A 56,937-nucleotide genomic window follows, 5' to 3' on the forward strand; every position below is an offset into this window, starting at 1 on the left:
CCCTTGAGCGGCAGATCGACGGTCTTGCCAAAGGTGCCGCCGCCGAGCGCGTCCAGGGTATGGACGCTGTCGTAACCTTCCTGCGTCGGGCGGACGAAGCCGACCTGAACGCGGTCCGCCTGCAGCGGCTGGCCCTGGTCGTCCGTCAGCGAGATCCGCACATCGACCCGCTTGGGCTGCGGGTGTTCGACCGACAGGTCGACCGACCAGCCAAGCGCGTCCTCGCGCTGCTCGGCCTCGATCGCCTGCTGGTAGACGAGCCCCTTGTCGTAGGCATCATCGGTAACGAGCCCGCGCCAAGAGCCCATGCCCACCCCGATCATCGTGCCATTGGCCACGAAGATGACGAGGAACATCCCGAAGAAACAACTGGGAATCCAGACGTTGGGCTGCTTGTACCAGCGGATCGCCCGTTGGATCAGGCCATGCTGCGCGCTCACCTCTCAGGCCCCCGGAACAGCGTTTCCTGTACCACAACGTTGCCCTGCCGGTCGGTCAGGCGGAACTGGAAATCGCGCGTCGTCTGCTCGACCGCCGAGCTCGGGCGTTCGACATAGATTTTATAGGATGTCACGGAATCCGGGTCGGCCGTCAACTGCACCTGGCGGGCCCTGGGGGTGTTCATGCCCACCACCGACAAGGTGCCTTGCGGCAGGTTGCCGAGCTCCAGGGTATAGCTGCTCTGAGCGCGCTCCTTGTTCAGGATCTTGATCGTGTAGCCGTTACGGATCGCCCCGTCGGATAGGGTCACGAACAGCGGATTGCGGTCGTGCAGGACGTTGAGGTCGTGGGTGCTGCGGGTCATCAGGGTAAACAGCATGATGCCGGCAACGACCGCCAGCAGCGAGCCGTACAGGATGGTGCGGGCACGGATCAGCCGGATCCGCGGCTTCTCGCCCCGGGCGCGGCGCTCCTGATTGGCGAGTGTATCGTAGGTGATCAGGTTCTTGGGCCGGCCCAGCTTCTCCATCACGCTGTTGCAGGCGTCGATGCACAGCGCGCACCCGATGCACTCCATCTGCACGCCGTCGCGAATGTCGATGCCGGTCGGACAGACCGCAACGCACTTGTCGCAGGCGATGCAGTCGCCCTTGCCGTCGACCTTGTCCCGGCCGTAGAGCGCATTGGCCTGTTCCCAGTCGATCGCGGCCAAGCCCGGCGTGCTGCTATCATCCGGGCCCTTGGGCGGCAGATTGGCCGGGGAGACGTGCGTCTTGCCCTTTTTCGGCTTGCCGCGCGGCTCACCGCGCCAGGGCTCGTAGGTGACGATCATCGTGTCTTCGTCGAACATCGCCGCCTGGAAGCGCGGCCACGGGCACATGTAGGTGCACACCTGCTCGCGTGCCCAGCCGGCCAACAGGTAGGTCGTGGCCGTAAACATGCCGACGAAGAAGTAGACGCTGAAAGACGCCTGGCCGGTAAAGAAGTTGCCGACGACAGTAGGCGCGTCGACGAAGTACATGATCCACGCCCCACCGGTGGCGAGCGCGATCAACAGCCAGACGCTGTGCTTGGCCAAGCGCTTGGCGAGCTTCTGGCCGGTCAGCGGCTGTCTGTCGAGCTTGATCCGGGCGTTGCGGTCGCCTTCGATCCACCGCTCGACCAGCATGTAGAGGTCGGTCCAGACGGTCTGCGGGCAGGCGTAGCCGCACCACACACGGCCCAGAAGGCTGGTCACCAGAAACAGCCCGATTGCGCCCATGATCAGCAGGCCAGCCAGGTAGTAGACCTCCTGCGGCCAGATCTCGATGCCGAAGAAGTAGGCCCGGCGCGCCGGCATATCGATCAGCAAGGCCTGATCCGGGGTGTTCGGCCCGCGATCCCAGCGCAGCCAGGGTGCAATGTAATAGATGCCGAGCAGAACGATCACCGCCGCCCACTTGAGCTTGCGGTAAAAACCGCCGATCGCCATCGGATGGACCTTCACCCGGCCAGCGTAGAGGTTCTGCTCCCGCTGCTTGCGCCGGGACAGGGCACCTTCAGTGCCCTCATGAATCGTCGACTCAGCCATATCGTCTCTACTCGGTTGCGCCGCCCATATTCGCAAGACGATCCCGCTCAGCCACGCCTGGCGCGCGTAATCGTTACGAATGCCAAGAACTTACGCGCCTCGGCTGCGAGCGCCATTGCGGTATATCAAGGATGCTTCAGCAATCGCTCATATGCGCTGCGCCAAGGTGTCGCGCCCGTTCAAAGCTTTGGCTGGTATATCCTGAATGGTTTTCGCTCGCGCCGCCCCCAACTGCGGCGCCACGCGACTTACGGCATAAGGAGATGGCCCTCGGGCCCGGGGTCGACCAGCGGCATGGCGCGAATTTCATCGCGCCGAAACCCGGCTCCGGCGGGCACGAACAGAAAGGGCCGCGGAAGCGTGCACTCCCGCGGCCCTGACGTGCGATCTGCAATGCCGACTGGCCTTACTGACCGCCGCCCAGCGTGTAGACATAGACCGCCAGCATCTTGATCGTCTCGTCGTCCAGGCGGGTGGACCAGGCCGGCATGTTGCCGTGCTGCGGATTGGTGACCTGCGAGACGATGTCGCTGATCTCCCCGCCGTACAGCCAGATCTGATCGGACAGGTTGGGCGCGCCGAGGGCTGGATTGCCCTTGGCGTTGGCGCCGTGGCAGGCGACGCAGTTTTGCGCGAACACCTGCTTGCCAGCCTCGACCCGGTCGGGCGCGTCCACATCGGCCGACAGCGACTTCACGTAGTGCGCCACGTTGCGAATCTGCTCCTGGTCGAAGATGTTGCCGTAAGGCGGCATCATCGACGCGCGGGAGTTCTCGTGCTCGTTCCGGACACCGTAGCTGATCGTCTGATGGATCTGGTCGAGCGAACCGCCCCACAGCCAGGCATCATCCGCCAGGGTCGGAAAGCCGGGCCGGCCCGAACCGCCCTGGCCGTGGCAGGGCGCGCAGTTGTTGGCGAAGGCCGCACCGCCACCGGCCATGGAGAAGTTCAGCAACTCCTGATCGTTCGCGATCGTCTGCAGGTCGGCCTGCTCGATCTGGTCGACCCATTTCGCTTGGGCGGCCTGCGCTTGCTGGATGTCCTCCTGCAGCTCGACCCGGCGGTCCCAGCCGAGCAGGCCCTCGGTGTGGCCGGACAGCCACGGGATCGACGGGTAAAGCACCACGTACACGACCGAGAACACGATGGTGGCGTAGAAGACGTACAGCCACCACTTCGGCAACGGCGTATTGAGTTCCTTGATGCCGTCCCACTCGTGGCCGGTCGTCTCCTGACCGGTCAGGTGGTCTTTCTCGGGCTTGGTCGGCATCGCTTCACTTCTCCTCGTTGTTGTCTTCGAGCGGGATGCGTGCCGCCTGCTCGAAGCGCTTCCTGTTCTTGGGCCAGAACGCCCAGGCGCAAACACCCAGGAACAGGAGCAGCAACCAAACGACCCACAGCTGGCGCAGCCAGATGGCCAGGTCGGTTAAGAATTCCATCGGCCTTTTCGCCTCATACCTACTGCAGCAGCTGTTCGGTGCTGGTGTCCGAGAAGTCCACCATCCGACCCAGGATTTGGAGGTAGGCGACAAGCGCGTCCATCTCCGTCACCCGGTCGGGGTTACCGTCGAAGTTCGCCACCTCGACCCGCGGGTAACGTTCCCGCAGGCCCTCCACGTCACCGTCCGGGTTCTGCTGCGCGCGAAGATCGGCCTGCGCGACCTCGATCTGTTGATCGCTATAGGGCACGCCGACGTCGACGTTGGTCTCCAGGTGTGCCGCCGCGTCCATGTCGAGGGTTTTGTCCGACAGGAAGGCGTAAGGCGGCATGATCGATTCCGGCACGACCGACCGCGGGTCCTGCAGGTGCGCGACGTGCCAGTCGTTGGTGTACTTGCCGCCCACACGCGCCAGATCGGGCCCGGTGCGCTTAGAGCCCCACTGGAAGGGGTGGTCGTACATGCTCTCCGCCGCCAGCGAGTAGTGGCCGTAGCGCTCCACCTCGTCGCGGAAGGTGCGTATCTGCTGGCTATGGCAGACGTAGCAGCCCTCCCGGATGTAGATGTTGCGCCCCGCCAGCTCGAGCGGGGAGTAGGGACGCACCCCATCCACCGGCTCGACCGTGGATTTGATGGTGAAAGTGGGGACGATCTCCACGATGCCGCCAATCGAGACGGTGATCAGGGTGAGGATCGCCAGCAGGATGACGTTCTTTTCGATCCGCTTGTGCCAGTGCATCTCCGCTGCCCTCCTTACTCGGCCGGAGTTGCGGCGGCGGCCGGCTGGGCGACCATCGGCTTCTCTTGCCGGATATCGCCACGCGCGGTGCGCACCAGGTTATAGACCATGATCAGGGCACCCACGAGGAACAGAACCCCGCCCAGGCCACGGATCACGTAGAAGGGATGCATCGCCTCCACGGTCTCCACGAAGGAGTACTGCAGGAAGCCGAGCTGGTCGTACGACCGCCACATCAGGCCCTGCATGATGCCGGAGATCCACATCGCGGTGATGTAGAGCACGATGCCCAGCGTCGCGATCCAGAAGTGGTAGCTGACCAGGCGCATCGAGTAGAGCTGGCGGCGATGCCAGAGGTGCGGCACCAGGAAGTACATCGCGCCGAACGACACGAACGCCACCCAGCCGAGCGCACCGGAGTGCACGTGGCCGATCGTCCAGTCGGTGTAGTGGCTGAGCGCGTTGACCGGCTTGATCGACATCACCGGACCCTCGAACGTGCTCATACCGTAGAATGCAACCGAGACGACGAGGAAGCGCAGCACCGGGTCGGTCCGCAGCTTATCCCACGCCCCCGACAGGGTCATGATGCCGTTGATCATGCCGCCCCAGGAGGGCATCCACAGCATCACCGAGAACACCATGCCCAAGGTCTGCGTCCAGTCAGGCAGCGCGGTGTAGTGCAGATGGTGCGGGCCCGCCCAGATGTAGAGGAAGATCAGGGCCCAGAAGTGGATGATCGACAGGCGGTAGCTGTAGACCGGCCGCTCGGCGCGCTTGGGGATGTAGTAGTACATCATCCCCAGGAAGCCCGCGGTGAGGAAGAAGCCCACGGCGTTGTGGCCGTACCACCACTGCGTGATCGCATCCGGCACGCCAGCGAACAGCGAGTAGCTCTTGGTCCCGAAGAAGCTGACCGGCACCGCCAGGTTGTTGACGATGTGCAGCATCGCGATCGTGATGATGAACGCCAGGAAGAACCAGTTCGCCACATAGATGTGCGGCTCCCGGCGCTTCATGATCGTGCCAACGTAGACCACCAGATAGACGACCCAGACCAGGGTCAGCCACAGATCGACGAACCATTCCGGCTCGGCATATTCGCGCGACTGCGTGATACCGAAGATGTAGCCGAGCCCGGCCATCACCAGGAATGCCTGGTAGCCCAGGAACAGGAACATCGCCGTTTCGTCGCCGCCGAACAGGCGCGCCCGGCAGGTTCGCTGAACCACGTGCAGCGAGGTGGCCAGCAGCGCATTACCGCCGAACCCGAAGATCGCCGCGGAGGTGTGCAGCGGCCGCAACCGGCCGAAAGTGGTCTCGGCAAATCCCAGATTGAGTTCGGGATAGGCGAGCTGGAAGGCGATAAACACGCCGGCGGAAAACGCCGCAATGCCCCAGAACATCGTCGCGATGACGAACAGGCGGACGACGCTCTCGTTGTAGTACTCGCGCGCGGGCGCGCGATTGTCAGCTGTGACTGTGGCGCTTTGGGCCATACTCGGCAGTTCCCTCAAAGCCGCGGGACAGAAAGCCGCGATGCGGCAGATGTTCGAGTGGGCGTTCAGGTCCGTGGAAACCACCGGCGATTCGGACAGACTCCGAGGGCCCCGAGCGCTACTTCGAATTGGTCTAGTTCAATGCCGGAGCCGCGCGGCCCCAACATTGATGTGGATCAAGGGGTCTTGATAACGCGTTACCGGCTCGATCGTACGCGCCGGACAAATGTCCCCCGACACCACTGGCGCGCACGCTCCCCCGATTCGTCAACGCGGACCACCCCCAAACCCCTGGACAGGGTGCGTCAGCCTGCCGCACCATATCACGGGATGAAAGGGTGGTGTCGAGCAAACGACGGTCCGTCCACGGGCCGTGGGGACACCGGTTCGACGCAACAGGCGGCCGGAGCCCTCAATAAAGAAAGGTTGGGGAGTGATGACCACGATGACACACACAGTGCCCGTGCTCGCCGGGCCGGCGCCGCGCATCAACAAGATCGAGATCGACCAGCCGTGGACCTGGCTAAGCCGCGGCTGGGCCGACCTGCGCAAGGCCCCCCGCGTTTCCGTCACCTACGGCCTGTTCTTCGCCATCGTCGGCTTCGTGCTGCTGGGCGCTCTTTGGTTCCTGAACTGGTTCTATCTGGTGCTGCCGTTTTCCGCGGGCTTCATGCTGATGGGGCCGCTCGTCGCCGTCGGCCTGTATGAGATCAGCCGCCGCCTGGACGCGAGCGAGACGCCGACGCTGAATCACGCCGCAACCGCAATCTTCCGTAACACCAGCCAGATCGCGCTGATGGGCGTGGCGCTAATGATCTTTCTGCTCGCCTGGATCCGGCTGGCGACGCTGATTTTCGCGCTGTTCTTCTCGTTCCGTCCGCCGATGCTGGACAACTTCGTCGCCGAGGTGTTTTTCCAGCCGGAATCCGTGCCCTTCCTGATCGTCGGTGTCGGCACGGGCGCGGTGCTGGCGGCGCTCGTCTTCGCGATCTCCGCCGTGTCGATCCCGATGCTACTGGACAAGCCGTCGGTCAACGTCGCCACCGCGGTCGCGGCCAGCGTCCAATCGGTCCGCGTCAACCTGGCACCGATGGCGATCTGGGCCGCCCTGATCGTGCTGTTCGCCGCCGGCGGCCTGATGGCCGGCTATATCGGCCTCGCCGTCACCATGCCGATCATCGGCCACGCCACCTGGCACGCCTATAAGGACCTGATCACCTTCGATACCTAGGCATTTGGCGGCAGGCGCAGCGGTTCCAAGACGCGCCCGCATTCAGCGGGCACGTCGGCGTTACCCCGCCGCCAGAAGCTCCAGCACCCGCGCCCCGACTGCCTCTGGCGTGCCGGCCGCATCGACGCGCGGCCAGGCAATCTCGCCCTTGGGCGCGCGGGTCAACTGGCCTTCCACCACCCGCGAGGTGGCATCCGAGGCGTCGCCGGTCCGCGCGTCCACCCGGGCCTTCAGCGTGTCTTCCGGAGCGCTCAGCCAGACTCCCTGGAACGCAAGGCCAAGAGCTTCCGCTGTTTTGCGCGCGGCCGCGCGGCTCGAGCGGTCTAGGAAGGTCGCCTCGACGACCGCACTTTGCCCGGCTTTCAGGGCCGCGGCCGCGCGATCGAACATCGCCTGATAGACCTGGGCATTTACCTTGCCCTGGTAGGCGCGCTCGGGCAGGTGCTCGGTTTCGGCGACGCCGAACAACCGCTTACGCTCAACATCGGAACGCACGACCAAAGCCCCCGGTGCCCGGCCGATTTCAGGCGCGATCCGCCGGGCGACCGTGGTCTTGCCGCTGCCGGACACCCCGCCGACCGCGATCAGGCGCGCTGGCGCGGGGGCGAGGTAATTTTGCGCCGCGTCGAACAGCGTCCGGGCCTCCCGCTCCTTGGCGGCGCGTGCGTCCGCGTCCGGCTGCGTTGCCCGGGCGGACGCGGCGACGTGCGCGCGAATGCCCGCGCGCAGGCTGAGGCACAGCGGCAGGGCGGCCAGCGCGTCCAGGTCGTCACGCCCGCGGTAGTAGCGGTTGAGCAGCCGGTTAGCGGCCCAGCCCAGCCCACGGCGGTCCAGGTCCATCACCAGGAAGGCGAGATCGAACAGCGTGTCGATCTCGGCGATCTGACGGTTGAATTCGATCGCATCGAACAGGGTCGGCCGGCCATCGATCAGCACGACGTTGCCAAGGTGCAAGTCACCGTGGCAGCGCCGCACACAGCCGTCCCGCCCGCGACGATCCATCAGATCCCGCACCGTCGAGAGCGCCGCGCGCGTCCGCCCGGTCAGCTGCTCGACCGCCTCAGACGGAAACAGATCGGGCGCCTGGGCGAACTGCTCGGCATTCTCGTCGATCACCAGGGCAAGGGCGTCGGCACCGCCCTGCTCAAGAGCCGGTTCCGCACAGGCGTGCAAATCGGCCACCGCATCGGCCAGCCGATCGACGGTTTCGGCGTCGAGCGCCCCCGCGTCCGCCACCCGGTCCAGCAGCCCGGCCTCGTCGAACCGGGCAAGCTCCACCAGCCAGTCCACCAGTACGCCCGCCACCGCATCCGGGTCCGGGCCGTCTGGCTGCAGCGCCCCGAGCATGAACGTGCCGCCCGTCCCCCGGATCACTGGCCGGGCGCCCATATATAGCTCCGGTGCGGTGCGCCGGTTCAGGCGCAGTTCCGTGGCGACCGCCTCCTGGCGCTTCGCCAAGGTGGCGAAGTCGAGATAGGGGTAGGTCACCGCCCGCTTCAGCTTGAACGCCCGGTCGCCTGCCAGAAACACCATCGAGGCGTGGGTATCGATCCGGCTGACCGACTGCCCACCGTGGGTGGCAGGGTCCATCATCAGTTGGGCGATCTCGGCTTGAACGTCGCGGTCGTCTGGGTCGCGGTCGTGCGTCCCGTGAGAGGACAGCCCGGTCATCTTTCCTCGCTTCATAGCGGCGCGTCGGCAGCGTTCGGGCCCCGGCGCCGCGTCCTATAGCCCTACGCCACCCGGGCAAAAATTAACTTATGAAGAAAAAAGAAGCGAGCCTCATAATCCAAATGAATAAATGAAAAGACCCGCTATTAACCTGTGTGATTCAGAAAAGACCACCAGTAGCACCATAGGTTAAGGAAACACTGGCCGGTTCCATGTTGACTAGGACCCTGACGCCACCCCCGAGGCCCGATAGAGGGCCGCGGACAGGCGCGAGGGAGGTCGCTGGTGCCCAACGAACACCTGACGCCACAAGACGCCTTGGCGATCGAGGAGCACATCCCTGCCCTTCGTCGCTACGCCCGCGCTTTGGTTCGCGACGGCGACTGGGCCGACGATCTGGTCCAGGACTGCCTGGAACGTGGAATCTCCCGCTTTGCGCAGTTCCAACCCGGAACCAACCTGCGCACCTGGCTATTTACCATTCTGCACAACCTGCATTGCGATACGCTGCGCCGGCAGAACCGGCGGGGCGTCCACGTGCCGATCGACGACTGGCTGGACAATGTGCAGACCGGGGCAGAGCAGCCCCGCGCGATGCACCTGCGCGACTTCCGCCGGGCTTTCCGCGGCCTGCCCGAAAGCGATCAGCAAATCCTGCTGCTCATCGGGGTGGAGGGGTTCAGCTACGAGGAGGTCGCCCAGGTGCTCAACGTCGCGGTGGGCACCGTCAAATCGCGCCTGTTCCGCGCACGCAACCGGTTGAAGACGCGCGAGAGCGAGATGAACACCCCGAACGCCACCCCCAACCGCGAAGGCGCGCTGGCGACCTGACCCATCGCTTCGGCGTGCCGGCGCTTCTGACCTGTTCGTGATCTTCCGGTTAGTGCCCCCGAGATAAAGGGGGTGTGCCCTGGCACGCCTGCGATTGCGTTGCTAATTGTGGGGCTTCGCGCATGGGCCCGCCGGCCCTGCCCCCTGGCCCGTTCAAGATGGTAGCTCGTCCCTGCCACCGCTCCGGCGCGGGCAGGACGGAGCCGAAAATGGCTTGAAGATCACGCATCCCTCTCCGGCGACCCGCCGTCCGCGCTTTTTCCGTCAGGGCGTCCTGTCCGCGCTGGCTTTTCTCCTGCTGCTTCTGCCAAGCAGTCCCGCCAGCTATGCGCAGGGGGGCGATGGACAGGCCCCCTGGCCACCGTCCGAGAACGGCGCGCCCGACGAGTCGAGCCCGGAAGCCGAGACCAGCGTCAACTACGAGGTCACGATCGACGGCTTCGCGCCGGGGGAAGCGGATCTGGAGACGCTGCTGCGCGATTCCAGCCGACTGATCGGGTTGCAGGACGAGCCGCCGACAACGGAAGCGGGTGTGCGCCGACGCGCGCGCGATGACGTCGAGCGCTTCCAACAAGCGCTGCGTTCCGAAGGCTTCTATGACGCCAAGGTCAGCTTCGAGATCGTGGCTCCGGAAGCGAACGCAGCGAACACCAGCCAAGCCCCCCCCGACGACGCGACAGGCGACACGGCCGCGCCGGGAACCAGGGCTGGTGGGCCCTTACAGGTCCGCTTCACGGTGGATCCCGGGACGGTCTACCTACTCGCACGCGTCAACATCAGCTACGCGCCCGCCATCCCCGAAAGCCGTGCCGGCATCCCACGCACGGCCGAGCAAATCGGCCTCGATCTTGGCATGCGCGCCCGGGCACCGGAGATTCAGGCGGCCGAACGGCGGCTGCTGACCCAACTGGAGAACCACGGCTATCCGGACGCCAACGTGCGTGACCGCCAAGCCGTAATCGATCGCTCCGCGACCACGATGCGGGTGGACTGGCAGGTCGACCCCGGCCCCTATACCGAATTCGGCGAGGTCCAGCTAAGCGGGCTGAAGACGGTCGAGCCAAAATACGTGCGCAGTTACCGCACCTGGCAAACGGGCGAAACCTTCGACCAGCGCAAGATCGAGGAGATGCGCGGGGAGTTGCTCGAGACCGGCCTGTTCGATTCCATTCAGATCGATCGCGGCGATGCGGCCCCGGACGGCCAAACACCCATTCAAATGACCCTCGAGGAACGCGCGCACCGCTCGATCGGCTTCGGCGCCCGTTACTCCACCTCGATCGGCCCGTCGGGCACGGCGTTCTGGGAACACCGCAACTATCTGGGCCAAGACGAGGACCTGCGCCTGGAACTAGATGCGGGCTTGGTCGAGCAGAGCTTCACCACCACGGGGCGCAAGCCGCGCTGGAACCGCGACGACCAGGATCTGCTCGCCAACTTCGAACTCCGTCACAAGGACAGCGACAGCTTCGAGGAATACGCGGCGGAAACCGGCCTGGCGGTCGAGCGGGAGTTCAACGACCTCTGGACCGGCCAATTGGGCGGCTCGATCGAGGCACTGCAAACCACCGACAACGAAGGCACGCGCGAGTTCATTCTGTACGGCGTGCCCTCGTCCTTGATCCGCGACAGCCGCGACAATCCGCTGAACCCAACCGAAGGCAGCCGCCTGTCGCTCGATTTCACGCCCTACCTGTCGACGGTCGAGGCATTTCAGCCGTTCGCCAAGACCAGCCTGGGCGGCTCCACCTACTATTCCTTCGACGAGGAAGACAGGTTCGTTCTGGCCGGTCGGGCGCGCGTGGGCACGCTGGTTGGCGCGGAGACCGAGCAGGTGCCGGCGTCCAAGCGCTTCTACGCCGGTGGCGGCGGATCGGTCCGCGGCTTCCCGTACGAGGAGGTCGGCCCGCTAGACGAAGACGACGACCCGCTGGGTGGGCGCTCGCTGGTTGAACTGGGGCTGGAACTGCGGATCAAGATCACGGACTCGATCGGGATCGTACCGTTCCTCGATGCCGGTCAAGTTTATGACACGGTTTACCCTGACTTTAGTGTCGATGAACCGCTGCGCTATGGCGCTGGACTGGGTCTGCGCTACTACACCGCGATCGGGCCGGTGCGCTTTGATGTCGCCGTACCGCTCAACAAGCGCGACAACGACAACGACTTCGAGATCTACATTTCGCTGGGTCAGGCATTCTAGACGATGCGACTGCGCCGTCCGCTGAAAATCGCCGGCTGGACGCTGGTCAGCCTGCTCGCCGTGCTGCTCGTGGCCGTGCTCGCCCTGTGGGGCGCAGCCAACACCGAGCGCGGCCAGGCCTGGATCACAGCCACGCTGGAAAGCGCGCTGTCCGCGCCGGGCGCGCCCGCAACCGTGTCCGGCTTGCAAGGCCCCCTGCCCCAGAACGCGCGGCTGGGCCGGTTGGTGCTGCGCGACGAGAACGGGGCCTGGCTGACTCTGGAGGACGCGCGACTCAGTTGGTCACCTTTGGCGCTCTTGTCTGGCCGGCTGGAGCTGCAGGCGGTGACGGCGAAACGGATCGCCCTCGACCACCTGCCAGCCGGCGGCCCACCGGAGGAACCGCAACCGGAAGCCTCCCAATCCGATCCCTTCGAGGTGCCGAGCCTACCGGTCGCCGTGCGGCTGGACCGTCTGAGCGTCGACCGGCTGGAGATCGGCGAGGCGGTCGCCGGCACCGCGGCGGCGTTCAGGGTCGACGGACAGGCCGCCGCACCGCAAGGCGGCCGCTTGACCACGAACTTGTCGGTCGACCGCCTGGGCGGGCCATCCGAAACGCTGCGCCTGGATGCCGGCTACGCCCGTGACACCCGCGCACTCGCGCTCGAACTGCGGCTCGACGCCCCACCGGGTGGCCTGATCGCGCAACTGGCCGACCTGCCCGACGGTGCGGGGGCAACACTTGCCCTCACCGGTGACGGCCCGATCAATGCCTGGCGTGGTCAGCTCGACGCCCGGGTGGGCGACGCCGCCCGGCTCCAGACCGAGATCCAGTTCGACACCTTCAATCGCTTGGCGCTGCAAGGCGAGGCCGAGGCGCCCGGCTATCTGACCGGCGACCTGGCGCGGCTTGCCGGGGGACCGGTGCGTTTCGACCTCGCGCTGGCCCGCAAGGGAGACTCCGGCCTCACGATCGAACGGGGGCAGGTTCAGAGTTCGACGCTCACGGCCGATCTGGCCGGTGGCCTGGCTGCGGACGGGACATCGCTCGACGCCGCGATCGACCTGCAGGTGACCGACGCGGCCCCGCTCAACGCCCTCGCCGCACCGGCCGAGGTCAGCGGCCTCACCGCACGCGTTACCGCCCAAGGCCCCGTCGCCACGCCCAAGCTGCACGTGAGCGCGCAGGCCGAGAGCGCTGGCGTGCCCGACGCGGGCGCCCGCGACGTCACGGTCGACCTGCGCTACACCCCCGCAGAGTCGCTCATGCAGGGCCAGGCGGAGGTCGAGGTCACCGGTGCGCAGGGCCGCTTCGCCCTCGACGCGCTGTCGCACTACGACGGCCACCCGGTACATGCGCGGATGCGCGGCCTACTGGACCTGGACGGGATGACGCTGCACCAGGCCAGTGTGACCGCAGCGCTGCGCGACTTGCAACTGAGCGCGGACGGCAGCGCCGACCTGGCCACGACCAGCGGCGACGCCGCGTTCAACCTGCAGCTCGCCACGCTCGATCAGCTGGGTCCGATCGTGCCAATCGGCCTTCAGGGTGCGGGTACCCTGAGCGGCCATGCCGTTTTCGGGGGCGACGGACCGCTGGTCGACGGAACGGTGACCGGCGACCTGCAGCAGTTCGCCGCCGGCATTCCGATCCTGAACGCCCTGCTACAGGATCGCGTGCAACTGGCAACCGACCTGCGCCTGGCTGAGGATGGCGCGCTGACCCTGTCGAACCTGTCGGTCGACAGCCCGAACGCACGCATCCAGGGACAACTCGCCCTGCCCGGCGATTTTGCCAGCCTGCAAGGCGACTTCACCGCCGAAGTCCCGGACGCCGGCGTACTGCAGCCCGCCCTCAACGTGCCTCTGGCCGGCGCGGCGACGCTGAGCGCACACCTGGACGGTGCGCTGTCCGATCCGGGCGTGCGCGCCGATCTGCGGCTGAGCGAGGCTGTCGTGGCCAGCCAACGGCTGGGCACCGCGACAGTCAAGGCGGATGTGCAAACCCTGGCGAGCGGCCCCCAGGGCAGAGTGCAGCTGGACACGACGGACGGTCCCGCCGGCGCGGTCGATGCGGAGACGGCATTCGCGCTCGCCGGTGACTCGCTCAACCTCTCGGCGATCCGGGCTCAGGTGCCCGGTCTCAACGTCCAGGGACAGCAGTTGCAGGTGCCGCTCGCCGGCGGCGCGCTGGATGGTCAGTTCGCCGTTCGAAGCGACCAGCTGCGCCCGCTACTGTCTAGGGTTGCAGGTCTGGAAGCGGCTGCGGCCGCCGACCTGACCGTCACACTGGGCCCGGACGGCAGCGGCGGACAGCAGGTCGCGCTCGGCGGCGATCTGCGCGACGTGGCCCTGCCCGATGACGGCCCGTCGGTGGAACGCGTGCAACTGGACGGGACGGTCGCAAACGCCTTCGCAAGTCCGAACGCCAACATCACGGTCGACCTGCTGCGCGCCGCGGCCGGCCCGGTCGAGATGGACCGGCTGACCGTCACCGCGCGCGGCACACAGCGCGACCTGGACGTCACAGCCGAAGGCGAAGGGCGTGGTCAGAACACGCTGGACAAACCGATCGCGATCTCGCTCGCCGGCAATCTGGCCGAAGACGGCCCGGCGCGGGTGATCTCGCTCGGCCAGCTGCGCCTCGAAGTCGGCGAGCGCACCCTCGCGCTGGCCCGCACCGCCCGACTGCGCCTGCAGGGCCAGGAGATCGCGCTGCAGGATCTGGCACTCAACATCGGCGATGGACGGATCATGCTCGACGCCCGGCGCGGCACCGACCAAGTCGAACTCACGCTGGACGCCGACCAGGTGCCGCTCTCCTACACCGCGCTCGTGCTGGCCGAGCCGCAGTTGAGCGGCCGGCTGAACGCCCAGGCACAACTCTCCGGGCCTCCCAGCGGGCCAACCGGGGCGGTCAACCTGACGCTGGAGGATGTCGGCAGCGAGGGCACCGACCTGCCGCCGCTCAACGCGCGGGTCGACCTGCGGCTGGACGAAGCCCGCCAGTTGATCGCCAACGGCCGGGTCACGGGTCTGGGCGACAGCCCCTTGCAGCTGACCGCCAACCTGCCGGTCGACCTTAACCTTGCCTCAGGCTTCGCAGCCGGGCTGCGGCAAAACGACGAGATCAGCGGCCGGATCGCCTGGGCCGGCGAGATCGCCCCATTGATGCCATTGGTCCCGGCCACCGGCCATCGCCTGACCGGGCATGCCGACCTGGATTTCCGGGTCGCTGGCACACTGGACAAGCCGGACCTGTCCGGCGAAGCGAAGCTGGAGGACGGTCGATACGAAAACCTGGACACGGGCACGCTGCTGACCGAGATGCAGGCGCTCATCCAGGCAGACGACCAGCGGGTCGAGATCGCCCGTTTCACCGCCAAGGACGGCGGCACCGGCACGCTGGACATAACCGGCGGCGTGGATATGCCGCAGCCCGGGACCCCATCGCAGGTCGACATCAAGATCGATGCCAAGAGCGCCAAACTGGCGCGCCTGGATTTCCTGGTCGCGGATGCCGACGTCGACATGGAGGTGAGCGGCAGCCTACAGGACATGCTGGTCGCCGGCACGGTGACGGTGAACCAGGCCGAGGCGCGCATCCCCAACAACCTGCCGCCGGAAGTCGCCGACCTTAAGGTCGTAAGCGAACAGGAGCTGCGCGAGCGCCGCGCGGCCGAACAGAAAGCCGCCGAGTCCGGACAACCGGCATCCGACCCGCAAAAGGCGAGCCGCACCGAACTGGACATCGCCATCGACATCCCAGGACAGACCTTCGTCCGTGGCAACGGTCTGGACAGCGAGTGGCGTGGCAATCTGGTGGTCAAAGGCACGGCGACCGCGCCGATCGTGCGCGGGCAGTTGGAGGCCGTACGCGGACGGGTCTCCCTGCTCAACAAGACCTTCAATCTGGAAAACGGTCAGGTCGCCTTCAGCGGTGGGCGGGAGATCAACCCCCGGCTGGATATCCGCGCCGTCAACGAAAGCGAGGAGCTGACTGCGATCGTCCGGGTGTCCGGTAACGCTTCGAACCCCACTTTCGAGCTGAGCTCGGTGCCCGAACTGCCGCAGGAGCAGGTACTCTCGCGCCTGCTGTTCGGTAAGTCGCCGGGCGAACTGGGGCCGGCGGAAAGCGCGCAGCTGGCCGCGGCGGTGGCGGAGCTCTCGCTTGGCGGCGGCGGGCCTGGAGTGATCGACCGGCTGCGCAACTTCGTCGGCGTGGACGTCCTGCAGCTCGGTGGCGACGCCGACACCGGTCCGACGGTGGAAGCCGGCAAATACGTTACGGAAGATGTCTTCGTCGGCGTCGAACAGGGCGCCAACGCAACCTCCTCCCAGGTGAAGGTCGAAGTCGACGTGACCGAGCATATCAAGATGGAGAGCGCGGCGGGCGTTACCGGCAGCAGCAGCGTCGGCGTGCAGTTCCACTGGGATTACTGAGGACGTTCGTTCGCGCGGCTTGGCTAGTCTGGTGTGACGAGCACCGTTTCGCCGTAGCTGACCCCGTCCGGTGATAGGAACGGTTTCTGCGTTACGCCACGCTGTACATGGAACACCTGGGCCGCCAGGACGTGGGTCACCGCTCCCTCCGCCGCCACAATCGGGAGCATCAGGCGATGCGTTTCCCGCTCCGGGGAAGAGCTGGTATCGGCGGTGACATAGCTGCTGCGCGAATAGAGCGGCCGGACGATATCCACCAGCGCGTCGTAAAGCCCGAGGATATAATCGAGGTAACCAAACTCACGCGGTAAAGCCTCGTCGAGGAATTGTCGCGTCGGATCCGCCCCGGCCTGTTCGGCGATCCGCGACCCCACGATGCGGTAGCGATAACGCCGCGTGCCATCCGCCAGCACGACTTCGGTCAGCATCAGATCCGGCAGGACTTCGCGCGGCATGTCGATCGGATCGACCTCAGGGCGCGTCGGCCCCGCGCGCGCCTCGCGCAAAGCATCCCAGTAACGGTAAAGGCGAGTCAGCACCGGATCGGGTAGGCGCGACGCCGGCATCTCTTCGAACGCGACCGAACTCAAACCACCCCCAATCCAGCTAATTGCAAGCCGGCACGGCGCACGTCTTCTCTATAGCTGACTCTCAGACATAAGCGAAAGACGCTACCTTCTGAACAGAGTTTTTTTCTTAAAACATTTAAACATTTGCAAAAAACGAACGCTTATGCCGAGACAGCCAGGGGGCTGCTGGTTTTCAAGAGATGGTTGGTTTCGAGGCTCGCTTGTCTTGCACCACAGCCTCGCATACCGTGGCGCAATACCCTCGACACAGATCGAGCCCGCAACGACAGGGGGCCGGACATTCCGGTCGGGAATAATAACAGCGTGATGCCGCCGGGCGGACGAAGCCCCGGTTCGGTGCCGACTGACAATGGACTGCATACAGGGACTAGCAGGGCACAGCCTTGCTCAATGTCGGGAGACCACAGGTGAACAAATTTCGAACAGGGGTCGCGGCGGCACTGGTCGTCACGGCGAGCCTCGCACTAGCTGGGCCGATCCAGGCCAAGACTTTCCGCTACGCTTTCCAGGGCGACGCGCAATCGCTGGATCCGCATGCGCTCAACGAGACCTTCACGATCGGCTTCCATGCGAACATCTACGAAGGGCTGATCCGTCGCGATACCGAGCTCAACATCGAGCCGGCGCTGGCGACCGAGTGGGAAATGCTCAGCCCCACGCACTGGCGATTTCATCTGCGCGAAGGCGTGACCTTCCACAACGGCAACACCTTCAACGCCGACGATGTGGTGTTCACCTTCAAGCGCATCCAGATGGACGGCTCGGACATGGGCAGCAAGATCGCGCCCAACACCGAGGTCATCAAGGTCGACGACTACACGGTCGACTTCAAGACGGCCCAGCCGAACCCGATCCTGCATTACGAATGGCAGGACGTGTTCATCATGGACAAGGAGTGGGCCGAGGTGCACGACGCCACGCATCCCACCGACATCACCACGGATGCCGACAACTACGCGGCCTTCCACGCCAATGGCACCGGTCCGTTCAAGGTTGAGAGCCGGGAAACCGACGTCGAGACCGTCCTGGTGCGCAACGAGGATTGGTGGGACACCCCACAGCACAATCTGGACCGGGTGGTGTTCACGCCGATTTCCCAGGATTCCACGCGCGTGGCCGCCTTGCTGTCGGGCGAGGTCGACATGGCCTACCCGATCCCGGTACAGGACCTGCGCCGGGTCGACGCCAACCCGCAGACCGAAGCGCTGACCGGGCCTGAGTTGCGCACGATCTTCCTTGGCATGGATCAGATGCGCGACGAGTTGCTGTACTCCAACGTCGAAGGCAAGAACCCGTTCAAGGACGTGCGGGTGCGCGAGGCGGTCTACCGCGCGATCGACATCCGCGCGATCAAGCAGAAGATCATGCGCGGCCAGTCGGACCCATCGGCGCTGATGATCTCGCCGTTCCTGTTCGCCCTATCGGATCAATTCGAGCGGCCCAGCTACGACCCGGAGAAGAGCCAGCAACTGCTGGCCGACGCCGGCTATCCCGACGGATTCCAGGTCGCCATGGATTGCCCGAACAACCGCTACGTCAACGACGAAGCGATCTGTCAGGCGGTGGTCGCGATGCTGGCCAAGGTGGGCGTGGACGTCGACCTGAACGCCCAGCCGAAGGCGCAGTACTTCGCCAAGGTGCTGGCTTACGACACCAGCTTCTACCTGCTGGGGTGGACCCCCTCCAGCCTGGACAGCTACAACGTCTACGCCAATCTCATCATGTGCCTGGATCGTGACAAGACCCCAACCCAGGCCAAGTTCAACTACGGGGGCTACTGCAACCCGAAGATCGACGCGCTGGCGGAGCAGATCCTCGTGGAAACCGACGAGGCCAAGCGCAACGAACTGATCGCCGAGGGGTTCCGCATCCTCGAGAAGGACTGGGGTTACATCCCCCTGCACCAGCAGTACCTGGCCTGGGGCGCGGCGAGCGACGTCGACGTGAAACAATCGCCCGACAACAAGATGCTGCTCTACTACGTCAATATGCAGTAGGCTGCCATCACCGGGATTCGGGCACCCCTGTTGACGCTTGGCGCCCAGGGGTGCCCACCGTTTATCTCACCGGCCCGCTGTCGACACCCCATCCGAGAGACCCCATTTGTTGATGCTTCCAGCCCGCCGTAGGCAACAACTGTGATCGCCTTCATCATCCGGCGACTGCTGCAGTCCATCGTGGTGATGCTGGTGGTCGCCCTGCTTGCCTTCTCGATGTTCCGCTACATCGGCGACCCGATCAATCAGATGGTCGGCGTCGAGACCAGTTCCGAGGAGCGCGAAGCGCTGCGCGAGCGTCTGGGGCTGAACGATCCCATGCTGGTGCAATTCGGCCGTTTCGTCGCGGACGCCGCGCGCTTCGACTTCGGCGTCAGCTACCAGCAGAAGAAGCCAGTCTCGGCGTTGTTCGCCGACCGCCTGCCGGCAACGCTGGAACTCGCCTTCCTGTCAGCGGTGTTCGCGCTCGCCTGCGGCATCCCGATGGGGGTCTATACCGCGCTCAGACGGGATGCCTGGCTGTCCAAGGTGTTCCTCACGGTCTCGCTGATCGGCATTTCGCTGCCGACCTTCCTGATCGGCATCCTGATGATCTTCGTCTTCTCGGTCTGGCTCGGCTGGCTGCCCTCGTTCGGCCGCGGCGAAACGGTCGACCTCGGAATCTGGACCACGGGTCTGCTCACCGCCAACGGCTGGAAGGCCGCGATCATGCCGGCGATCACGCTGGGCCTGTTCCAGATGACGCTGATCATGCGTCTGGTCCGCTCGGAAATGCTGGAGGTGCTGCGCACGGACTACATCAAGTTCGCGCGCGCCCGCGGCTTGAGCGACCGGGCGGTGCATTTCGGCCACGCGCTGAAGAACACGCTCGTCCCCGTAATCACGATCACCGGCCTGCAGCTCGGCTCGATCATCGCCTTCGCCATCATCACCGAAACGGTGTTCCAGTGGCCGGGCATGGGCCTGTTGTTCTTGCAGGCGATCCAGAACGTCGACATCCCGATCATGGCCGCCTACCTGATCCTGATCGCCTTCTTCTTCGTGCTGATCAACCTGATCGTCGACCTGCTGTATTACGCCGTCGATCCGCGCCTGCGCGTCGACCGGTCGACCAGCGCGGGGCACTAGACGATGGCCGCAAGCAACAAATCTGATCTCATCCACCGCCCGGGCCTCACCGGTGCGCTCGCCCGGGCATTGGACAGCGACGTCGCCTACTCCTTCCGGCAGTCGAAGATCACCATGCTGGCGGCGGCGATCACGGCCATCTTCTTCCTGGCCGCGCTGTTCGCCCCCTGGATCGCACCGCACGACCCGTACGACCTGACGAACATCTCGCTGATGGATTCCTTCCTGCCTCCGATGTGGATGGAGGGCGGCGACGCGCGCTTCCCGCTTGGCACCGACGACCAGGGCCGCGGCATCCTCTCCACCATCATCTATGGCGCGCGCGCTTCCCTGCTGGTCGGCTTCGCGGCAGTCCTGCTGGCCGCGGCGATCGGCGTCACGCTGGGGCTGATCGCGGGCTATCTGGGCGGCACGGCGGATGCGCTGATCATGCGCGTGGCGGAGGTGCAGCTGTCGTTCCCGGCGATCCTGATCGCACTCCTAATCGACGGCGTGACCCGAGGCGTCCTGGGTGGCCAGGGGGAAGGCAACCTGGCCTTCGCGGTGATCATCGTCTCGATCGGCCTGTCCTTCTGGGTGCAGTACGCGCGTACGGTGCGCGGCTCCTGCCTGGTCGAAAAGAACAAGGAGTACGTTCAGGCCGCCCGCGTGATCGGCGTGCACCCGGCACTGATCGTGATGCGCCACGTGCTGCCGAACGTTCTGGGCCCGGTGCTGGTGATCGCGACGATCTCGCTCGCGCTCGCCATCATCACCGAAGCGACCCTGTCCTTCCTCGGCGTGGGCGTGCCGCCGACGCAGCCCTCGCTCGGCACCATGATCCGGGTGGGCAACGACTTCCTGTTCTCCGGTGAATGGTGGATCTCGATGTTCCCCGGGGCGGCGCTGGCGATCCTGGTGCTGGCGGTCAACCTGCTGGGCGACTGGCTGCGCGACGCCCTGAACCCCAAGCTGCGATAGGCGTTTTCCATGGCATCGCCCGTCCTCCAGGTCGACAACCTGACCGTCGAATTTCCCGGCCGCCGCGGTACGCTGCGGGCGGTCGACGACATCTCTTTCCAGATCGCCGAAGGCGAGGTGCTGGGCGTGGTCGGCGAGTCCGGGGCCGGCAAGTCGATGACCGGCACGGCCGTGATCGGTCTTCTTGAGCCACCGGGACGGATTTCCGGCGGCAGCGTCCACCTGGAGGGGCAGCGGATCGACAACCTGCCGCACGAGCAGATGCGCCGGATTCGGGGCGACAAGATCGGCATGATCTTCCAGGACCCGCTGACCTCGCTGAACCCGCTCTATACCGTCGGCTTCCACCTGACCGAGACGATCCGCACCCACACCGACCTGTCGGAAGCCCAGGCCCGACGTCGCGCGATCGAGCTGTTGAACGAGGTCGGCATCCCCGCCCCCGAACAGCGGATCGACCAGTACCCGCACCACTTCTCCGGCGGCATGCGCCAGCGCGTGGTCATTGCCCTGGCGCTGAGCGCGGAGCCCAAGCTGGTGATCGCCGACGAGCCGACCACCGCGCTCGACGTCTCAATCCAGGCGCAGATCATCCAGCTCCTGAAGCGCTTGTGCCGCGACCACGGCACCAGCGTCATGCTGATCACCCACGATATGGGCGTGATCGCGGAAACGGCCGACCGCGTGGCGGTGATGTATGCCGGCCGGATCGTCGAGGTCGGCCCGGTACGCGAGGTCGTACAGAACGCCAAGCATCCCTATACCGAGGGCCTGATGGGCGCGATCCCGAAGATCGGCGGACGCACGGAGGATCTGGTGCAAATCACGGGCAGCATGCCGCGCCTGTCGCAGATCCCGTCGGGCTGCGCCTTCCACCCCCGTTGTCCCCAGGCGTTCGACCGCTGCACACAGGAGCGTCCAGAGTTGCTGCCGGTGGGCGACAGCAAGGCCGCCTGCTGGCTGCATGCGCCCGAAGCGGCCGACGCCGCGGGAGGTCGACGTGGCTGAGCGCCCCGTGCTCCAGGTCCGCGATCTGGCCAAGCGGTTCGATGTCTCGCCGCCCTTGCTGAACCGCCTGCTGCAGGGACAGCCGCAGGCGTTCGTGCAGGCGATCGACGACGTCGGCTTCGACATCCCACGCGGCACCACCTTCTCGCTGGTCGGGGAATCCGGTTCCGGCAAGTCGACGGTGGCGCGCGTGGTGGTCGGGCTGTACCGCCCGACCCAGGGGTCGGTCACGTTCGACGGCACCGATCTAGCAAGCATCCGCAGCCGCAAGCAGATGGCCCCCCTGCGCCGGCGCTGGGCGATGATCTTCCAGGATCCGTACGCCAGCCTGAATCCACGCTGGCGGGTGCGCACCATCATCGCCGAGCCGATCCGGGTCCACGGCCTGGCCAACGGCGAAGCCGCGATCAAACGCCGTGTCGGGGAGCTTTTGGAACTGGTCGGCCTGTCCGCTCAAGACGGCGACAAGTTCGCCCACGAGTTCTCCGGCGGGCAGCGCCAGCGCATCTCGATCGCCCGGGCGTTGGCGAGCGAGCCGGAATTCCTGGTGTGCGACGAGCCGACCAGCGCGCTCGACGTTTCGGTGCAGGCGCAGATTCTGAACCTGATGAAACGGCTACAGCGCGAACTGGGCCTGACCTACCTGTTCATCAGTCACGACCTGGCGGTGGTCTACCATATCTCCGACTACGTCGGGGTGATGTACCTCGGCCGGCTGGTCGAGTGGGCGCCCGCGCACGAGCTGTTCACCCGCCCGCAGCATCCCTATACCCGGATGCTGCTGGAGGCGATCCCGGATCTGGAGATGAGCGGCCGCGCGCGCACGCCCGTCGGCGGCGAGGTGCCGAGCCCGATTCACCCGCCCGCAGGATGCCACTTCCACCCCCGCTGCCCGTTCGCCGACGGCGACCGCTGCCAGCGCGAAGTCCCAATGGCCCACGACATCCCCGGGGGTGGCCAAGTACGTTGCCATGCCGTCGAGGAAGGCCGGATGCCGCCTGCGGACGTGCACACCCGCGGCTGAGCCCTACCGCCAGCCACGATCACGCCAGAAGATTGTGCATTGCGGCAAGAAGAGCATTGCCGCGTTCCAGGCATTCCAATAGCACATCAATATAACTTGCGTTACCACTCCGGTATGAGGGTATCTCTCAGCATTTCTTAAAACAGAGAGACCTTTTCATCTCCAGGCGCATGCAATTTCTTCCAGTTTAACTGCGACCGTGCTAATCTCCAGGCTTCGCCAATAATGCCAAAAACCCCGCCGGAAATAAGGGGATTGTCATGTACAAGAAGATCATGATCCCGGTGGATCTGGCGCACACCGAAAAGCTGGAAAAGGCCCTCACCACGGCGGCGGATCTGTCCAAGCAGTACGGTATCCCCGTCTGCTACACCGCCGTAACCGCCACAGCCCCCGGTTCGGTAGCCCACACACCGGAGGAGTTCGCCCAGAAGCTGGAAGCATTCGCGCAGTCGGAGAGCGAGAAGCTGGGCCTGCATAGCGCGGAATCGCATACCATCGTCGACCCGGATCCGGTCGCCGACTTATCGAAAAAGCTGATTATGGCCGCCCACGACAACGGCTGCGATCTCGTCGTCATGGCCTCGCATATCCCGGGTGTGCGCGAACACGTATTCGAATCCAACGCCGGCAAGCTGGCCCTGCACGCCGACGTATCGGTGTTCATCGTCCGCTGACCCGATCGCCCGTACCGTCGATGCCCCTGCGGGCCGACAGAGCATCAAACAAAAATAACGCAAAAGAACGAACAAGGAGGCCTCATGAGCGACGATGCGCTCACCCCGGATGGGGACGCCGCCGTCGTCCAGACCGATCATGTGGTCGGTCAGGACAATATCCAGACACAGATCGGGCCATTCGGCCTCGACATCCACAACCCCGTCTTCATGATCTCCGGTCTGGCCATCTGCGCGTTCGTGTTTTACGCCCTCGCCCTGCCGGAACAGGCTGCAACCTTCTTCGGCTGGCTCAGGCCGGCTGTGACCTCGACCTTCGACTGGTTCTTCCTGTTGGCCGGCAACATCTTCGTGCTGGTCTGCCTGGGCCTCCTGATCTCACCGCTCGGCAAGGTGCGGATCGGCGGCACCGAGGCAAAGCCAGAGTTCTCCTATCCGGGCTGGTTCGCCATGCTGTTCGCCGCAGGCATGGGCATCGGCCTGATGTTCTTTGGCGTCTCCGAACCGATCACCCACTTTAGTGAATCCGTCGCGTCAGGTGCCGGTTCTGCGGACAGTTCGGCACCGCTTGCCGGCGCGGCCGGCAACCCGGAGGAAGCGCGGCGCCTGGGCATGGCCGCAACGATCTTCCATTGGGGCCTGCATCCCTGGGCGATCTATGCGGTGGTTGCGCTGTCCCTGGCGCTGTTCGCCTATAACAAGGGCCTGCCGCTGTCGATGCGCTCGATCTTCCACCCGATCTTCGGCGAGCGGGTGTGGGGCTGGACCGGGCACATCATCGACACCGTCGCGGTGTTCGCGACCCTGTTCGGTCTGGCCTGCTCGCTCGGTTTCGGGGCGGAGCAGGCGAACGCGGGCCTGGAGCATGTGTTCGGCCTCCCGGTCTCCGACGTGTCGAAGGTCGTACTGATTAGTGCGATCACAGGCGTGGCGCTGCTGTCCGTCGTCGCCGGCGTGGAAGCGGGCGTGAAACGCCTGTCCGAGATCAATATGGTGTTCGCGTTCTTGCTACTGCTGTTCGTGATCCTGCTCGGACCGACTCTGATGATCCTCAGCGGCTTCGTTGAGAACCTGATGGCCTACGGCGAATATCTGCCGGCGCTGTCGATGCCGTTCGCCCGTGAGGACGCCAGCTTCTCGCAAGGCTGGACCTCGTTCTATTGGGCCTGGTGGATTTCCTGGTCGCCGTTCGTCGGCATGTTCATCGCCCGGGTCAGCCGTGGCCGCACCGTGCGGGAATTTATCTTCTGCGTCCTACTGGTGCCGTCGCTCGTCTCGGTCCTGTGGATGACCGCCTTCGGCGGCACGGCGATCAGCTTCGTCACCGCCGGCGTCACCGAAATCGCGGATGCCGATCTGGAGCTCAAGCTGTTCACCATGCTGGAGCAGATGCCGCTGGCCGCGATCAGTTCGTTCATCGGCATCGTGCTGGTGATCGTGTTCTTCGTGACGTCCTCGGACTCCGGCTCGCTGGTGATCGACACCATCACCGCGGGCGGCAAGGTCGACGCTCCAGCGCCGCAACGCGTCTTCTGGTGCGTCTTCGAGGGCCTGGTGGCGATTGCGCTGCTTTTGGGCGGCGGATTGGAGGCGCTACAGGCCGCAGCCGTCTCAACCGGTCTGCCGTTCGCGGTGGTGCTGCTGGCCGCCTGTTATGCGCTGGTGAAAGGCCTGATCCAGGAACCCAAGGCTAAATAACCGCGCCGGTACGTTGGCACTGTGCCGGATACAACAATGGCGCCGCGTTCCTATCGAACGCGGCGCCATCTTCATTTTCAGAGCGGCGATGATCGAGACGCTATTCGCCCTGGCTGTCGCCAACACCCGGGCGAACCTGCTCGAACGCCTGTAGGCAGGCCTGCATGCCGGCGTTGCAGGTGAAGGTGCTACCGTCTGGCATTTCGATCTGCAGGGTCGGGCCGGAATCAGAAAAGCCGCGCATCATGCCTCTGCGCATCATGCCCGGGCCCATTCCGTAACCACCCATCATGCACGCGCCGGGGCCCATCATCTGGCAAGGGCCCATGCCCCATCCAGGAGCGCCTTGACCGCCGCCGGGCCCCTGCTGGCCGTACATACCCTGGCCCCGCATACCAGGGCCATAGGGCCCGGGACCATACATGCCCTGGCCCTGTCGCGGCCCCATCATGCCCGGGCCCATCATACCTGGACCCATCATGCCGCCCCGCGGCATCCGTTGAGTGCCCTGTTGAGCGCTGGGGTCGTTCTGAGCTTGCTGGCTGCCGTCATTCTGCGCGAGCGCCGGTCCAGCGCTGAGAGCCAGGGCCAGCGCGGCGGCAAGCGCGACGATACGTGGGGGAATCATTGGGAACCTCTTGGCTTCAAGTTGGCATGACGATACAGGGGCAGGATATATGCACCCTGACGAATTTGTCTAAGCCATCGGCATCATCATCCTCCTGGCCCGTCCAACGCACATGCCAGCCATGCTGCTCCACACGGACTGCGCGCTTTTTTCCACGTCTGCACGTCTGGGAGGAAACACTCTTTTAACACGAACATGACATAACCAGGGCATCGCCCTCATCCCAACCGTGCACATGCCGTCGTCAGGCGGCTTCCTGCAGCGAAGTCACCGCCATGCAGCGTCCCGACACCAAACGTAAGTCGTCTGCCGCCACCACCAAGCAGCCGCACTGGCTGGCGGTTGTGGCGCTTCTGCTCGTCGGACTGGGAGGCGCGGCCATGATCTCGTATGTGGGGTCCATCGCGCTGGTCGGCTAAGCCTCGGCAAATCGCCCGAACGGCTCACTCCCCCGTCCAAGACAACAGCGCCCAGCCTCTGGTCCTGAGCCCCTAGCGTCCCCAACTCGACAGGTGATTCGACCGATATCGCGCGGGCGATAGCCAGCGGGGATCGGCCGTATCTGCACCACCCTCGACGCGCGGCCGGCACCTGTCCGGCCGCGCCTTTTTCCGCCCGGTTGAACGGTTGTCGAGGGTTAGTTTCGGGGGAGCGCAATCTATCGAGGGGGACCACGATGCGACGGCTCTATACCGGCAATGCGCACAAGCTGGGCATCGTCCTGGCCACGCCGATGCTGCTGATCGCCCTGCTCGTGCTGCTGTTCCAGGAGCAGGGCAAGCTGCTGCTGAGCTTGGCGTTGCTGACGCTGGCGGGCCTGCTCTATGGCAGCGTGGTGCTAATCCAGTACGTCGACAAGACCCTGGTGGAACGCCGGCACGGCCGGCGCTGAGGCCGCGTCAGCGCACGCCAGCCAGCGCCTGCGCCAGATCGTCTTTCAAGTCCTCGACATCTTCCAGCCCGACCGAGAAGCGGATCAGGCCGTCGGCGATCCCGATCTCCCGACGCGTTTCCGCCGATACGCGCTGGTGCGTCGTGGTTGCCGGATGGGTCGCCAACGTCTTGGCATCCCCCAGATTATTGGAGATATCGATCAGCTGCAGACGGTTCAGCACGGCGAACGCGCCTTCCTTGCCGCGCTCGACCTCAAGGGCCACGATCGTGCCGCCACGCTTCATCTGCGCGCGCGCAAGGTCTGCCTGCTTCCCACTGCCCCGGCCCGGATAGCGCACCGCGCGCACGCCGGGCCGGCCGTCCAGGAAGTCGGCCAGTGTCTGCGCGTTGTCGCACTGTTGTTGGACACGCAGGTCCAGCGTCTCCAACCCCTTCAGCATCAGCCAAGCGTTGAACGGGCTCATGCTGGGGCCGGTGTGCTTGGCGAAGGGGAACAGCTTCTCGTCAATGAACGCCTTGGAGCCGAGCACCGCACCGCCCAGCGCGCGCCCCTGACCGTCGATATGCTTGGTCGCGGAGTAGACGACCACATCCGCGCCGAACTCGAGCGGGCGCTGCAGGACGGGGGAGGCAAAAACGTTGTCGATCACCACGCAGGCGCCAGCCTTGTGCGCCATCTCGCAGACGGCGCCGAGGTCGACGATCTCCAGCGTCGGGTTCGCCGGCGTTTCCAGAAACACGATGTCCGCCGGACGTTCCAGGGCAGCCGCCCAAGCATCGGTGTCGCTGCCGTCGACGAACTCCGTCTCGACGCCGAAGCGCGGCAGGATGTCGTTGACGATGTAGTGGCAGGAGCCGAACAGCACCCGCGAGGCGACCACCCGCATGCCCGAGCGCAGCTGGCACATCATCGCCGCGAACACCGCCGACATGCCGGTCGCGGTGGCAAAGCAGGCCTCCGCGCCCTCCAGGCGGCGCAAGCGCTCCTCGAACATCGCGACGGTCGGATTGGCGTAGCGCGAATAGACGAACCGTGGCATCTCCCCGGTGAACGCGCCCTCGGCTTCCTCGGCGGAGCTGTAGACGTAGCCGCTGGTAAGATACAGCGCCTCCGACGTCTCGTTGAACGGGCTGCGGGTTTGACCGCCGCGGATCAGCTCGGTTTGCGGGCGGTAACAGCCGGACCGGGCCGGGCCGTCGTTCGGGGTGTCTTCGTCGCGCGCCATGAGTGGGTATCGTCAGTCCTGTGTCCAGGGAAGGCCGCGCACCTTCCAGCCGTTGTGCGTGGCGCGGTGGCCGTCGGCATTCTTGTCGCCTTCGAAGCCCTCGGCGACGTTATAGCAGCGCTGGAACCCCTGGGCACTGAGCGCCTGCGCCGCCGCGGCCGAACGCTGGCCGGACCGGCACAGCAGCAGCACCGTATCCCCGGTCTCCACGCCAGCCGCGCGCACCTCATCGACGAACTGCGTATTCGCGACCATACCCGGATAAGTCTTCCAGGGCACGGTGACAACCGCCTTACCCAGCCGACCGAGGTCGGGCAGGCCGACGAAAGTGATCTCGGGCTGAGTACGCACGTCGATCAGCTTGGCGGTCGGGTCGTCCTGCAGGATTTCCCACGCGGTATCGGGGGAGACATCACCGGCGTAGCCGTTCTCGGTCATCAAAGGGTCCCGCTCGGCGGAAGACGACCGGCGCGGCGCCACTTCGGGCGCCGGCCGGCCGCGCGATTGGATGCCCGCCCGGCTGATCGCCCGACGGGTCAGGTCGGCAAGGGTCATCGTCGTAGAGGGTCGCGCGTTCAAACGCCAGACATCAAGCGTCCGGGTTGGGGGTGTAGCGCAGGTAGGGCTTGAGCGTCTTGAACCCCTTGGGAAACAGCTCCTTGGCCTGGTCGTCGCTGAGCGCCGGCACGATGATCACATCCTCGCCGTGCTTCCAGTTGACCGGCGTCGACACCTTGTAGCGGTCGGTCAACTGCATGGAATCGATCACGCGCAGGATCTCTTCGAAGTTCCGCCCGGCCGTCTGCGGATAGGTGAGCGACAGGCGGATCTTCTTATTGGGGTCAATGATGAACACCGTCCGAACGGTCGCCGTCGCATCCGCGTTGGGATGGATCATGTCGTACAGCTCGGCGACCTTGCGCTCCGGGTCCGCGATCATCGGAAAGTTGACGCCGCACCCCTGAGTCTCCTCGATATCGCGGTTCCACGCCTCGTGCGAGTCGAGCGGGTCGACCGACAGGCCGATCGGCTTGACGCTGCGCTGGTCGAACGCGCTCTTGAGTTTTGCCACCTCACCCAGCTCGGTGGTGCACACCGGGGTGAAGTCCTTCGGATGGCTGAACAGGATTGCCCAGTTGTCGCCGATCCATTCGTGGAAGGTGATCGTGCCCTCGGTTGTCTCGGCCGTAAAATCGGGGGCGGTATCTCCTAGGCGCAAACTCATGGCATGTCCTCCTTCAGGACGCAGGCCGGCGCGTGCTTCGAAGCCGTCCAGCCCATTCTACAAGAGAAGAAAGTTAAATTTGCCTTAGTACGTTTATCTAGCGTATATTTGACCCCCTACGCGCGAGTCAACGCTTCCCGCGCCGCCGGGCGGTTTAGCTTCCAGGGTCATGTTGTCACGCCGCCGGTGCCGGCAGCGCGACGGGATCGAGCAGGAAGGCGACATAGGCCGCATAGGCCACCAGCAGGAGCAGGCTCTCCCCCCGGTTCAGGCGGTTGCCGGTTGTCAGGAAGACCAGCAGCAGGGCGGACACGCCCAGCATCACCCACATATCGAGGTCCAGGAACGCGCGGCTGATGTGCAACGGTTCGATCACGGCCGTCAGGCCCAGCATGCCGAAGACGTTGAAAACGTTGGAGCCGAGCACGTTGCCGAGCGCAACATCGGCGTGATTGCGGATCGCCGCCACGATCACCGCGGCCAGCTCCGGTAGGGACGTGCCGATCGCCACCAACGTCACGCCGATCACCGCCTGGGGGATACCGAAGGCAATCGCGATCCCGGTCGCCCCCTCGATCAGCATGTTGGAGCCGAACACCAGCGCCACGATGCCAGAGAGCACGGCCAGTAAGGCGACCGAGGTACGCCCGGGCAGCTTGCCGACATCCTCGATCTCATCCTCCAGCTCGCTGACGTCCTCCCCTTTCTGGGCACGTTCGGAAACCCAACACACCACGATGAAGCCGATCAGCATGGCCAGCAGGATCAGGCCCACGATCCGCGAAATTTCGCCCAGGAAGGCAAGGCCAACCAGCATCACCGAGGCCACCAGCATCGCCAGTCCGTCGCGCTTCAGGATCGACGCCCGGCTCAAAATCGGCTGGATCAGGGCGGCAACGCCCAGGATCAGCATCAGGTTGGCGATGTTGGAGCCGACGATGTTGCCGATCGTAATGTCGTACTGACCGCGCAGCGCGGCTTCCAGACAGACAACGAACTCGGGCGCGCTGGTCCCGAAGCCGACCACGACAAGACCGGTGAAAAGCGGCGAGACATCCAGCTTGCGCGCCAGTCCGACCGCCCCGCGGATCAGGCTCTCGCCACCTAGAAACAGGAGAACAAGCCCCCCGATCGCCAGTGCATAATCCATGCGTGCGCTTTCCGGCCGACTGCCGCACGGCATTCCTGCCCCGCAACACCGGCCGCCCCCGTTTCATGTGTCCGGTCCGCTGCACCGGTGTGCCCTGCGTCCGGACGGACGCGAGGGATTCGTCAACGGCGTGCATACCGCAACACGGCGCGGCGGTGATGACGTGTTCGGCGTGCGCTTTTCGAAACAGCAACGGTGCGCCGACGCTCGGGCAAGTTCAGCGCGCCGCTGCCGGAGGCCGTCGCGGCCCCGCGTGCGCATATCGGCGGCCTAAAAGGGATTTGCAAGGCCATAGGCCATTCAGCCCGTCGCCAGGGGAAAGAGGCTACACGCCCAGATAGTGGCGGAGGGTCGACACTGCACGCGGCCGCCCTTCCGGTGGCACCGGGGTTCCGCGCGGACGTGCCAGCAGGCTCCGAACGGCTGGCTCCAGACCCGCTGCCGTCGCTTCCGCACGGGGAATTACCGAAGCCGTCCCATGTCGCTCCAGCCAAGCCCGCATCCCGGCATCTTCCGGCCAGTCGGGCCTGCTCACCATCAACAGCCGGGTCCCGACCGCCAAGGTTTCGCACAGCGTGCCATAGCCGCTTTTGGTCACCACGAGATCGACCGACGCCACCAGATCGCCGAAATCCAGACCGGTCGCGCTCAGTTCTGTCACATCGTCACGGTCGTGCGGTGCATTTACCTGCACCCATCGCACACCGTCGATCCGTGGCAACTCCGCGACCGCCACCCCGGGCAGTCCGCCAAAGCCGACCGCAACCAGACGGGTTCCTGTATCCACGCCCAGTCGCGCGCGCAGCAGAGCCCCGCGATCGGTCCCGATGCGACAGATCGGCGGGATCGAGCATAAATGGGTCAGCTCCGTCATCGGGGTGTGCGGCTGGGGCTGCAGGAACAGCTCGGCAGCGGCATAGGCGTCCCGTATCTCACCGGCGATCCGCTGGGCCTCCGGACGGTCGGCGCAATAGGCGCGATAGATATCGAGCCAGTTGAGCGAACTCAGCGCCACCGCCGGCACGCCGAGCCGTGCTGCCGCGGCGATCGAGCTGTAGGGCACGTCGGCGAGCAGCAGATCCGGCACGAGCGCGGCCAGACGTTCCGCCTCCCGGCCGACCACGGCCGGAAAGTCCGCATGCAGTTCGGCATAGGCGGCGGCGCTCGCCTCCGCATCCACGTCCATCGGACCGGTCATGATCATGCCGATGTCCGCCGGTGGCGCTTCGACCGGAAGCTCCCGTCCGACATGGCGCGCCAGCACCTCCCCTGGGACTGCGGTACGCAGCGTCACCCGCACCTGTGGGCAGGCCGACAACAGGTCGCGCACCACCGGGATCACCTGCCCGGCATGACCGAACCCATGGCCAGAGATGTCGACGACGAGATGGGCCATACGGGCAGAGCGCTCGCTTAAGGCGGCTGGGGAGAAGGTCGCGGGACCTTCCTGTGCACGGGGCGACCGTCGGGTTGCAACCCCAGTTCGGTTACGCCGGCATGCTAAGCCGGGTTTCGACCATCTCCGACAGGCGCTTGACCGCCTCGGACGGGCGGCCCGACCGCCGATGCAAAGCGATCTCGACGTTGGGCAGGTCCGGGAGGCCGGAGTCCTCGCCCAGTTGCCGCAGTTGCGGGCTAATCATGCTGGGGATCAGGGCGGTCACCGCAAGGCCGGCGCCGACGATCGCCTGCTGTCCGCTCAGCGACATCGAGGTGTAGATCACCTGCCAGGGCCGTCCGGCCTCGTTCAGCGCATCCAGCGCGCGTTCCCGGAAGACGCAGATATCGCGCGGGAAGAGCGACAGCGGCAACGGATCAAGCCGCTCCGGCTGATGATCCGGCGCGGCAACCCAGACCAGCTTCTCGCGCCGCAACAGGTGCCCGCCCGGCGTGCGCGGATGCCGGGTGACGATCGCGAGATCGAGCTGGTCGGCGGCCAGCCGGTTCATCAGCGTGATCGAAAGATCGCAGGTCACCTGCAGGTCCACCGCCGGATACTGTTCCCGGAACGCCCGGATCACCTCCGGCAGGTAGAAGGCGAAGTCGTCTGGGATGCCCAGGCGCACCCGTCCAGACAACTCCGCGCTGGTCAGGTCGTTCCACGCCAGATCGTTCAGGCTCAGAAGCTGGCCCGCATAGGGGGCCAGACGCTCGCCATCCGGCGTCGCCTGCACCGACCGGCCGAGGCGCTGAAACAGCGTGGTGCCGACCTGCTCCTCCAGCCGGCGGATCTGCATCGAGACGGTCGATTGCGTGCTGTTCATCTGCCGGGCGGCGGCGGTGAAACCACCGGTCTCGCGCACGGCCGCGAAGGTACGCAGCAGGTCGAGGTCGAAGGTGCGCGCGCGGGTATAGGCCATACCGCAATACCATCACAGTTTTTGATCCAACACATCAAAACGATGCGTTCGTGTGATCCTCGCTTTCGGATTACCTGATCGGATGAAGATCAGCCATCAAGGGTGTGGGAGGCAGCCATGCGCCGGCTTTATGCGCGCGCGCCAGTCCAGTTTAACCGCAACGAGAAAACGGCGTTCCTGGCGGCGCTGTTCGCCGTCGTGTTGTGGGGCTGCATGCCGCTCCTGCGCAACCAGGCCACATCCGTTCCACCGCTGCAGATGACAGCGATCGCGCTCACTTGCGCAGCACTCGTGGAGTTCTGGCGCGACCGGCTGGTTGAAGGCCGACCGGACAGCACCGGCATACGGCTCCCTTGGATGCGGCTAAGCGGGCTGGCGATTTCGCTGGTAGGGGCGATCGCCTTCTATTTCCTGGCACTCGACCTGGCCCCGGGGGCGCAGGTGACACTGGTCACCTATACCTGGCCGCTGATGTTCGTCTCCGCGAGCGAGATCCTGACCCGCGGACGGGTACGCAGTGTCGTGCTGGCGGGCGGCGCGGTCGCGTTCACCGGTTGCGGGGCGCTGGTGCTGAGCGACGCGGGACCCCACGGAGTCGGCTTGGATACGTTGCTCGGCTACGCGCTGGGCCTGGCCAGCGGGGTTTGCTGGGTCGGCTACTCGCTGTTGCTGCGCCATGGCCGCACGCTGGGCCCTGGCGCCTGGCCGCGGGTGTTCCTGCTCGGCGCCTTGGCGGCACTGCTGCTGCACCTCGGGCTGGAGGCAACCTTGTGGCCCCTGCCCGCCCACGCCCTGACGATCAGCGCGGCGATCGGGGTCGGGCCCTACGGTTTGGCGTTCGTCGCCTGGGCCTACGGCGTCCGGCGCGGCCCGGCGCGGTCGGTCGGGTTGCTGGCCTATGCGGTGCCGCTGGTCGCCTCGGCATTGCTGATCGCGATCGGCGCGAGCGAGCCTGGCTGGCCGTTCGCTTTTGGCACCGCGGCGGTGCTGGGCGGCGTGGCGCTGTCCAACGCCAACCTCGGCAACGGCCCCAAGCAGGCGTAAGCGAACAGGGCCGACGTCACCGCACGGCACCTATCCGTGCCGTGCGGTGATCTCCCGCTTTGCGCAACACCCGGTCGAAGTTATATCACCGGGCATGACCATGCAGATTCCCGTCCATCTCACCGCTTTCTACACCGCACTCTCGCTGCTTTGGCTGCTGGTTCTGGCCGGCCGGGTGATGGCCCTGCGCTGGAAGCATCAGGTTGGCATCCACAGTGGCGGCCACGACGATCTGGACCGTGCGATTCGCGCGCACGCCAACGCGGCGGAGTACCTGCCGGGCGGCTTACTGTTGATCCTGGTGCTGGAGCTGCTGGCCGCCCCGCTTTGGGTCTTGCACACCCTGGGCCTGGCGCTGGTGATCGGCCGGGTAGCGCACGCGATCGGGCTGTGGCGCAGTTCCGGCGTGTCCCTGGGTCGGCAGGTCGGCATGCTGCTGACCCTGCTGGTCTACGCCGTCGGCGCGCTGCTGCTGCTGGCCGAAGCCTTCATCCTGTAACCATCCCTGGTCCTGACCGGGGCGGACCACCTATATAGGATAGGTGCGGCGCCTGCCGCGGCCACCCTTGCCTGCAATCGATCCCGGAGCCCGCCTGCCATGAGCCCACGCGACAGCCACGACCCGGCCCATCTGGACGTGCTGGACGACCTGCTGACCCGGGCGCGCAAGGCCGGCGCCGATGCCGCCGACGCGGTGTTCGTCGATTCCACCGCTGTCTCGCATGCCCAGCGGCTGGGCAACGTCGAGCAGCTGGAGCGCAGCGAGGAGCAGGACCTCGGCCTGCGCGTGTTCGTGGGCAAGCGTCAGGCCTGCGTGTCGTCCTCGGACCTCTCGCCGCAAGCCCTCGACGAGTTGGCGACGCGGGCGCTCGCAATGGCGAACAACGTCCCGGAAGATCCCTATTGCGGGCTCGCCTCGCCGGACCAATTGGCCACTGACTGGCCCAAGCTGGACAGCTGCGATCCCGAGGAACCCAGCGCCGACACCCTGATCGAGCGCGCGCGGGCGTGCGAAAAAGCCGCACGGGCGGTTGAGGGCATCTCCAACTCCGAAGGGGCCGAGGCCGGGTGGAGCCAGGCGCGCATCGCGCTTGCCGCGTCCAACGGCTTCCGCGGCGGGTACGCCGTCTCCTCGCATTCCGTCGGCTGCGCGGTGCTGGCGGGCGACGGCACGGCGATGGAGCGCGACTACGCTTTCCATCGCGCGGTCTACGGCAACGATCTGGAAGACCCGGCGACCGTGGGCACGCGCGCCGGACAGAACACGGTCCGCCGCTTGAACCCGCGACGGGCCAAGACCGGACGCTATCCGGTGATCTTCCATCCACGCGTGGGCAACGGCCTGCTGCGCAGTTTGGCCGGCGCGATCAGCGGTCCGGCGGTGGCACGCGGTACATCGTTCCTGAAGGACAGGATGGGCGAGCAGATCTTCGCCCCCGGCCTGAACGTGATCGAGGACCCGCACGTCCACCGCGGCCTGAAGTCCGCGCCGTTCGATGCCGAAGGCCTGCCGCGCAGGCGCAACGTGGTGATCGAGGACGGCGTCCTGACCACCTGGTTCCTGTCGCTCTCTTCCGCCCGGCAGTTGGGCCTCGCGCCGACCGGCCACGCCAGCCGCGGCACCAGCGCCCCGCCCGGACCGTCGCCGTCGAACATGTGGCTGGAGCCGGGCAAGACCGATGCCGAGGCTCTGTTCGCCGATGTCGAGGAAGGGTTCTACGTCACCGAAATGATGGGCATGGGCGTCAATCAGGTGACCGGCGACTACTCCCGCGGCGCCGCCGGCTTCTGGATTGAGAACGGGCAGATCGCCTATCCGGTCTCGGAGGTGACGGTCGCCGGGAATCTCAAAGAGATGTTCCTGAACATGACGCCCGCCAGCGACCTGGAGTTCCGCTACGGCATCGACGTCCCGCACCTGCGCGTCGACGGCATGACTTTGGCCGGCGAATAAGACCTGCTGTAACGGCCCGGGCTACGGCGGGTCGCCGATTACGAACCGCGCGGCCTCGGGCAACAGGTCGATCTTGACCGGCAATGCCCCCAACAGGTCGCCGTCCCCCTGGATCGGATCGCCGGTCGGTCCGTCGATCGTCACCGTAGTCGCTTTGACCACACGGACGTCCGGCATCTTCGCCAGCCGGTCGAACTGCATGCCGAACGCATAGCGCGCGGCGTTGACGCTCCCAAAGCGCTCGAACAACACCACGTGCAGTTCCGGCAGCCAGGGTCGGACATCCGGCGCCAGCACGTAACGTCCGGCGTAGAAGTGTCCCTTGCACACGACCACCTGCGCGCAGTCGTACCAGGTCCCGTCCGCCTGCACACGCAGGGTCGGGTAGCGGTAAGCGGCCGCGGCCTCCAGCCCGGCCAGTACATAAGCCCCCTTGCCGAACCTGCGCTTGACCGGCGTGCGTACCCGGGCGACCGCCTGGGCGTCGATCCCGGCGCCCGCCATCAGCGTGAAGTTGCGACTAGCCCCGTCAAAGTGCGCTTGCCCAAGGTGGGCCGTGACGATCCGGCCGTGCGCGATCGCGCGTGCCACGTCAGCCGGATCGGTGGGCACCCCGAGCTCCTCGGCCAACACGTTCGCTGTCCCCAGCGGGATCACCCCAAGCGGCAGCATGCCCGATGGACGGCGCGACAGCCCGTTGAGCGCCTCGTTGATCGTGCCGTCGCCGCCAGCGACGACGAGCACGTCCGCGGCCTCGGCCCCAGCGGCGATCGCTTCCGCATCGCCCGGCCCGGTGGTGGCGTGTACGGCGACAGGACAGCCATGACGTTCCAGCTGCGCGACCGTTTCGCGGAACCGTTCGATCCGCCGCCACCCGGCAACCGGATTGTGCAAGACCAGCAGTCGGCGGGGACGCACCGCAAGGCCACGCGCAGCGGCGTCGGCGGCGTCGAATTGCCACGGCGGGGGAGAGGCTTCGGTCATTTCGACCTGATATCGAGCCTCACACATGCGTGCAATGGCGCATGTGTGACACAACAATTACGTGTCACGAGACTTTTATCGAACTGACCGAAAGCCACAAAACGCAACATATAGCGTCCGCCAGCATCGAAACCACCAGCCGGCATAGAGAGGTGGCAGCTGATGCACGGCACGATCGGTCCGATGCGGCGGCGATACCGGGCGGTCTTCATCTCCGACGTGCACTTGGGCACGAAGGGCTGCAAGGCCGACTTCCTTCTGGACTTCCTCAATTCGATCGACGCCCAGACCATCTACCTGGTGGGCGACATCTTCGACGGCTGGCGTCTGAAGCGCTCCTGGTACTGGCCGGAGAGCCACGGTGCGGTCGTCCAGACGATCCTCAAGCGCGCGCGCAAAGGCACACGGGTGATCTACATTCCCGGCAACCACGACGAGGTGTTGCGCGGCTATACCGGCCTGCACTTCTGCGACGTCGAGGTGGTGCGCGAGACCATCCATACCGGGGCGGACGGCACCCGCTACCTGGTGCTGCACGGCGATCAGTTCGACGGCGTCGTGAAGTACGCCAAGTGGCTCGCACTACTGGGCGACTGGGCCTACAATCTGATGCTCGCCGCCAACGAATGGTTCAACTTCGCCCGGCGCAAGCTCGGCTTCGGCTACTGGTCGCTGTCCGCCTACCTGAAGCACCGGGTCAAGAACGCGGTCCAGTTCATCGCCAACTACGAGCACGCGGTCGCCGACGAAGCGCGCCGACAGAACTGCGACGGCGTGATTTGCGGCCATATCCACCACGCCGAGCACCGCGAGATGCAGGGCATTGTCTACCTGAACGACGGCGACTGGGTGGAGAGTTGCACCGCGCTGGTCGAACACCTGGACGGCCGGATGGAAATCCTGAACTGGGCCGAGGCCAAGGGCGGCGTTCTGCAAATCCCGGCCAAGGCGGCGTAAACAGCGATCATGCACCTCTGTCTCGTCACGGATGCCTGGACGCCGCAGGTCAATGGCGTCGTCCGTACCCTGTCGCGCATGGTGGAAGAGGCCCAGGCCAAGGGCCACACCGTCACCGTCATCCACCCCGGCCTGTTCCGCACCTGGCCTTGTCCAACCTATCCGGAAATCCGACTGGCGCTGTTCGCCGGCGCCAAAGTCCGGGAGATGCTGGACACCGCGCAGCCCGATGCCGTGCACATCGCCACGGAAGCGCCGCTCGGCTGGGCCGCGCGCAAGCACTGCCTGAAACGCGGCTGGCCGTTCACCACTTCCTTCCACACCAAGTTTCCGGAGTACGTGAAAGCGCGCACCGGCCTGCCGACCGGGCTCGGCTACGCACTGCTGCGGCATTTCCACAACAAGGCCGCCGGCGTCATGGTCAACACGCCGACCATGTACCGCGACCTGTCGGACCGTGGCATTCGGAACCTGCGGATGTGGTCGCGCGGGGTCGACACCCAGTTGTTCCGGCCGGGCGACAAGAGCGCATTCGACCATCTGACCCGGCCGGTCTTCCTCTACGTCGGCCGCGTGGCGGTGGAAAAGAACGTGCGCGACTTCCTGAGCCTGGACCTGCCGGGCAGCAAGGCGGTGGTCGGCGACGGACCGATGCTGGAGACACTGCGCCAGCGCCATCCGGAGGTTACCTTCACCGGCGCCAAGCACGGTGAGGAGTTGGCGCATCACTACGCCGGCGCGGACGTCTTCGTCTTCCCCAGCCGGACCGACACCTACGGTCTGGTCATGCTGGAGGCGCTGGCCAGCGGCCTGCCCGTGGCGGCCTATCCGGTGCCGGGGCCGAACGACGTGATCAACGGTCACGACATCGGCGTTCTGGACGAGGATCTGGGACACGCGGCGCGGGCGGCATCGGAGATCCCCAGCGAGCGCTGCCGGAACTTCGCGCTGGACTATTCCTGGTCCCGCAGCGCCGAGCAATTCCTGGACAATCTGGCCCCCATCGGCTAGACGGCGGGCGCCGCGGCTGGCCGCGCCCGCTCGCCGGCCGCGCCTCCACGTTGCGGCGATGGCGACGGCATGCCCGGCGCGTGGTCAGGCCACGCGGGCGCGTGCTATCGTGCGCGCGCACACCCGCGAATTCCGGACAGCCGACGCACCGCCTTGGCCAACTCTTCGCTCTCAAGCCTGCAGATCGACGACCGCACCGCCACGCTGGTCAAGCGGCTGGCGCGAACCTACCTACGCCCGCACCTCGGCAGGCTGGTCGCCGCGATCGTCTGCATGGTGATCGCCGCCAGCACGACGGCGGCGTTCACGCAGTTGATGAAGCCGATCATCCAGGAAATCTTCGTCAACAAGAACGCGGCGATGCTGTGGCCGATCGCGTTGATGACGCTGGTGGTGTTCCTGGCCCGGGGCTTGGCCAGCTACGGCCAGGCGGTCCTGATGAGTCACATCGGCCTGGCGATCATGGCCCGCATCCAGGGCGAGATGTTCCATCGGCTGATGCACACGGAACTTGGCTTCTTCAACGCCAACTCGCCGGGTCATCTGGTTTCACGCTTCGTCAACGACGTGCAGACGATGCGTAACTCGGTGGCCGAAACGCTGACCGGGCTTGGCAAGCATGCCCTGACCCTGGTCGCCCTGGTCGGGGTGATGTTCTACGAAGACTGGCTCCTGGCGACCATCGCGTTCATCGCTTTTCCCACCGCCGTGCTGCCGATCGCCAGCGTCGGCAAGAAGATGCGCAAGGTCTCCGGGCGCACCCAGGAGAACCTGGGCGACCTGACGACCACCCTGGACGAGGCCTTCCAGGGCATGCGCTCGGTCAAGGCCTACGGCATGGAACAGCGCGAGACCGAGCGCGCGGAAGCCTCGATCGGCCGCGTCTTCAAACTGATGCTGAAGGCCGCGCGAACGCAGAATATCCTGACGCCGGTGATGGAGGTTCTGGGCGGTCTCGCGATTGTCGCGGTGCTGATCTACGGCGGCAATCAGGTGATTTCCGGCGAAAAGCAGGCCGGCGCCTTCTTCGCGTTCATCACCGCCTTGCTCCTGGCCTACGAACCATTAAAGCGCCTGGCCAAGCTGAACAACCAACTGCAGCGCGGCCTCGCCGCCGCGCAGCGCGTATTCGCCCTGATCGACCGCGAGCCCCAGCTGCAGAACAAGCCGGGGGCCCGGCCGCTGAAGCTCACGGCCGGCGAAGTGGCGTTGGACGACGTCAGCTTCCGCTACGACGACACGGATGAGAAGGCGCTGCACCACGTCTCGCTCACCGCGCCGGCGGGTAAGACTTGCGCCCTGGTCGGCGCCTCGGGCGCCGGCAAGTCGACGGTGTTCAACCTGATCCCGCGTTTCTACGACGTCGAAGAGGGCGCGGTACGGATCGACGGTCAGGATGTGCGCGATCTCACCGTCGAATCGCTACGCAGCCAACTGGCCGTGGTCAGCCAGGAGGTGATGCTGTTCGACGCCACGGTGCGCGAGAACATCGCCTATGGCCGGCCGGAGGCGAGCGAACGGGAGGTCCTCCAGGCCGCCGAGGCGAGCGGCGCCGCCGACTTCATCGATACCCTGCCGCAGGGCTACGACACGCGTGTGGGTCCACGCGGCGCGCGCTTGTCCGGCGGGCAGCGCCAGCGCATCGCGATCGCCCGGGCAATGCTGAAGGACGCACCCATTCTGTTGCTCGACGAGGCGACCAGCGCGCTCGACACCGAGAGCGAGCGCAAGGTGCAGACCGCGCTCCGGACACTGATGCGCGGGCGCACCGCCATCGTGATCGCCCACCGACTGTCCACCGTGCGCGACGCGGAGATCATCCACGTCCTTGATAAGGGGCAGGTGATCGAGCGCGGCAATCACGACGAGCTGCTGGAAAGGGGCGGCGCCTATGCGCGCCTGTACGCCATGCAGTTCGCCAGCGAAGGTGACGCGGTGCAGGATGGCACCACCACCGAAACGAACGACGGATCCGAGGTCGCCCGGACGGCGGCCGACAAGACCGCAAGCGCGTAGAGGCGAGATGCGGCTCAGCAAACGGCTGCTTAAGGCACGCGCAACCCGGCGGATCCTGGCGTTCCTTTGCTTTCTCTATGTCCGGCTGGTCGAGCGTACGACGCGCTTCACGGTCGACGACAGCGCCCTGCGGACCCTCGACGCCGACGGCAAGGGCGGTGTGGCCGCCTTCTGGCACGGCCGGATGTTGCTGCTGCACCGCGCCTGGACCCCGCGCCCGCGCCGGTTCCACATGATGATCTCCAACCACCGCGACGGTGCGTTGATCTCGGAGGCGATCCGCCATATGCGGGTCGAGACGGTCGGGGCGGACAAGCGCACTGGCGGCCTCAGCGCCCTGCGCCAGGCAACCAAGCTGGTCCGGCAGGGCGAATGGCTCGGCATCACCCCGGACGGCCCGAAAGGACCACGGATGCGCGCGCGCGGCGGGGCCGTCAAGCTGGCGCAGCTGACCGGCCGGCCGATCCTTCCGGTGTCGATCGGGGCGTCGCACGTGCGGTTCCTGGACAGCTGGGACCGCTTCATGCTGGCCCTCCCGTTCGGTCGCGCCGAAATCCGCTACGGCACCCCGATCGAGGTGCCGCGCGACGCCGATGGACCCACACTGGAGCGCTGCCGGGAGGCATTGGAAGCGGAGATGAACCGTCTGACCCGGGAGTTGGACGGCCGGTTTGGCCACGCCCCGATCTCCCCCGCTTCAGGCCCGGTCCCCGAACGCATGGATACGCTCGACGGGCACAGCTCGTCCGCACCCGAGACGACGGCCACGAACCGGGCGGCTGGATCATGACCGGTTACTCGCTCTACCGGTTCCTGACCTTCCTCGCGGGGCCCGCGCTGCGCATCTATCTGCAGCGTCGGGTCACACGCGGGAAGGAGGAGAAAGGCCGCCTGCGCGAGCGTTTCGGCATCGCCTCGCAGCCGCGCCCGTCGGGCCCGCTGGTCTGGCTGCATGCCGCCAGCGTCGGGGAATCGCTGTCGCTGCTGCCGTTGGTGGAAGCGCTGCGCACGCGCGAGCCCGCGCTCAACATCCTGGTCACGAGCGGCACCGTCACCTCCGCCCGGCTGTTGCAGACCCGCCTGCCGAATCAGACGATCCACCAATACAACCCGATCGACCGCGCGGCCTGGGTGCGTCGCTTCCTCGATCACTGGCGCCCCGACCTCGCGCTCTACGTCGAAAGCGAGCTCTGGCCCAACCTGCTGGGTATGACCCAGGCGCGGGACACCCCAACGGGCCTGCTGAACGCGCGGATGTCGGAAAGCAGCTTCCGCAACTGGCGGCGGATGCCGGCCTTCATCCGGCAGTTGATGGCGGGCTTCCATTTCTGCCTGGCGCAGAACCCGACCCAGGCGGAACGGATGGCTGCCCTGGGCGCCCGCAATCCACGGCCGCTCGGCAACCTGAAATGCGCGGCCAAACCGCTCGAGGTCGACGCCGACGCGCTTGCGGCCCTGCGCGCGGCGACCCAGGACCGGACCTGCTGGCTCGCCGCCAGCACGCATGACGGCGAGGAAACCGCCGCCGCCCAAGTGCATGCGGCCCTCGCCCCGAAGCATCCGGGCCTGCTCACCGTGATCGCCCCGCGCCACCCGGAACGCGGCCCCGAAATCGCCAAGCTGCTGCGCAGCCGGGGACTCCGCCTGGCCCAACGCAGCCGCGATGGCTTGCAAAGCCTGAGCGCAGACACCGACGTCTACCTGGCCGACACGCTGGGCGAACTCGGTTTGTTCTACAGCCTGTGCCCGATCGCCTTCGTTGGCGGCTCGCTGAGCGGGGTCGGCGGGCACAACCCGATCGAGCCCGCGCGCCTGGGCTGCGCGGTCGTGCACGGGCCCGACATGCGTGCCTTCACCGAAGTGGCGGAAGATCTGAGCGAGCCCGGCGGCAGTTGGCAGGTCAGTGACGTCGACGGCCTGACCCGGGCGGTCGACCGCCTGCTGTCGGAACCCGAAACACGCGGCCATCAGGCGCATGCCGCCCGCGAAGTCGCGGCCGGCCAGGTCGGTGTCCTCGACGCCGTGCTGGCGGAGCTCGAGCCCTACCTCGCCCCGCTGCGCCTGTCGGGTCAAAGCGCCCAAACGCCGACGGGGGAGCCAGACCTGAGCGTCATGTCTCCAGCCGCCGGCTCGACGGCAGCGCGCTGAGCAGGACGGACCCCGGCGATGCGTGAACCTGCTTTCTGGACCCGCGACGGCGTGACGGCCCGGCTGCTGAGCCCGCTGGGCGCGCTCTACGATGTGCTTGGCCAGCGGCGCGCGGCCGGCATCGAACCGGTCGACTGCGGCGTGCCGGTGATCTGCGTGGGCAACGCCACCTCCGGCGGGACCGGTAAGACGCCGGTGGTGATCGACCTGGCCCGCCGGCTGCAGATCCGCGGCGTGCTCGTGCACCTCCTGACCCGCGGCTACAAGGGCCGCGAAACGGGGCCACACGCCGTGAACCCGATGTCCGACACCGCCGCCCAAGTGGGCGACGAGCCGCTGCTGCTCGCCCGCGCCGCGCCCACCTGGGTGGCCCGCGACCGGGCCGCCGGTGCCCGGGCCGCGGTCGCAGAAGGCGCGCAGGCGATTCTGATGGACGACGGCTTGCAGAACCCGACCTTGCAGCGCGACCTGAACGTGCTGGTGGTCGATGGCGCGCGGGGCTTCGGCAACGGCCGGGTGATTCCCGCTGGCCCGCTGCGCGCCCGACTCGACCGGACGCTTGCAAGTGTGCACGCCTGCGTCATCACCGGTGCGGACCGCACCAATGTCCTCCACCAGCTTCCAGCCGGCCTGCCGGTTGCTCACGCAGAGACCGAGGTCGACCCGATCACCCGCAACCGCCTGGCCGGCACCCGCGTGATCGCCTTCTGCGGTATCGGGCGGCCGGAGAAGTTTTACGACACGCTGCGCGCGCTGGGGAGCGAGGTCGTGGAGACGCGAAGCTTCGCTGACCATCACCGCTACCGGCCGAGCGAGATCACCGGGGTGCTGGAGATGGCCAAGCGGGGCGGCCTGACCCCCGTTACCACCGAAAAGGACGTGGTCCGCCTGCCCGCCTGGGCGCAGGCGCGGGTGGAGGTGGTGCCGATCACACTCAATTGGCAGGGTGATGCGGCCATTGACCAGCTTTTGGGGCAGGCAGTACCGCACACGGGGCCGGCATGAGCGCGAACACGGCGCGGAGCTTGCCCCGTACCTCGGATCATCGTGGCCCTGGCAAGCGGCCCGGCGCGCTGAAAACGCTGCGCTGGCTCACGGAAGCGGGCGCCACTTGGCTGTGGCTGCGTGGCATGCGCGCACTGGGGCCCGAGCGCGCCTCCAACCTGGGCGGCTGGCTGGGCCGCAGCCTCGGCCCGCGCTTGGCCGTGAGCCGCACCGCGCGCGCCAACATTCGCCTCGCCTTCCCTGAAATAGGCAGGACACGGGTCGAGGAGATCGTGCGCGCGTGCTGGGATAATCTGGGCCGCACGGCCGCGGAATATGCCCATCTGGACAGGATCATGGACCCTGCCAACGACCGGGTTCTGTACGCGGGGGAAGAGCAGTTGCGCCCGGCGATCGAGGGGCGGCAGGCCCTGATCTGCTGGTCCGGGCATTTCGCCAACTGGGAGGTGCTGGGCTGCGCCGCCGCGCAACTGGCGCCCCGGTCCGTGGCGATCGTACGGGATCCGAACAACCCCTACGTCGCCCGGCTGATCGAGGGCTGCCGTGCGATCGCCGGCGGCGAGCGGGTCAACAAGGGGCGCGAGGCCAGCCGGCGGATGATGGGGGCCATGCGGGACAAGGCCCTGCTGGCCGTGCTGCTCGATCAGCGTTTGTCCGACGGGATCGACGCGACCCTGTTCGGCCATCCGGCGAAGAGCCCCTCGGGCGCGGCGCTGATGGCGGTGCGCCGGCAGGTCCCGATGTATCCGGTGAGGATCGAACGCCTCGGCCCCGCGCGGTTCCAGGTGAACGTCGAGTCCCCGCTGCATCCCCCACAGGACAGCGACCGCGAAACCTGCACCCGCCACCTGGTCGATGCCTGCAATGCCCGCCTGGAAGCCTGGATATCGGCCCGGCCAGGCGAATGGCTATGGCAGCACCGCCGGTTCGAGAAGCGGATGTATCGCGCCTAACGGACCACAGGGCTGAACCGAAGCCACCCCAGCGCCACCGACCCTGTGTCAACGCCCCCTGCAAAGCGGTGGAGCGGGCTCTGCTGCTCTGCGTCCGGCCTACCTTCGCACTTCAAATCTTTATATTTGCCGCGCGAATAGTTCTTGGTTCCAAGTGCATTCCTGCACGGTGCGTCAATTTATCCTGACACTCACTACCGTCAATTCAGATTGACGATTAATTGCGGGAGGATTTATATCTTGAGGTGTGATCGGTGGCCACAGCCCCTCAGCGGGCCTCGGCGCCGTGGCAGGGAAGACCCGACAGTGAAGACTGACACGGTCTTCGACGAACCAAGGAGCGAATTTCCATGGCAAATGACATCGACGATCCTGATCGCGTGTGGCCGACCGGACTGACGATCAAAGAGTCCGAGGAGCTCCACAAGCACGTGATCGACGGCGCACGGGTGTTCTTCGTGATCGCGCTGTTCGCCCACCTGCTGGCGTATGCCTTCACCCCATGGGGCGGCTAACCAGCGAGACTTTAGGAGGTTAAGATGAACCAGGGACGTATCTGGTGTGTTGTGAAACCCACGGTGGGGCTGCCGCTCCTCCTTGGGGCCGTGACGTTGATCGCGCTCATCGTCCACGGATCGATCCTGGCGAACACCGATTGGTTCCCGGCCTACTGGGGCGGCTAACTCGGTTATTCCACGGATCAACCGGTCTCGTCGGCGCGGGCGGGGGCTGCCCTCGCCTGTGCCGGCGGGAAATTTTCCGCCGAAGGCCAGACGCTCATACGGGGGCGTGACATGACACCAATCGTGCGCTTTTACGCAAACGCAAAGAACGCCGAAAAAGCCGTGAAGGAGCTCAAGGCCGACGGCTTTGACGCGGCCAACATTCATCACTTTCAACCAAGCGCCGAGGGCGAGTCGGACCCGTCCAAGCGCGTGGGTGAAGAAATCGCCGCCGGCCATCTGCCCCAATCCAGCCAGGGGCCGGTCGAGCGAGCGCTCGCGCAGGGCCGACACGTCGTCAGCGTCTACGCGACCTACGGTCGCGCCCGCCCGGCTGTCCGGATCCTGGATGCTTGCGATCCCGTAGAAGACGAAATTCTCCCGGAATCGTACTCCGGCCTGGAAGAGACGCGCCTGACGTCCGAGGCATTCGGGATCCCGATGCTCACCAAGCGGCGCTTCTTCACCATCTCGTCGGAGACGGGGCTGGCGAGTTTCCGCCATTTGTTCGGAGGCGGGCTGCTCACCAATAAACCCGCGCCGTTCTCCGGGGCGTTTGGTCTCAAGACCTTGTCGGAGCGCAAGACGAACTGGGAATCCAGCATGGGCTTGCCGCTGCGTATCGACAATCCGGCATGGCTGTCCTCGAAGCTCGGCATGAAGACGCTGCTGTCGCGCAAGTCGGAGTGGACATCGAGTTTCGGCTTGCCGCTGCTATCCAAGTCACCGGCGCCGTTGTCCGCGGTCCTGGGCCTGCCGGTGCTGACGCAAAAGAAGCGCGACGCAGCGTAGTGAACGGATCGGCCGTCCGGCGGGCACGCACGCCCGCCGGCGCCACCGGTCGTTTTTGACCTGCGCCCGATGCCCAGGAACGTGAGTCTCGCATGCCCCGCCTCCCCCATCTGACACGGAAGCTGACGACCTACTGGCTTTCGCTGGGACCGCGGTTCCTGCCCTATGCGGACGTGGCGCTGCCGGACTTGCCCTGGGCGCGTCTGCTCAGGCTGTCGCTGTTTCAGGTGTCGGTCGGCATGGCCCTGGTGCTGCTGGTCGGCACCTTGAACCGCGTGATGATCGTTGAGCTGGGCGTGCCGACTTCCCTGGTCGCGGTCATGGTGGCCCTACCGCTCTTGGCCGCGCCTTTCCGGGCCCTGATCGGGTTCCGGTCGGACTCCCACCGCTGCGAACTTGGGTGGCGGCGCGTCCCGTTCATCTACCGCGGGACCCTACTGCAATTCGGCGGCTTTGCGATCATGCCGTTCGCGCTGCTGGTGCTCGCGGGCATGGGCGAGTCCAGCCATCTGCCCGCCTGGGTCGGAGAGATCGCAGCCGCACTCGCCTTTCTGCTGGTCGGAGCGGGCGCGCACATGGTCCAGACCGTCGGACTGGCCCTCGCGACCGATCTGACCCCATCGGAATCCCACCCGAAGGTGGTCGGGCTGATGTACGTCATGCTGCTGTTCGGCATGATGTTGAGCGCGCTTGTGTTCGGAGTGCTGCTGGCCGACTTCAGCCCCGGACGTCTGGTGCAGGTAATCCAGGGCGCGGCCGTGTTGACCGCTGCGCTGAACTTCATCGCCCTGTGGAAGCAGGAGCCGCGCAACCCGCCGCGCGGTGCGCAACCGGCCCAGCAGGACCCGAGCTTCCGGGAATGCTGGCAACGCTTTTGCCAGGGCCGCGACGCGGTCCGGCGGCTGGTCATCGTCGGGCTGGGGACGATCGGCTTCGGCATGGCCGATGTCGTTCTGGAGCCCTACGGCGGCGAGGTGCTGGGACTGAGCGTCTCCACGACGACCAAGCTGACGGCGCTGTTCGCCTTTGGCGGGCTGGTCGGTTTCGCGTTCGCCTGGTTCCGGCTGGCCCGCGGCGGCCACGCCTACCGGGTGGCCCACCTGGGCGCGCTGCTGGGCATCTCGGCGTTCATCCTGGTGATGCTGTCCGCGCCGCTGGATCTGACCAGTATCTTCCTGATCGGCAACTTCCTGATCGGCTTCGGCGGGGCGCTGTTCTGGCACGGCACCCTGACCGTCACGATGAACCAAGCACCCAAGGATCAGGCCGGCCTGGCGCTCGGCGCCTGGGGCGCGGTGCAGGCGACCGCCGCCGGCAGCGCGATGGCCATGAGCGGCCTCCTGCGCGACGGGGTGCAGTTGCTTGCCAGCGGGGCGGCGCCGGTGCTGGGCGTGGCCAACGCGGCGGCGGGCTACATGGCGGTCTACGCCTTCGAGATCGCGCTGCTGCTGGTCACGGTCATCGCGACGCTGCCGCTATTGCGCCGGCTTTCGACCCCGGGCGAGTCGGCGACGACCGCCACCGGCGACCCGACGCCCGCCGGCGTGTCGATGGCGCACACAACCGAGGGTGTGGGCGACTCGCCCCGATAGGAGGATCCCGATGGCCGCGCTGTCGATCCTGGAATATCCCGACTACCGCTTGCGCATCGCCGCGGCCCCGGTTGAGACCTTCGATGCCGAGCTTGGGCGCCTTGTCGACACGCTGTGCCAGACGATGCGCGAGGAATCGCTGATCGGGCTGAGCGCGACCCAACTGGACATCCGCCAGCGCATCGCCGTGATCACGCCCGAAAACCCCGAGGCACCGCAGGTCTACATCAACCCCGAGATCGTCTCGCGCCGCGGTCTCGGCTTTGTCGAGGAGAGCTGCCGCTCGGTCCCCGGGGTCAAGGGCAACGTGATGCGCGCCATGCGCATTCGGGTCGAGGCCCAGGACCGCGACGGCACGCCGTTTACGCAGGACCTGGAAGGCATGGATGCCGTGTGCCTGCAGCACGAACTCGACCACCTGAACGGCAAGCTGTTCATCGACCGGCTCTTCATCCTGCGTCGCCTGATGATCGGCTTCGGCGCCATCGGCAAGAAGCGCCGCGAAGTCCACGACCGCGAACACGCCGCTTAGACCCCCACCGCGCACGCGGCGGACCCGGCTCACAGAAACCCCATCGCGCGCCATCAGATCAGTTGCCGGCATGTGAACCGACATGGGGAACGGAGTTGTTGAACACAGGCTCCGCACCCCACTGGCCGGTCGCATTGAGAATCCCGGACACGTTAGAGCGCGCCCATCAGGCCATCCGCTTGAGGGTCCCGTCTCGCACGACGAACTGGTGAACCAGCGCCATCGTGATATGTCCGACGACAAGGGCGCTCAGGCCCCAGGCCAACGGGGAGTGCAAGCTGCCCAGGCTCGCTGCCCACCCGATTTTATCGCCCTCGGCAATCAACTGCACACCGAAGGCATCCAGTCCGTAGCCACCTCCAAGCATCACGAGGATGCCGGTAATGGGCTGCAGAATCAGCAACACGTAGAGCAATCCGTGCCCAGCCGTGGCGAAAATGCCAGTGGTCCCGTTCTGCGGTGGGCGGTTCCGGCGCTGGCTGATCGTCCAGAAGGTCCGCAATACGATCAGCGCAAGCAACAGAACCCCGATGGACACATGCCAGGGGACAAGAACCTGCCCGACCCAGTGCTCGCCTTCGGCGATGCGGTCGCCGAACTTCAGAATTTGCCAGCCGATCAGCAGCGCCATCCCCCAATGGAAGGCTTTTGAGATAAGGCCGTACCCGGCAGCCGTATCTTTGATCATGCTCTCCTCCTCCTATGCGCTCAGCCCATGCTCTCGACAAGGCCACCTTCACCCCGCAGCACAGCGGCGGTAGTCGCGCTGGCTCGAGGCGAAGCGGCCCTGCTGAGATCGGCTATCGTGGACGCGTTCAACTCGACCATCGCGACCTCCTGGAAGGGGAGGGAGCGAGATATGGTCGTTTGGCACCCGAAATATTGAGCTTGCAGCTGACCAACAAAATGGCGAATATATTCTAACATTATCTATGCTACGTTCTTAATGATGAGACTAAGATGGATCTGGTCGATGGGCTGAGAGTGTTCGTCGCTGCGGCCGAGACGGGATCGTTCGCCGGCGCCGCACGCCGTCTGGCGATATCGAACAAGCTCGCATCCAAATACATCGGCGAACTCGAGCGGCGTCTTGGTGTTCAACTCTTTCAACGCACGACCCGCCGTCTGGGCATGACAACGGCAGGCGAACTCCTGATCGCGCGCGCCCCCGCCTGGCTGGATGCGCTCGACGAAATGACGGCTGATCTCCGCGAAGAAGGGGCCGGCCTTACCGGTACGCTACGGCTCGCGGCACCGGTGACGTTCGGTGAAATGTACGTGCAGCCAATGCTACTGCGGCTACAACGCGTGCATCCAGACCTGAAGGTCGACCTGCGTCTTTCGGATAGGCATATCGACCTTGCCTCGGAAGGTATCGATCTGGCGATCCGCATCGGGGAACTGGGGAATTCCTCCCTGATCGCGCGAAGGCTCGGCCGGAGCGAGGTGCTGCTGGTCGCTTCCCCGCGCTACCTGGAACAACACGGCGCACCCGAGACGCCGGCCGACCTAACGTCCCATCACTGCATCCGCGACAGCAACATGCTGGAGGACTCCAAGTGGCCCTTGTTCGAGAACGAAACGCCGCAATGGGTCAAAGTGAGCGGGCAGATTCGGGTCAACAGCGCCCGCGCTGCACGCAACCTGGCCGTCGCTGGCGAGGGTATCGCCTTCTGTCCGGATTACGCCGTCGCACCGGATCTTACGAGCGGGCAATTGGTCCGGGTTCTTGAGCGGGTCCGCACCCCCATCGTTGATATCAACGCCGTCTACCTAAAGAGCCACCACATCCCGCGACGCACACGCGCGACCATCGAATTCATGGTGCAGGAGGGGTTCGCCAGGCAGTTTCAGTAAGGGGGTGAGCGCGCCGTGCGGCACGTGCAGCACGGTCTTGGCCCGAAGTGGACATTGCCCTGAAGCTGTCGGGCATATAAGCATATGCTAAATCTACGCATACCCTTGCCAAACGCGCAGAGCTGACCACTCCTCTCGCCGCCATCATATGAACTCCGGGAGCCAATGAGAATGCGCAGGATCCTTGCCGCAGCGCTTGGTCTGACCTCAATCGTCGGTGTTGCGGCCTCTGCCACCGCGCACCCATCCGAACCAACCGTTCACATTGGCGACGCCTGGGCCACCGCACCGATCGGCGCGGCGAAGAACGGCGGAGCGTTCATGACCCTTTACAATATCGGAGAGGGAGACGCCGAACTGACAGGCGCGGCGAGTGCGTCCGCCAAGCGTGTGGAACTGCACCGCTCCTCGATGGAGGACGGCGTGATGCGGATGGCGCCGGTGGATCGCCTCCGAATCCCGGCACACGGCCACACCGCCCTGCGCCCCGGTGGGTATCACGTGATGCTCATCGGCGCCGGCGGTCTCGAGGTCGGCGACACCTTGGAATTGACCTTGCAGTTCGCCCAGTTGCCCGACCAGACGCTCACCGTGCCGGTCGTTCAGACGGGTACGACGCCAAAGGCCGTGCGCCAGCAGGTCCTGGTGCCGATGCACCAGATCACGGCCGACGGCCAACAGGCCCGGATCGGCACACTGGCCTTGCGCGCGCATCCCGGTGGTCTGCTTGCGGTCCCGCTGCTGCAAGGCCTGCAACCGGGCCCGCACGCGATGCACCTGCACACGCAAGGGGACTGTGGTTCGACAGAACGCGACGGCGAGCTGCGTCCGGGTGCGGCGGCCGGCGGGCACTTCGACCCGGACGAGACGGGCCGCTATGACGGGCCGTATCGGAACGGGGCGCGCGGCGACATGCCCAACTTGTACGTTGAGGACAACGGCACCTCGACGATCCCAGTCCTGGCCCCAAGGTTGAACCTGGAGGACGTTCGGGGCCGCAGCATCATGATTCACGCCGAACCTGATCGCTACGGGCCACGGCTGCCAGGGGCATCAGTCCTGAATGGCGGCGGCAGGCCGTCGGACCACGGTCATGGCGACACCCAGGACCACGAACATCACGGCGGCCTGCGCATGTACTGCGGCATCGTACCGGATGCCTGACTCGGGTCGCGCATCGCCACCGGCATGACCAGCCCAGCCCGCGTATGGTCGAACGTCGCGACCCTGTCCTTGTGCCAGGGTCTGGCGATGAGTGCCTCGGCGCTCGTGGTCACGGTGACCGCGTTGGTCGGGCGCCAGCTGGCACCCGACGCAGGGCTCGCGACCCTGCCGCTGGGATTGCAATACCTGACGATGACCCTGGCCGCCGTCCCGATCGCCCGCAGCATGCAGCGGTTCGGGCGCCGGCTGGGGTTTTCGTTGGGCCACGGCGCCGGAGTCGCGGGCGGGCTGGCCGGCTGCGAAGCGGTTCTGACGGCCGACTTCGCACTGTACTGTCTGGCATCCGTTCTGATCGGCCTGTACGTCGGCCATTCCTTCCACCACCGCTTCGCGGCGGCGGAGACCGCGGACACGGTGCGATCGGTCGACCGGGACCGCGCGCTCGGTCTCGTTCTGGCGGGCGGCGTTCTGGCCGCCCTGGCGGGCCCGCAGCTCGCGGCTTGGTCGAAGGACCTGTTCGCACCGGTGACCTTTGCCGGCAGCTGGCTGGCGGTGTCCGGGCTCGCGGGGCTCGGCCTGGTGGTCGTACAAACCCTGGAGCTTCCGCAAGCAGCGGTCCCCGGAAGGCGGGCTAGCTGGAGCCAGGCCCGCCGGCTGCTTCGCCGGCCCGCGTTCGCGCTCGCAATGGCCGCGGCGGCGGTGGCGTACGCGGCGATGAACCTGGTGATGACGGTGACACCGGTTGCGATTCTGGACTGCCACCTGCCCTTCGCGGCGGCGGCGTTCGTTATCCAGTGGCACGTGTTCGCCATGCATGCCCCATCCTTCTTCACGGGCGACCTGATTCGCCGGTTGGGCGCACGCCTGGTCATGGGCGCCGGGGTGGCTTTGATGACCGGCAGTGCGGCCATCAATGCTACCGGGATCACGCTGCCGCATTTCTTGGGCGCGCTCGTGCTGCTGGGGGTCGGCTGGAACTTCCTGTTCGTCAGCGCGACCGCGCTGCTTGTGCGCAGCTACACACAGGAAGAGGCGGCCATCGCACAAGGCGTCAACGACACGGTCCTATTCGCCACGATCGCGGTCTCGGCGCTGGGCGCCGGCTGGCTTTACGACCATTTCGGCTGGATCGTGTTGAACGCCGCAATCCTGGTTCCGCTCCTGGTCGTGGCAGCCGGCCTGACGGTGATGGGCCGGCCGTCGCAGGCAGTGCCAATCCGGGCCGACGACTGAAACATCCCGATGCGCTGGCATGACGCAGGGCTTGGAGGCAAACCGCCGACGCGATAGCTCGGGGCTAGGTTAAGTCTTGAAGCCAGCCAACTCTTGAAGAAGGTCAGAATGTCTACGTTGCGCCGAAGCTTGTTGGTCGCGGTCGCCGTGGCCGCCGTCCTCGCCGCGGCTGTCGCCGCATGGACACTCGCGCCCGGCTCCGACCAAGAGCGGAGCGCTTCAGGATCGGCCGCGATCGGCGGGCCGTTTGAACTGGTCAACACCGCGGGCGAGACGGTAACGCCCGAGGACTTCGACGGCCGCTATCGCCTGATCTATTTCGGCTACACCTACTGCCCCGATGTCTGCCCGAGCTCGTTAATGGACATGAGTCGGGCACTGGACCGGCTGGCGGAGACCGCGCCGGCGAAAGCGAAACGTGTCGTCCCGATCTTCATCACCATCGATCCGCAGCGCGACACGGTCGAGGTGATGCGGAACTACGTCGAGAACTTCCATCCGCGCATGGTCGGGCTTACGGGCAGCGAACAGCAGGTCAAAACGGCAGCCGACGCCTACCGCGTCTACTACGAGAAGGTCTCCCCCGAGCAGTATTACGACAGCGAGGCCGCCGCGGACCGTAGCGACGCCGACTACCTGATGGCCCATTCCTCCTACATCTTCCTGATGGGGCCGGACGGTGAGTACATCACGAACTTCAAGTTCAAGCAGACCCCTGCCGAGATCGCTGAAGGGCTCGCCCAGCATGTCGAGCCACAGTAAGGGAGATGAGCCGGCCGCCCCGCTGCAACGGCCGCTCTTGGCGCCCTGACTGGTCATCATACACGCGCTCGCATGCAGCCGCTGTGGGATGGAGCGCTACCGCCTCACGCGGACGACCGCGATGTGCCCCCCACTGTTGGCGCACGCTAGCGCCTACAAGAGCGACCCCTGCCCGTCGCCGCCCGGCTTGCTCTCCGTCGGCTTGCCGCGCGGTTTGGCGGTTTTCTTAACCGGTTGAGTCTGATTTGGCGTGGAGGTCTCCGCCGGTGACGAGGGCGCGGGGCCGTCGCCCGGCCCCGCCACAGCCGCGACGCGGGCATCGGCGAAGGTGATGTCCAAGTGCTGGCCGGCCGAGATTTCGTGGGCGCGGGTGGCGACCTGACCATCGGCATAGACCACGGCGAAGCCGCGCTGCAGCGTCGCCTGATAGCTGTAGCCTTCCAGCAGCCGCCCCAGTTCCTCCGCCCGCTGGCGTGCGTCGCGGACGGTGAGGTCGGTCGCCTGCGCCAACCGCCGGTCAGCGTCCAGGCCGTCGAAACGGTCGCGGACACGCTCGATCCGGCGACGGCCGGCGGTCGCGACGCGCTCGCCCAGATTGTCGAGGCGTTCGCGTACCTGGGCGATCCGCTGGGTCGGCGTGGGCAGGCGCAGGCCCAGGTTGTCCGCGCTCTCCCGGCGCTGGCGCAGGAACCGGTCGCCCGACCCGTCCAGGCGCGCGGACAGGTCGTCCAGGGACTGCCAGGATTCTTCCAGCTTGCGCTTGGGATCGGGCAGGCCACGGGCCAGCCCTTCGAGGTGGGTGCGCCGGTTCTCTAGGCTACGCGTCGCCGCCCCGATCAGCCGCCGCTCGAAATCGGCGACCAGGTTCACCAACTCGCTCTTCACCGGCACCGCGATCTCCGCCGCGGCCGTCGGCGTGGGCGCACGCCGGTCGGCGGCGAAGTCGATCAGGGTCGTATCGGTCTCGTGCCCGACCGCGGAGATCAGCGGGATCTCGGAGGCCGCCGCGGCGCGCACCACGGCTTCCTCGTTAAAGCCCCAGAGGTCTTCCAGGCTGCCGCCGCCACGCGCCACGATCAGCACGTCCGGCCGCGGCACGGGCCCATCCTTCGTCAGCGCGTTGAAGCCCTGGATCGCGGCGGTGACCTGCGGCGCGCACGCCTCGCCCTGTACCGACACCGGCCAGACCAGCACGTGACGCGGGAAGCGATCGGCCAGACGGTGCAGAATATCCCGGATGACCGAGCCCGTGGGCGAGGTAATGACGCCGACGACGCCCGGCAGGTAGGGCAGCGGGCGCTTGCGTTCCTCGGCGAACAGCCCTTCGGCGGCGAGCTTTTTCTTGCGCTCCTCCAGCAGCTTGAGCAGCGCGCCCTCGCCCGCCATCTCCAGCGAGTCGACGATGATCTGGTAGCTCGACTTGCCAGCGTAGGTGGTCAGCCGACCGGAGGCGATCACCTCCAACCCGTCCTCCGGCAGCATCGCGAGCTTCTGCTTCATGCCGCGGAAACAGACGGCGTCGAGCACCGCGTTCTCGTCCTTCAGCCGGAAGTAGACGTGGCCGCTCGCCGGAAAACTGGGCCGCGAAATCTCGCCGCGCACGCGCACCCGCTCGAACGCGCCTTCGACCGTTTTCTTCACCGCCTGGCCGAGCTCGGTGACGGTAAAGATCGGCTGGTTGTCGCCACGCGGGTCGGCGTCGGACTCGAACGGCATGGCTTGGGAACGGGCGCGCGGGTCTGTCATGGGATCATTTCTATGCTAGACGGCCTGCGTTTGACAAAACCGGCGTGTGCACGGGCCAACTCCGCCCGCGCCCGAAATCGGACGCACGAGATGAGAGAACGAGATAGGTCATGAAGATTCTGGTTGTCGGCGGCGGCGGCCGCGAGCACGCGCTGTGTTGGGCGCTCGCCGCCTCGCCGCTTTGCGACGAACTGTACTGCGCCCCTGGCAACGCCGGCATCGCGGAGGAAGCGACCTGCCTGGAGATCGCCGCGGACGACGTCGACGCCCTGGTCAAGGCCGCGAGCGACAAGGCGGTCGACCTGGTCGTCGTCGGACCGGAAGCGCCCTTGGTCGCGGGCCTGGTCGACGCGCTGGAGGCCGCTGGCATCCGGGCCTTCGGGCCATCCAAGGCCGCCGCCGAGCTGGAGGGCTCCAAGGCGTTCGCCAAGTACCTCTGTGACCAGCACGGTATCCCGACCGCCGCCTTCCAGCGCTTCACCGACCCCGCCGAGGCCAAGGCCTACGTCGCCAGCCAACCGCTGCCGATCGTGGTCAAAGCCGATGGGCTGGCCGCCGGCAAGGGCGTGACCGTCTGCCAGAGCCACGCCGAAGCCGAGCGCGCGATCGAGGAAGCGTTGGTCGACAAACGCTTCGGCGCGGCCGGCGACAGCGTGATCGTCGAGGAATGCTTGACCGGCCAGGAAGTCAGCGCGTTCGCCCTGGTCGACGGCGACACCGCGCTGATGCTGCCGTGCGCGCAGGATCACAAGGCCGCCTACGACGGCGACACGGGCCCCAACACCGGCGGCATGGGCGCCTACTCCCCAACCCCGCTGGTCGATGAGGCGACCGCCGAGGTGATCCAAAGCACCATCCTGCAGCCGACCGTCGACGCGATGAAGGCTGAGGGACGGCCCTTCAAGGGGCTGCTCTACGCCGGGCTGATGATGACGCCGGACGGGCCGAAGGTGCTGGAATACAACGTGCGCTTCGGCGACCCCGAATGCCAGGTGCTGATGATGCGCCTGATGTCGGACCTGTTGCCGGCACTTCTGGCGGCATGCGACGGCGTGCTGGACAGCTTCGACATGCGCTGGTTCGCCGAAACGGCCGTCTCCGTCGTGCTGGCCGCGCGCGGCTATCCCGGCAGCTACGAAAAGGGCGAGGCGATCGGCGGGTTGGAGGCACTCAAGGAACTCGACGACGTGATCGCCTTCCACGCCGGCACCAAGGCCGATGGCGACGGAACGGTCCGCTCCAACGGGGGGCGCGTACTGACCATGACCGCGCTCGGCGGATCGATCGAGGAGGCACGCCAGCGCGCCTATACCGCGATCGACCAGATCGACTGGCCGGGCGGCTTCTGCCGTCGGGATATCGGCTGGCACGCGCTCGGCAAGCTGACGATCGAGACGGAGGACTAAACCGTCCGCACGGCATGCCGCCATCTGACGCGAACGCCCTTAGCTCCTTACACGTGAGGCGTGACTCGGTCGGCGAAATCGGGCACACTGTGACTTCGGGCTCGAAAGCGCCCGAGGGACTTCCCCGTCAAACGCTTGGGAGGTGCACGATGAAAAGCCTGATCGCCGCCACCGCCATCGTGGCCCTTGGTGCGACCAGCGCCGCGGCCTGTGGCTGGAAAAGTGCCGATACGCTCGCCGACCTCGACGTGAAGAGCGACACGCAGCAGAGCGCGATGCAGTCGACCCCGGTCACCGCGCCAAAGGGAGCGGACGCCAAGTCCAAGGTGTCCCGCGAGCGTCCCCAGCTTGCTGCCGATCCGCGCGCCGAGACCCTCCCCGAAAACTAGCGGCTCGCGTGCCCCCGCCCGGCCCTACGCAGTCGCCGGGCACAACTTGCTGCCTCCCT

The 56,937-nt window shown here is 66.2% G+C and carries 52 protein-coding genes (1 of these 52 running past the window's edge); 34 read left to right on the forward strand and 18 right to left on the reverse strand.

Going from position 1 to position 56,937, the window contains the following annotated elements; translation table 11 throughout:
* The 6 genes from RHOSA_RS24445 to ccoN all read right to left on the reverse strand — a co-directional run.
* Window positions 1-440, reverse strand: partial view of a FixH family protein gene (locus RHOSA_RS24445; RefSeq protein ID WP_051432248.1) — the 5' portion only. 79 nt of this gene lie to the left of the window's left edge; 440 of the gene's 519 nt are visible here — the first part of the coding sequence; the start codon lies at window positions 438-440; the stop codon falls past the left edge of the window.
* On the reverse strand, window positions 437-2,011 hold the full coding sequence (gene ccoG, locus RHOSA_RS23145; RefSeq protein WP_037256546.1) for a cytochrome c oxidase accessory protein CcoG: 1,575 nt from the start codon (window positions 2,009-2,011) through the stop codon (window positions 437-439). Before ccoG ends, RHOSA_RS24445 begins: the two co-directional genes overlap by 4 nt.
* A gap of 406 nt (window positions 2,012-2,417) precedes the next feature.
* Window positions 2,418-3,281 carry a cytochrome-c oxidase, cbb3-type subunit III gene (ccoP, locus tag RHOSA_RS0116850; protein WP_027289604.1) on the reverse strand — a complete coding sequence of 288 codons (864 nt, stop codon included), beginning with the start codon at window positions 3,279-3,281 and terminating at the stop codon, window positions 2,418-2,420.
* A gap of 4 nt (window positions 3,282-3,285) precedes the next feature.
* Entirely contained in the window at window positions 3,286-3,450 is a 165-nt protein-coding gene (locus tag RHOSA_RS24870; protein ID WP_081728792.1) for a cbb3-type cytochrome oxidase subunit 3, read from the reverse strand.
* Between the two features lie 19 nt (window positions 3,451-3,469).
* A complete protein-coding gene (gene ccoO, locus RHOSA_RS0116860; protein WP_027289605.1) occupies window positions 3,470-4,189 on the reverse strand; it encodes a cytochrome-c oxidase, cbb3-type subunit II in 720 nt (239 codons plus the stop codon).
* 14 nt (window positions 4,190-4,203) lie between these two features.
* Window positions 4,204-5,688 carry a cytochrome-c oxidase, cbb3-type subunit I gene (ccoN, locus tag RHOSA_RS0116865; protein ID WP_027289606.1) on the reverse strand — a complete coding sequence of 495 codons (1,485 nt, stop codon included), beginning with the start codon at window positions 5,686-5,688 and terminating at the stop codon, window positions 4,204-4,206.
* 445 nt (window positions 5,689-6,133) lie between these two features.
* Here ccoN and RHOSA_RS0116870 point away from each other — a divergent pair, with 445 nt between their 5' ends.
* Entirely contained in the window at window positions 6,134-6,919 is a 786-nt protein-coding gene (locus RHOSA_RS0116870; protein WP_027289607.1) for a DUF2189 domain-containing protein, read from the forward strand.
* Window positions 6,920-6,979: 60 nt separating this feature from the next.
* On the opposite strand, the gene RHOSA_RS0116875 is transcribed toward RHOSA_RS0116870, so the two are convergent.
* On the reverse strand, window positions 6,980-8,590 hold the full coding sequence (locus RHOSA_RS0116875; protein WP_027289608.1) for a bifunctional aminoglycoside phosphotransferase/ATP-binding protein: 1,611 nt from the start codon (window positions 8,588-8,590) through the stop codon (window positions 6,980-6,982).
* Window positions 8,591-8,875: 285 nt separating this feature from the next.
* On the opposite strand from RHOSA_RS0116875, the gene RHOSA_RS23150 reads away from it, so the two are divergent.
* The 3 genes from RHOSA_RS23150 to RHOSA_RS0116890 all read left to right on the forward strand — a co-directional run bounded on the left by RHOSA_RS23150 (window position 8,876) and on the right by RHOSA_RS0116890 (window position 16,046).
* Window positions 8,876-9,421 (forward strand): sigma-70 family RNA polymerase sigma factor, encoded by a 546-nt coding sequence (locus RHOSA_RS23150; RefSeq protein WP_244880663.1) that lies wholly within the window; start codon window positions 8,876-8,878, stop codon window positions 9,419-9,421.
* A gap of 214 nt (window positions 9,422-9,635) precedes the next feature.
* Window positions 9,636-11,624: an autotransporter assembly complex protein TamA gene (locus RHOSA_RS23155; protein ID WP_051432250.1), complete on the forward strand. Its 1,989-nt coding sequence runs from the start codon at window positions 9,636-9,638 to the stop codon at window positions 11,622-11,624.
* Window positions 11,625-11,627: 3 nt separating this feature from the next.
* Window positions 11,628-16,046: a translocation/assembly module TamB domain-containing protein gene (locus RHOSA_RS0116890; RefSeq protein ID WP_027289609.1), complete on the forward strand. Its 4,419-nt coding sequence runs from the start codon at window positions 11,628-11,630 to the stop codon at window positions 16,044-16,046.
* 23 nt (window positions 16,047-16,069) lie between these two features.
* Here the strand turns inward: RHOSA_RS0116890 and RHOSA_RS0116895 are convergent, their stop codons facing one another.
* Window positions 16,070-16,636, reverse strand: a complete 567-nt coding sequence (locus RHOSA_RS0116895) for a PAS domain-containing protein (RefSeq protein ID WP_027289610.1) — start codon at window positions 16,634-16,636, stop codon at window positions 16,070-16,072.
* Between the two features lie 407 nt (window positions 16,637-17,043).
* Between RHOSA_RS0116895 and RHOSA_RS0116900 the strand changes: the two genes are divergently transcribed.
* The 7 genes from RHOSA_RS0116900 to RHOSA_RS0116930 all read left to right on the forward strand — a co-directional run bounded on the left by RHOSA_RS0116900 (window position 17,044) and on the right by RHOSA_RS0116930 (window position 25,128).
* Window positions 17,044-18,633: an ABC transporter substrate-binding protein gene (locus tag RHOSA_RS0116900; RefSeq protein ID WP_027289611.1), complete on the forward strand. Its 1,590-nt coding sequence runs from the start codon at window positions 17,044-17,046 to the stop codon at window positions 18,631-18,633.
* Between the two features lie 141 nt (window positions 18,634-18,774).
* Complete coding sequence (locus RHOSA_RS0116905) at window positions 18,775-19,761, forward strand: ABC transporter permease (RefSeq protein ID WP_027289612.1); 987 nt, start codon at window positions 18,775-18,777, stop codon at window positions 19,759-19,761.
* Window positions 19,762-19,764: 3 nt separating this feature from the next.
* Entirely contained in the window at window positions 19,765-20,721 is a 957-nt protein-coding gene (locus RHOSA_RS0116910; protein ID WP_027289613.1) for an ABC transporter permease, read from the forward strand.
* Window positions 20,722-20,730: 9 nt separating this feature from the next.
* On the forward strand, window positions 20,731-21,729 hold the full coding sequence (locus RHOSA_RS0116915) for an ABC transporter ATP-binding protein (protein ID WP_027289614.1): 999 nt from the start codon (window positions 20,731-20,733) through the stop codon (window positions 21,727-21,729).
* Window positions 21,722-22,753 (forward strand): ABC transporter ATP-binding protein, encoded by a 1,032-nt coding sequence (locus RHOSA_RS23160; RefSeq protein WP_037258838.1) that lies wholly within the window; start codon window positions 21,722-21,724, stop codon window positions 22,751-22,753. Before RHOSA_RS0116915 ends, RHOSA_RS23160 begins: the two co-directional genes overlap by 8 nt.
* Before the next feature lie 260 nt (window positions 22,754-23,013).
* Window positions 23,014-23,430 carry a universal stress protein gene (locus RHOSA_RS0116925; protein ID WP_027289615.1) on the forward strand — a complete coding sequence of 139 codons (417 nt, stop codon included), beginning with the start codon at window positions 23,014-23,016 and terminating at the stop codon, window positions 23,428-23,430.
* A gap of 84 nt (window positions 23,431-23,514) precedes the next feature.
* The gene (locus RHOSA_RS0116930) at window positions 23,515-25,128 is read left to right on the forward strand and encodes a BCCT family transporter (protein ID WP_027289616.1); all 1,614 of its coding nucleotides are present in this window, start codon (window positions 23,515-23,517) and stop codon (window positions 25,126-25,128) included.
* A gap of 100 nt (window positions 25,129-25,228) precedes the next feature.
* Here the strand turns inward: RHOSA_RS0116930 and RHOSA_RS23165 are convergent, their stop codons facing one another.
* A complete protein-coding gene (locus RHOSA_RS23165; RefSeq protein ID WP_051432252.1) occupies window positions 25,229-25,756 on the reverse strand; it encodes a hypothetical protein in 528 nt (175 codons plus the stop codon).
* Between the two features lie 275 nt (window positions 25,757-26,031).
* Between RHOSA_RS23165 and RHOSA_RS25245 the strand changes: the two genes are divergently transcribed.
* Window positions 26,032-26,175, forward strand: a complete 144-nt coding sequence (locus tag RHOSA_RS25245) for a hypothetical protein (protein ID WP_156092790.1) — start codon at window positions 26,032-26,034, stop codon at window positions 26,173-26,175.
* Between the two features lie 257 nt (window positions 26,176-26,432).
* Entirely contained in the window at window positions 26,433-26,648 is a 216-nt protein-coding gene (locus RHOSA_RS0116945; RefSeq protein ID WP_027289617.1) for a hypothetical protein, read from the forward strand.
* A gap of 7 nt (window positions 26,649-26,655) precedes the next feature.
* Here RHOSA_RS0116945 and metZ read toward each other — a convergent pair whose 3' ends face one another.
* The 6 genes from metZ to RHOSA_RS0116975 all read right to left on the reverse strand — a co-directional run bounded on the left by metZ (window position 26,656) and on the right by RHOSA_RS0116975 (window position 32,611).
* The gene (gene metZ / locus RHOSA_RS23170) at window positions 26,656-27,876 is read right to left on the reverse strand and encodes an O-succinylhomoserine sulfhydrylase (RefSeq protein WP_037256550.1); all 1,221 of its coding nucleotides are present in this window, start codon (window positions 27,874-27,876) and stop codon (window positions 26,656-26,658) included.
* Window positions 27,877-27,888: 12 nt separating this feature from the next.
* Window positions 27,889-28,431 carry a rhodanese-like domain-containing protein gene (locus tag RHOSA_RS0116955; protein WP_242468858.1) on the reverse strand — a complete coding sequence of 181 codons (543 nt, stop codon included), beginning with the start codon at window positions 28,429-28,431 and terminating at the stop codon, window positions 27,889-27,891.
* A 34-nt stretch (window positions 28,432-28,465) separates the two neighbouring features.
* Window positions 28,466-29,101, reverse strand: coding sequence for a peroxiredoxin (locus RHOSA_RS0116960; RefSeq protein ID WP_027289619.1), 636 nt, complete (start codon window positions 29,099-29,101; stop codon window positions 28,466-28,468).
* Between the two features lie 175 nt (window positions 29,102-29,276).
* Window positions 29,277-30,251 carry a calcium/sodium antiporter gene (locus tag RHOSA_RS23175; RefSeq protein ID WP_051432253.1) on the reverse strand — a complete coding sequence of 325 codons (975 nt, stop codon included), beginning with the start codon at window positions 30,249-30,251 and terminating at the stop codon, window positions 29,277-29,279.
* Between the two features lie 325 nt (window positions 30,252-30,576).
* Window positions 30,577-31,647 carry a glycosyltransferase gene (locus RHOSA_RS0116970; protein ID WP_027289620.1) on the reverse strand — a complete coding sequence of 357 codons (1,071 nt, stop codon included), beginning with the start codon at window positions 31,645-31,647 and terminating at the stop codon, window positions 30,577-30,579.
* 91 nt (window positions 31,648-31,738) lie between these two features.
* Window positions 31,739-32,611, reverse strand: coding sequence for a LysR substrate-binding domain-containing protein (locus RHOSA_RS0116975; RefSeq protein ID WP_027289621.1), 873 nt, complete (start codon window positions 32,609-32,611; stop codon window positions 31,739-31,741).
* A gap of 117 nt (window positions 32,612-32,728) precedes the next feature.
* On the opposite strand from RHOSA_RS0116975, the gene RHOSA_RS24450 reads away from it, so the two are divergent.
* From RHOSA_RS24450 to RHOSA_RS0116990, 3 genes are all read left to right on the forward strand, one after another.
* Window positions 32,729-33,655, forward strand: coding sequence for a DMT family transporter (locus RHOSA_RS24450; RefSeq protein WP_027289622.1), 927 nt, complete (start codon window positions 32,729-32,731; stop codon window positions 33,653-33,655).
* 100 nt (window positions 33,656-33,755) lie between these two features.
* Window positions 33,756-34,154, forward strand: coding sequence for an MAPEG family protein (locus tag RHOSA_RS0116985; protein ID WP_027289623.1), 399 nt, complete (start codon window positions 33,756-33,758; stop codon window positions 34,152-34,154).
* 99 nt (window positions 34,155-34,253) lie between these two features.
* Window positions 34,254-35,609 carry a TldD/PmbA family protein gene (locus tag RHOSA_RS0116990; RefSeq protein WP_027289624.1) on the forward strand — a complete coding sequence of 452 codons (1,356 nt, stop codon included), beginning with the start codon at window positions 34,254-34,256 and terminating at the stop codon, window positions 35,607-35,609.
* Between the two features lie 21 nt (window positions 35,610-35,630).
* Here the strand turns inward: RHOSA_RS0116990 and RHOSA_RS23185 are convergent, their stop codons facing one another.
* Window positions 35,631-36,593, reverse strand: a complete 963-nt coding sequence (locus tag RHOSA_RS23185) for a diacylglycerol/lipid kinase family protein (RefSeq protein WP_051432254.1) — start codon at window positions 36,591-36,593, stop codon at window positions 35,631-35,633.
* 162 nt (window positions 36,594-36,755) lie between these two features.
* Between RHOSA_RS23185 and RHOSA_RS23190 the strand changes: the two genes are divergently transcribed.
* The 12 genes from RHOSA_RS23190 (at window position 36,756) to def (ending at window position 48,321) form a co-directional block, all read left to right on the forward strand.
* On the forward strand, window positions 36,756-37,550 hold the full coding sequence (locus RHOSA_RS23190; protein ID WP_051432255.1) for a UDP-2,3-diacylglucosamine diphosphatase: 795 nt from the start codon (window positions 36,756-36,758) through the stop codon (window positions 37,548-37,550).
* Between the two features lie 9 nt (window positions 37,551-37,559).
* The gene (locus RHOSA_RS0117005; protein ID WP_027289625.1) at window positions 37,560-38,561 is read left to right on the forward strand and encodes a glycosyltransferase family 4 protein; all 1,002 of its coding nucleotides are present in this window, start codon (window positions 37,560-37,562) and stop codon (window positions 38,559-38,561) included.
* 153 nt (window positions 38,562-38,714) lie between these two features.
* Window positions 38,715-40,577 (forward strand): ABC transporter ATP-binding protein, encoded by a 1,863-nt coding sequence (locus RHOSA_RS0117010; protein WP_051432256.1) that lies wholly within the window; start codon window positions 38,715-38,717, stop codon window positions 40,575-40,577.
* A gap of 7 nt (window positions 40,578-40,584) precedes the next feature.
* Window positions 40,585-41,367 (forward strand): lysophospholipid acyltransferase family protein, encoded by a 783-nt coding sequence (locus RHOSA_RS23195; RefSeq protein ID WP_051432257.1) that lies wholly within the window; start codon window positions 40,585-40,587, stop codon window positions 41,365-41,367.
* Complete coding sequence (locus RHOSA_RS23200) at window positions 41,364-42,725, forward strand: 3-deoxy-D-manno-octulosonic acid transferase (protein WP_081728796.1); 1,362 nt, start codon at window positions 41,364-41,366, stop codon at window positions 42,723-42,725. The genes RHOSA_RS23195 and RHOSA_RS23200 overlap by 4 nt, the downstream gene beginning before the upstream one ends.
* An 18-nt stretch (window positions 42,726-42,743) precedes the next feature.
* On the forward strand, window positions 42,744-43,730 hold the full coding sequence (gene lpxK, locus RHOSA_RS0117025) for a tetraacyldisaccharide 4'-kinase (protein WP_027289627.1): 987 nt from the start codon (window positions 42,744-42,746) through the stop codon (window positions 43,728-43,730).
* Window positions 43,727-44,683, forward strand: a complete 957-nt coding sequence (locus tag RHOSA_RS0117030; RefSeq protein WP_051432258.1) for an LpxL/LpxP family acyltransferase — start codon at window positions 43,727-43,729, stop codon at window positions 44,681-44,683. Before lpxK ends, RHOSA_RS0117030 begins: the two co-directional genes overlap by 4 nt.
* A 350-nt stretch (window positions 44,684-45,033) precedes the next feature.
* Window positions 45,034-45,198, forward strand: coding sequence for a light-harvesting antenna LH1, beta subunit (gene pufB, locus RHOSA_RS0117035; protein WP_027289629.1), 165 nt, complete (start codon window positions 45,034-45,036; stop codon window positions 45,196-45,198).
* A 24-nt stretch (window positions 45,199-45,222) separates the two neighbouring features.
* Window positions 45,223-45,366: a light-harvesting protein gene (locus RHOSA_RS23205; protein WP_037258868.1), complete on the forward strand. Its 144-nt coding sequence runs from the start codon at window positions 45,223-45,225 to the stop codon at window positions 45,364-45,366.
* A gap of 111 nt (window positions 45,367-45,477) precedes the next feature.
* Window positions 45,478-46,197 (forward strand): hypothetical protein, encoded by a 720-nt coding sequence (locus RHOSA_RS0117045; RefSeq protein WP_027289630.1) that lies wholly within the window; start codon window positions 45,478-45,480, stop codon window positions 46,195-46,197.
* A gap of 92 nt (window positions 46,198-46,289) precedes the next feature.
* Entirely contained in the window at window positions 46,290-47,789 is a 1,500-nt protein-coding gene (locus RHOSA_RS23210) for a PucC family protein (protein ID WP_081728797.1), read from the forward strand.
* Between the two features lie 10 nt (window positions 47,790-47,799).
* Window positions 47,800-48,321: a peptide deformylase gene (gene def, locus RHOSA_RS0117055; RefSeq protein ID WP_027289631.1), complete on the forward strand. Its 522-nt coding sequence runs from the start codon at window positions 47,800-47,802 to the stop codon at window positions 48,319-48,321.
* A gap of 166 nt (window positions 48,322-48,487) precedes the next feature.
* Here def and RHOSA_RS0117060 read toward each other — a convergent pair whose 3' ends face one another.
* On the reverse strand, window positions 48,488-49,009 hold the full coding sequence (locus tag RHOSA_RS0117060) for a cytochrome b (RefSeq protein ID WP_027289632.1): 522 nt from the start codon (window positions 49,007-49,009) through the stop codon (window positions 48,488-48,490).
* Window positions 49,010-49,281: 272 nt separating this feature from the next.
* Here RHOSA_RS0117060 and RHOSA_RS0117070 point away from each other — a divergent pair, with 272 nt between their 5' ends.
* The 4 genes from RHOSA_RS0117070 (at window position 49,282) to RHOSA_RS0117085 (ending at window position 53,337) form a co-directional block, all read left to right on the forward strand.
* Window positions 49,282-50,178 carry a LysR family transcriptional regulator gene (locus RHOSA_RS0117070; protein WP_027289634.1) on the forward strand — a complete coding sequence of 299 codons (897 nt, stop codon included), beginning with the start codon at window positions 49,282-49,284 and terminating at the stop codon, window positions 50,176-50,178.
* Window positions 50,179-50,349: 171 nt separating this feature from the next.
* Entirely contained in the window at window positions 50,350-51,342 is a 993-nt protein-coding gene (locus RHOSA_RS24455; RefSeq protein ID WP_051432259.1) for a copper chaperone PCu(A)C domain-containing protein, read from the forward strand.
* 24 nt (window positions 51,343-51,366) lie between these two features.
* The gene (locus RHOSA_RS0117080; RefSeq protein WP_027289635.1) at window positions 51,367-52,575 is read left to right on the forward strand and encodes an MFS transporter; all 1,209 of its coding nucleotides are present in this window, start codon (window positions 51,367-51,369) and stop codon (window positions 52,573-52,575) included.
* A 108-nt stretch (window positions 52,576-52,683) separates the two neighbouring features.
* Complete coding sequence (locus tag RHOSA_RS0117085; RefSeq protein ID WP_037256562.1) at window positions 52,684-53,337, forward strand: SCO family protein; 654 nt, start codon at window positions 52,684-52,686, stop codon at window positions 53,335-53,337.
* Window positions 53,338-53,490: 153 nt separating this feature from the next.
* Here the strand turns inward: RHOSA_RS0117085 and xseA are convergent, their stop codons facing one another.
* Window positions 53,491-55,053, reverse strand: a complete 1,563-nt coding sequence (xseA, locus tag RHOSA_RS0117090) for an exodeoxyribonuclease VII large subunit (RefSeq protein ID WP_027289637.1) — start codon at window positions 55,051-55,053, stop codon at window positions 53,491-53,493.
* 140 nt (window positions 55,054-55,193) lie between these two features.
* On the opposite strand from xseA, the gene purD reads away from it, so the two are divergent.
* Window positions 55,194-56,489, forward strand: a complete 1,296-nt coding sequence (gene purD / locus RHOSA_RS0117095; protein ID WP_027289638.1) for a phosphoribosylamine--glycine ligase — start codon at window positions 55,194-55,196, stop codon at window positions 56,487-56,489.
* 149 nt (window positions 56,490-56,638) lie between these two features.
* Entirely contained in the window at window positions 56,639-56,878 is a 240-nt protein-coding gene (locus RHOSA_RS0117100) for a hypothetical protein (protein WP_027289639.1), read from the forward strand.
* Window positions 56,879-56,937 lie beyond the last annotated feature (59 nt).

This window comes from Rhodovibrio salinarum DSM 9154, from assembly GCF_000515255.1.
Lineage (GTDB): Bacteria > Pseudomonadota > Alphaproteobacteria > Kiloniellales > Rhodovibrionaceae > Rhodovibrio > Rhodovibrio salinarum.

Coding starts and splice junctions, on each gene's coding strand:
- RHOSA_RS23205 (WP_037258868.1), top strand. CDS start 45,223: ATGAACCAGGGACGTATCTGGTGTGTTGTGAAACCCACGGTGGGGCTG.
- RHOSA_RS0116890 (WP_027289609.1), top strand. CDS start 11,628: ATGCGACTGCGCCGTCCGCTGAAAATCGCCGGCTGGACGCTGGTCAGC.
- RHOSA_RS23195 (WP_051432257.1), top strand. CDS start 40,585: ATGCGGCTCAGCAAACGGCTGCTTAAGGCACGCGCAACCCGGCGGATC.
- RHOSA_RS24455 (WP_051432259.1), top strand. CDS start 50,350: ATGCGCAGGATCCTTGCCGCAGCGCTTGGTCTGACCTCAATCGTCGGT.
- RHOSA_RS0116975 (WP_027289621.1), bottom strand. CDS start 32,611: ATGGCCTATACCCGCGCGCGCACCTTCGACCTCGACCTGCTGCGTACC.
- RHOSA_RS0117030 (WP_051432258.1), top strand. CDS start 43,727: ATGAGCGCGAACACGGCGCGGAGCTTGCCCCGTACCTCGGATCATCGT.
- xseA (WP_027289637.1), bottom strand. CDS start 55,053: ATGCCGTTCGAGTCCGACGCCGACCCGCGTGGCGACAACCAGCCGATC.
- RHOSA_RS0117100 (WP_027289639.1), top strand. CDS start 56,639: ATGAAAAGCCTGATCGCCGCCACCGCCATCGTGGCCCTTGGTGCGACC.
- RHOSA_RS0116870 (WP_027289607.1), top strand. CDS start 6,134: ATGACACACACAGTGCCCGTGCTCGCCGGGCCGGCGCCGCGCATCAAC.
- lpxK (WP_027289627.1), top strand. CDS start 42,744: ATGCGTGAACCTGCTTTCTGGACCCGCGACGGCGTGACGGCCCGGCTG.
- RHOSA_RS25245 (WP_156092790.1), top strand. CDS start 26,032: ATGCAGCGTCCCGACACCAAACGTAAGTCGTCTGCCGCCACCACCAAG.
- RHOSA_RS0116945 (WP_027289617.1), top strand. CDS start 26,433: ATGCGACGGCTCTATACCGGCAATGCGCACAAGCTGGGCATCGTCCTG.
- RHOSA_RS0117080 (WP_027289635.1), top strand. CDS start 51,367: ATGACCAGCCCAGCCCGCGTATGGTCGAACGTCGCGACCCTGTCCTTG.
- RHOSA_RS0116970 (WP_027289620.1), bottom strand. CDS start 31,647: ATGGCCCATCTCGTCGTCGACATCTCTGGCCATGGGTTCGGTCATGCC.
- pufB (WP_027289629.1), top strand. CDS start 45,034: ATGGCAAATGACATCGACGATCCTGATCGCGTGTGGCCGACCGGACTG.
- RHOSA_RS23165 (WP_051432252.1), bottom strand. CDS start 25,756: ATGATTCCCCCACGTATCGTCGCGCTTGCCGCCGCGCTGGCCCTGGCT.
- RHOSA_RS0116985 (WP_027289623.1), top strand. CDS start 33,756: ATGCAGATTCCCGTCCATCTCACCGCTTTCTACACCGCACTCTCGCTG.
- RHOSA_RS0117070 (WP_027289634.1), top strand. CDS start 49,282: ATGGATCTGGTCGATGGGCTGAGAGTGTTCGTCGCTGCGGCCGAGACG.
- RHOSA_RS0116875 (WP_027289608.1), bottom strand. CDS start 8,590: ATGACCGGGCTGTCCTCTCACGGGACGCACGACCGCGACCCAGACGAC.
- RHOSA_RS0116910 (WP_027289613.1), top strand. CDS start 19,765: ATGGCCGCAAGCAACAAATCTGATCTCATCCACCGCCCGGGCCTCACC.
- purD (WP_027289638.1), top strand. CDS start 55,194: ATGAAGATTCTGGTTGTCGGCGGCGGCGGCCGCGAGCACGCGCTGTGT.
- RHOSA_RS0116990 (WP_027289624.1), top strand. CDS start 34,254: ATGAGCCCACGCGACAGCCACGACCCGGCCCATCTGGACGTGCTGGAC.
- ccoG (WP_037256546.1), bottom strand. CDS start 2,011: ATGGCTGAGTCGACGATTCATGAGGGCACTGAAGGTGCCCTGTCCCGG.
- RHOSA_RS23200 (WP_081728796.1), top strand. CDS start 41,364: ATGACCGGTTACTCGCTCTACCGGTTCCTGACCTTCCTCGCGGGGCCC.
- RHOSA_RS24450 (WP_027289622.1), top strand. CDS start 32,729: ATGCGCCGGCTTTATGCGCGCGCGCCAGTCCAGTTTAACCGCAACGAG.
- RHOSA_RS23185 (WP_051432254.1), bottom strand. CDS start 36,593: ATGACCGAAGCCTCTCCCCCGCCGTGGCAATTCGACGCCGCCGACGCC.
- ccoO (WP_027289605.1), bottom strand. CDS start 4,189: ATGCACTGGCACAAGCGGATCGAAAAGAACGTCATCCTGCTGGCGATC.
- metZ (WP_037256550.1), bottom strand. CDS start 27,876: ATGGCGCGCGACGAAGACACCCCGAACGACGGCCCGGCCCGGTCCGGC.
- RHOSA_RS0116915 (WP_027289614.1), top strand. CDS start 20,731: ATGGCATCGCCCGTCCTCCAGGTCGACAACCTGACCGTCGAATTTCCC.
- RHOSA_RS0116955 (WP_242468858.1), bottom strand. CDS start 28,431: ATGACCCTTGCCGACCTGACCCGTCGGGCGATCAGCCGGGCGGGCATC.
- RHOSA_RS23210 (WP_081728797.1), top strand. CDS start 46,290: ATGCCCCGCCTCCCCCATCTGACACGGAAGCTGACGACCTACTGGCTT.
- ccoP (WP_027289604.1), bottom strand. CDS start 3,281: ATGCCGACCAAGCCCGAGAAAGACCACCTGACCGGTCAGGAGACGACC.
- RHOSA_RS0116925 (WP_027289615.1), top strand. CDS start 23,014: ATGTACAAGAAGATCATGATCCCGGTGGATCTGGCGCACACCGAAAAG.
- RHOSA_RS24870 (WP_081728792.1), bottom strand. CDS start 3,450: ATGGAATTCTTAACCGACCTGGCCATCTGGCTGCGCCAGCTGTGGGTC.
- ccoN (WP_027289606.1), bottom strand. CDS start 5,688: ATGGCCCAAAGCGCCACAGTCACAGCTGACAATCGCGCGCCCGCGCGC.
- RHOSA_RS0117085 (WP_037256562.1), top strand. CDS start 52,684: ATGTCTACGTTGCGCCGAAGCTTGTTGGTCGCGGTCGCCGTGGCCGCC.
- RHOSA_RS23175 (WP_051432253.1), bottom strand. CDS start 30,251: ATGGATTATGCACTGGCGATCGGGGGGCTTGTTCTCCTGTTTCTAGGT.
- RHOSA_RS0117005 (WP_027289625.1), top strand. CDS start 37,560: ATGCACCTCTGTCTCGTCACGGATGCCTGGACGCCGCAGGTCAATGGC.
- RHOSA_RS0116930 (WP_027289616.1), top strand. CDS start 23,515: ATGAGCGACGATGCGCTCACCCCGGATGGGGACGCCGCCGTCGTCCAG.
- def (WP_027289631.1), top strand. CDS start 47,800: ATGGCCGCGCTGTCGATCCTGGAATATCCCGACTACCGCTTGCGCATC.
- RHOSA_RS23190 (WP_051432255.1), top strand. CDS start 36,756: ATGCACGGCACGATCGGTCCGATGCGGCGGCGATACCGGGCGGTCTTC.
- RHOSA_RS0116960 (WP_027289619.1), bottom strand. CDS start 29,101: ATGAGTTTGCGCCTAGGAGATACCGCCCCCGATTTTACGGCCGAGACA.
- RHOSA_RS0117045 (WP_027289630.1), top strand. CDS start 45,478: ATGACACCAATCGTGCGCTTTTACGCAAACGCAAAGAACGCCGAAAAA.
- RHOSA_RS0117060 (WP_027289632.1), bottom strand. CDS start 49,009: ATGATCAAAGATACGGCTGCCGGGTACGGCCTTATCTCAAAAGCCTTC.